Origin of the sequence: Streptomyces sp. NPDC001599 (assembly GCF_042893535.1) — a bacterium.
GTDB lineage: Bacteria > Actinomycetota > Actinomycetes > Streptomycetales > Streptomycetaceae > Streptomyces.
The window spans coordinates 611,998-669,454 of the sequence record NZ_JBIAVA010000003.1 but is presented as its reverse complement, the minus strand read 5'-3'; the positions used below and the strand labels follow the sequence as shown (position 1 = coordinate 669,454).

Genomic DNA, 57,457 nt, shown 5'->3' with positions numbered 1-57,457 from the left:
CGGAAACGCGGTCCGCAAGGCGCTGCGCGAGGTCGCCCGGCACCCCCGCGCGACGGCCGCCGCCCTGCTCGCCTGCCTGGCGGACGAACAAGGGCGTCGCCGGGCCGCCGGTCATCCGGCACTTCCCCCGCCGGTTCTCCTGAAACTACTGGACGACGCCGACTGGCAGGTGGTGGAAGCGGCGGCCGGTAATCCGTCATTGCCCGCCGACGCGATGGAGGGTCTGATCAACCGGCATTCGCCGGGGCCCGGTTCGCCGTTGACACACTCTTGACACGGTCACGTCGACCGCTTGTATGGTCTAGTCCAACAGAACTCGCCGCTCCGTTTACGGAGTTGAGCCCTGCCGGGGTCCCACGCCCCGGTGGGGACGGTGAGTGCGCGTCACCTTCGCGCCTCCTGGCCCCACCCACGAGAGGCCGTACTCGGCGTGCGCGCGGTCCCCCCACACATGGCCGCGCGTGCCTGGGACGGCCGGATGTGAAGGAGTTCCCATGCACGCACGTCGGAAGACCGCTGCCCTGATCGGCGCGGTGCTCGCTCCCGTCGTGGCCGTGAGCCTGCCCGCCTCCTCGGCGAGCGCGCACGGCTACATCTCCGACCCGCCCAGCCGCCAGGCCCAGTGCGCCGCGGGCACGGTGTCCTGCGGCGACATCACGTACGAGCCGCAGAGCGTCGAGGGCCCCAAGGGCCTGACCAGTTGCAGTGGCGGAAACAGCCGCTTCGCGGAGCTGGACGACGACAGCAAGGGCTGGAAGGTCACCCCGGTGTCGAAGACCACGACGTTCTCGTGGCAGCTCACCGCGCAGCACGCCACCAGCACGTGGGAGTACTACGTCGGTGGTCAGCGGATCGCGCTGTTCGACGACGGCGGCGCGAAGCCGGGCGCGGTCGTCAACCACCAGGTCGACTTCGGCGGACTCACCGGACAGCAGAAGGTCCTGGCCGTGTGGAACGTCGCCGACACGTCCAACGCGTTCTACGCCTGCATCGACGTCAACGTCGGCGGCTGACGGGCCGGACGGAGGGTCCGGGGCGATCGCACCCCCGGACCCTCCTCCTCCGGCCCGCTCCGCCCGTCCCTGCGTCCCTCCCCCCACCGAGCAGGAGTCGATACCGTGCAGCACCGCAAGCTCGCACTGCTGGCCGCCACCGGTGCGGCCGCCGCCCTGTGCACCCTGACCATGGCGCCGTCGGCCGTCGCCGAGAAGTCCGACACCCGGACCGCCGCCGAATTCGTGGTCAGCGAAGCCCAGTTCGACCAGATGTTCCCGAGCCGGAACTCCTTCTACACCTACAGCGGCCTCACCGCCGCGCTCAGCGCCTACCCGGGGTTCTCGAACACCGGCAGCGACACGGTGAAGAAGCAGGAGGCCGCCGCCTTCCTCGCCAACGTCAGCCACGAGACCGGCGGTCTGGTGTACGTCGTGGAGCAGAACACCGCCAACTACCCGCACTACTGCGACGCATCCCAGCCGTACGGCTGCCCGGCCGGCAACGACAAGTACTACGGGCGCGGGCCCGTCCAGCTGAGCTGGAACTTCAACTACAAGGCCGCCGGGGACGCCCTCGGCATCGATCTGCTCAACAACCCCGATCTGGTCCAGAACGACTCGGCCGTGGCCTGGAAGACGGGCCTGTGGTACTGGAACACCCAGACGGGGCCCGGCACCATGACCCCGCACGACGCCATGGTCAACGGCGCCGGGTTCGGGGAGACCATCCGGTCCATCAACGGCAGCCTGGAGTGCGACGGGGGCAACCCCGGGCAGGTCCAGAGCCGGATCGACAACTACGAGCGCTTCACCCAGCTCCTCGGCGTCGAGCCCGGCGGCAACCTGAGCTGTTAGGACCCGTCCGGCCCGCCCGCCCCCTCGTGCCCACCGGAGCGCCCGGTCGCGAGGGGGCCGCGTCGGCGGCGGAACCAGCGGGCCGGACCGCGTCGGGGCCCGCGAGGACCGCGGCCAGCCGTCCGGCCCGCCGCCGCACCGGTCCCGTCCGGCGCGGCGGGACCCCGTCGCCAGTCGTCGTCGGGCGACAGGAGCGGGGACCTGCGTTCCGCCTGGGTGCGGATCTCGACGTGGGATGCGTGCGCCGTGGCGCGGAACGCCTCCTCGTAGGAGGCCAGGGCCGCGCTCATCGCCCCGCCCGCCAGGCCCCGGCGGCGTATGCGCGACGCCAGCCAGGTGAAGCAGCCGAGGACCGCGGCGAGGCCACCGGCGAGGAGCACGAACGGCAGGAGCGCAGCCATGGGCTCGAGCCTACCGACCCGGCAGGCCCCGCTCCCCGGGCGGGCATGGCACCACGGGCCCGCGTCACTCCCCCGCCCCGCCGCCCGCTCCGGGTGCACCGAGCCGCGCGAGGTCTTCGGCGTCCGGCTCCTCCAGCAGGAAACCGGCACCGCCCTCGAGCATGCCGGCGATCTCGGCCGAGCGCGGGAGCATCGTCTTCTCGTAGGTGCGCACCGCATCGTCGACGGTGGCGGACGCCGCGAGGGCGAGCGCGAGTTCCGCGGCGTCGAGCATGGCGAGGTTGACTCCGACGCCGAGCGGGGGCATGAGGTGCGCGGCGTCTCCGAGCAGGGTCACGCCCGGCGTGTGCCGCCAGGTGTGCGGCACCGGCAGGGCGAAGAGCGGGCGGTCGACGTACGGGCCGTCGTTCTCGGTGATCATCCGGAGCAGCAGCGGTGACCAGCCCGCGTACTCGGCGAGGAGCCTGGCACGGATGCCCTCGGTGTCGTCCGGACGCAGCCCGCTCGCCGTCATCCAGTCCGGGGCGACCCTGCGCATGAGGTAGACACGCATGTGGCCACCGCTGTTGCGCTGCGCGAAGAGGCCCCGCTGTCCGTCGGCCACGTGGGCGCTGCCCCGGCCGACCAGGTCGGACAGTTCCGGGTGCGCGGATTCCATGTCGTCGAACCAGGCTTCGAGGAAGCCGACCCCGGTGTAGCGCGGCACCGCGTCGGACACCGCCGCGCGGACGCGGGAGAAGGCGCCGTCCGCTCCGATCACGAGGTCCGTCTGCACGGTGCTCCCGTCGGTGAAGGTGAGCGTCCGCGGTCCGTCGGCGGGCCCGCTCACCGATTCCAGGCCGTGTCCCCACCGCACCGTCCCGGCGTCGAGCGAGCCCAGCAGGAGCTCCCGGAGCTGGCCGCGGTCGATCTCCGGGCGGGCCGTCTCGCCCTCGCCCGGCAGCCGGTGCCCGAGGAGCCGCCCCTCGGTGTCGAAGCGGCGCTCCTCCTGGCTCTCGCACCTGGCGAGCGCGAAGAACTCCTCCAGCAGGCCCGCTTCGCCGAGCGCGAGCTGACCGTCCTCCTCGTGCAGGTCGAGCGAACCTCCCTGGTCGCGGGAGGCGGCGTCCGGATCGCGGTCGTACACCGTCACCGCGATGCCGTGCTGACGCAGCACACGTGCGCAGGTGAGCCCTCCCGGGCCCGCTCCGATGATGCTGATCCGCGCGGCGGCGGGCGTCGGCGAGTTCATGGTGGCTTCCTTCCGTTGGCGGGTCCCCCGTGGAAACCACCAAAGCAGAAACGAGTGAGAAACTGCAACTGTTCCAGTTTCTTAGTCACTCTGATTTCTGCCTTGGTTCGGTTGCTGTGTCGTTCCAGTCGTGCGTTAGAGTGGCGCCATGCCCGACTCCCCGACCCCAGGCCGTCGCGAGCGCAAGAAGGCGGCGACCAGGCAGGCCATCGCCGACGCCGCCCTGGAGCTGTTCCTGGAGCACGGTTTCGACCGGGTCAGCGTCCGCGACGTCGCCGAGCAGGCCGATGTCTCCACGACGACCCTCTTCGCGCACTTCCCGAGCAAGGAGTCGCTGGTCTTCGACCGCGAGCAGGACGTCGACGCCGCGCTGGCCGCCGCCGTGCGGGAACGGCCCGACGGACAGGGCGTGGTCGAGGCGCTCCGGGCACACGCCCTGGAGTCCTGGGTGCCGATCGTGACCGATCCGCGCCGGGCGCGCTTCACCGCCCTGGTCAGCGACACGCCGGCGCTCCGCGAGTACTCGGAGCGCATGTGGATGCGACACGCCGACACCCTGAGCACCGTGATCGCCGCGGAACTCGACCGGGAGCCGGACGACCTGGCGTGCGCGGCACTGGCCCGGTTCGTCCTGGAGATCCCCGCCCTGACCACCGGACGGCACGATCCCCGGGCGACCGTGGAGACGGTGTTCGACCTGCTCCTGCACGGCTGGCGCGCGCAGGCCGGTCCGTCGGACGGGTCCGCCTCCGCTCAGGCTGCCCGCGGGTAGTCGGGCAGTTCCAGGGACGAGTGGGCCGCACTGCCCTCCTGCGCGCTCGCCGTCACCATGGCCCTCGCGGCCGCCTCCGGGTCGCGCAGCAGCGCGTTGCGGGCATCGAGCTCCTGGCGCGTCGTGGGGGTCACCGCCGAGCCGCCGCTGGTGGCCAGCGCCTGGTTGCGCTCCGCGAAGGGACGGAGCCGGCGCTCGTAGGCCGCGAAGGCGTCGGCGTGGTCCGCGTGCGTGGCCAGCTCGCCGGCCAGGACGTACGCGCCCACGAGCGCGACGCTCGATCCCTGGCCGGAGATGAACGACGTGGCGTGCGCGGCGTCGCCCGCCAGGACGACACGCCCGTGCGACCACGTGGGCATGTGGATCTGGCTGACGACGTCGAAGAAGAGGTCGTCGGCCTCCCGCATGGCCTCGACCAGGCGCGGCAGATGCCAGGCCCGCTCCGGGAAGCGCGCCGCCACCAGGTCCCGCTGGGCCCGGGGATCGCGGAAGGCTTCGAAGGGCGGGGTGTCGCGGGTGAAGTTGAGGAAGCCGTGCACCCGGTCGGAGGGCTCGTGGGCGTAGAGAACGGCACTGCGTCCCGGCTCGTTCCACATGACGGCCTCGCGCGCGAGCCCGAACTCGTTCGGCAGCGTGAAGCCCGCGAAGACGCGCCCGAGGTAGCGGTGGAACGACTCCTCCGGGCCGAAGACCAGCCTGCGCGTGTTCGAGTGCAGGCCGTCCGCGCCGACCACGAGGTCGAAGGTGCGGCGCAGGCCGCTGTCGAAGACGACGTGGACGGCGTCGCCGGTGTCGTCGAGTGCCGCGATCGAGTCCTCGAAGAGAAACTCGACCCGCTTCCGCAGCGGGGCGTAGAGCACCTCGGCCAGGTCGCCGCGCCGGACCTCGAGGTCGACCCCCGCCTCTCCCCCGGTCAGCTGCTCGGGCTGGAGCGAGCCGATCTCCTCCCCCGCGGCGTCCACGAAGGTGATCCGCCGACTGTCTACGTGCGCCTTGCTCAGCTCCGCCAGCAGACCCATGCGGTCCACGGCCTCGCGGGCCGTGCCGCGCACGTCGATCGCGTAGCCGCCGCCCCGGACGACGGCCGCCTTCTCGACGACGGTCACCTCGAAGCCGTACCGGTCGAGCCAGTGCGCGAGCGCGGGGCCCGCGATACTTGCCCCGGAGATCAGTACGCGGCGAGCGGGACGGGATGTGTGGACCATGGCTTCTCACCCTTCCACCGGGACGAACCCCGGCCAGACGGAGGCACGTGCCGCACGAGCGACACATATACGTACCTTAGGTATCTTTATGGAGGCCGTACGGCGCCCTCCCGGACACCGGCCGCTCCCCACGATATAGATACCTAAGTCAGGTATGCAAATGGAGATCTCATGACCCGCGACGCCGCCGGACCCTCCACCTCGGACGATCGGCACGACGACCTGCTCACCGTGCTCCCCCGGCTCACCCAGCTGAGTGCCGCCTTCAACAAGGGACGGCTCACGGAACGCGCCGCCGAGGCGGCCGGGCTCGCCCTCGACCGCCCCGCCATGGGCGTGCTGGTGACCCTGCGCACGGCCGACCAGCCGCTGCGGATCGGCGAGATCGCCGACCGGATGCAGGTCGTGGGCCCGCACGTCACCCGCCAGGTGCAGGCGCTGGAGAAGCGCGGCCTGGTACGCCGGGTCGCCGACCCCCACGACCGGCGTGCGAGCCTCATCGAACCGACCGGAGCCGGACTGGAGGCCGCCAACCGGTACGTGACATCCCTGCTCGGCTGGTTCGCCGAGGCGCTCGCCGACTGGCCGAGGCAGGACCGCGAGGACCTCACGCGCCTCCTCATCCGTCTCGCGGACGACGTGACGGCACGGCTGGCCCGGCTCGACGAGGAGGACTGAGCGCCCGGCGCGGCCGTTGTCGCATCCCTTGATGCGGTCGACAGCGGGTGCATAGGATCGTGAAGCGAGCGGTTGAATCGTTTCAAGCGCAAAGGCGGACACGCATGAACGAGGAATCGAACGAGGAAACGACCGGGAGACCGACCGGGAACGGAACCGAGGGCTGGAACCGAAGAGTCTTCCTCCGGGGCACCGTGACGACCGCGGGTGTCGCGGGCGTCACGGCGCTGACCGGCGGCGGCGCGGTCGCGGCAGCGGGCGGCGGAAGGGCCGGCGGCCCGTCGGAGCCGGGGACGACCGGGACCGGTCTGCGCGTCGTGCGGACCAGCGTCGAGTACACCGAGAACCTGCTCGGCACGGACGTCGAACGCCCGCGGCTCTCCTGGGAGCTGGCCGCCCCCGGGCACGGTGCCCGGCAGACCGCCTACCACGTCCGGGTCACCCGGGACTCCGGCGGCCGGGGCTCGGGCACCCGCATGGTGTGGGACTCCGGCAAGGTCGTCTCCGACCGCAGCGTCGGCATCCCCTACGGCGGGCCCGCGCTGCTCCCCCGCACCCGCTACCACTGGCAGGTCCGGGTCTGGGACGCCGCCGGACGCCGTTCCCGCTGGAGCGAGAGCCGCTGGTGGGAGACCTCGCTCCCGGCCGACGGCTGGCGGGCGAGCTGGATCGGCGCCGAGGAGCCGCCCGCGCCGCCGTCCCTGGAGGGCGCGTCCTGGATCTGGTCCCCCGGCGCGACCTCCTCCAACGCCCCGGAGGGCGAACGCCGGTTCCGCGCCACGCTCACCCTGCCGGCGGGCTCCGCGGTGAAGCGGGCCGTGGTGAGCGCCACGGCCGACGACGACTTCACCCTCTACGTCTGCGGGCAACAGGTGCTCCACGCACCGTTGCAGACCGACGGCTGGCGTACCGGCCGCACGGCGGACGTCACGGAGCAGGCGCGCTCCGCCGACGGCGGGATCCTCGTCGCCGCCCTCGCCACCAACCGGCCCGGGGCCAGTGTGAACCCCGGCGGGTTCCTCGCCCGTCTCCTCGTCGAGACCGAGGACGGGCGCACCCACGAACTGCGCACCGGTGACGGCTGGCGCACCACCGACACCGCGCAAGAGGGCTGGGAACGGCCCGGGTTCGACGACGGCGGCTGGGAACCGGCCGCCGTACTGGCCCCCTACGGCCAGGGGCCCTGGGGCGGCAACGTCACCGTCACCGGCCCCGAGGCGCCCGCCCCGCTGCTGCGCCGCTCCTTCACCGTGCGCGGCCGCGTCGCGCGCGCACGCCTGCACATCAGCGGACTCGCCTACTACGAGGCGCAGATCAACGGTCGGCGCGTCGGCGACCAGGTCCTCGACCCCGGATTCACCGACTACGACGAGACGGTGCTGTACGCCGTCCACGACGTGACGGAGCTGCTGCGGCGCGGCGAGAACGCCATCGGGGTCGCCCTCGGGCGCGGCTTCTACGGCATGACGACGCCCAACGTCTGGAACTGGCACCGTGCGCCGTGGCACGGCGAGCCCCGGCTGCTCGCGCAGTTGGAGATCGACCACCCGGACGGGACCCGCACCACCGTCGCCACGGACGGCGAGTGGCGCATCACCGAGGGACCGACCCTGTCCAACTCCCTGTACGCCGGGGAGACCTACGACGCACGGCGGGCACCCGACGGCTGGTCCCGGGCCGGGTTCGACGACTCGGGGTGGCGGCCGGCCGGGGTGCGCGAGGCGCCGGGCGGCACGCTGCGTGCCCAGCCGCACGACCCGATCGAGATCGTCGACACCGTCCGCCCGAAGGCCGTCGAGGAACTGCGCGACGGCGTGTACGTCGTGGACATGGGCCGCACCATGGCCGGCTGGACCCGGCTGACCGTGCGCGGGGCCGCCGAGGGCACGGTGGTCCGGCTCGTCCACGGCGAGAAGCTCGAGGACGACGGCGGTGTGCACGCGGAGACCGGGCACGTGCCGGGCCGCTTCCAGACCGACGAGTACGTGTGCGCCGGCCGGGACGAGGAGGTGTGGGAACCCTGCTTCTCGTACAAGGGCTTCCGGTACGTCGAGGTCCACGGCCTGCCCGCCCGACCCGCCCCGGAGGACGTGCTGGGACGGCTGGTGCACTCCCGGGTGGACGAGGTCAGCTCGTTCTCCTGCTCGGAGCCGTTCTACGAGTGGCTCGACCGGGCCATGCGGCGCACCGTCCTGAACAACCTGCACGGCATCCCCACCGACACGCCGATGTACGAGAAGAACGGCTGGACCGGCGACGCCCAGCTCGGCACGCCGGTCATGACGTACGCCTTCGGGATGCAGCGCTTCCTGTCCAAGTGGCTCGGGGACCTCGCCGACAGCCAGAACGACGAAGGACAGCTCCCCGTGATCGTGCCCAGCGGCGGCTGGGGCTACGGCGACCTCGGGCCCTCCCCCGAGTGGACGACCGTCTATCCCTTCGTGGTGCGGGAGTTGTACCGGGTGTACGGGGACGAGCGGGCGGCCCGGGAGCACTGGGAGACCCTGACCCGCTACCTGGACTGGGAACTCGGCCGGCTGCGGGACGGCCTGGCCGTCACCGCGCTCGGCGACTACCTGGCACCCGGCTACGGCGGCAACCCGCCCGAGGACACCCGGCTGACCGCGACGGCCTACCTGTACCGGGCGCTGCTGCACACCGCGGAGCTGGGCGAGGCGCTGACCGGCCTGCCCGGCGACAACGATGTCCCCGTCCGCTACCGTGCCGCCGCCGAGGGGCTGCGGGACGCGTTCAACGAGGCGTTCCTCGGGCCGGAGGGGCACTACCGCACGGCCAAGGACCCGGACTACCGGCAGACGTCCAACGCGATACCACTGGCGTTCGGGCTGGTGCCGCCGGGAGCCCGGGCCACGGTGCTGGAGAGCCTGGTCGCCGACATCGAGAAGCGCGGCAACCACCTCAACACCGGCGCCCTGGGCACGAGCGTGCTGCTGCGGGTGCTGTGCGCCCACGGCCGCCCGGACGTCGCCCATGCCGTGGCCACCCGGCGCACGTACCCCGGCTGGGGCTACTGGCACGACAACGGTGCCGACACCATGTGGGAGATGTGGCCGCTGGACTCCCGCTCGCGCGACCACTACTTCCAGGGCACCGTGGCCCAGTGGCTGTACGAGAACGTGGCCGGGCTCAGGCCCGGCGACGCGGGGTGGCACACCTTCACCGTGCGCCCCGACGCCCGTACGGGGGTGGAGTGGGCGCGCACCTCGATCCGTACCGTGCGCGGGGAGGCGGCCGTGGCGTGGTCCGCCGTCGACGGGAGGCTGCGGCTGGCGGTCCGCGTGCCCGTCGGGTCGCGGGCGGAGGTCCACGTGCCGGTGTCCGAGGGCCGGCGCGCGACCGCCCCGCGCGGGGCGGAGTTCGTGCGGTCGGTGCCCGGCTTCGACATCCTCCGGGCCGGCCACGGCAGTTGGGAGTTCACGGGCGACGTGTGACGCGGCCCGGCCTCAGGCGTCCGCGGTCCCGGCCAGGGAACGCGGGCGCAGGTCGGTCCAGTTGGCCTCGACGTAGGCCAGGCAGGCGTCCCGGGTGTTCTCCTCGAACACGGTCGTCCATCCACCCGGCACCGCCGCGAAGGACGGCCAGAGCGAGTGCTGGCCCTCGTCGTTCACCAGGACGACGAAGCGGCCGTCGGCGTCGTCGAAGGGGTTGGTGCTCATACGCGGTACCTCCCAGTGGATTAGGTTAGGCTCGCCTAATGCGCGATGAGCTTAGCCTTCCGAATTTCCGCTCCACAAGGAGACGTTCATGAGGGGGGAGGGTGAGGACGCCTTCGCCGCGTTCGGGCTGAGCGCCGTGCCCGGCACCGACGCCTTCTGGGACGGTCTGACGACGCCCCGGTCGATACCCGACGGCGACGGGTGGACGACCCTGTTCCTGCGGCGCGGGCCGCAGGCGGCGAGCGTCGTCTTCGAGAGCTGGTCGGATCCGGTGCCTCTGCGGCGCTGGCGCGACACGGACTGCTGGTACGCCGAGGTGCGCATGCCGGCGCGGCTGCGGGTGACGTACCGGTTCGTCGTGGGCGAGGACGCGTACGCCGACCCGTACAACCCCGCGGGCGCGGGCGGCGAGCGCTCGGTCGCCGCGACCCCGGACGCTCCGGCCCAGCCGCACTGGCCCCTGGTCGACGCCGCCGACGTCCTGCCGCTGCCCCGCACCCGGCTGCGCTGGACCAGCGAGCGGCTCGGCGGGCGGCGCACCGTGCGGATCCACCCGGTGGGCGGAGGCGGGCCGGTGGTCCTGCTGCTGGACGGGGACGACTGGCTGTACCTGCACCCGGCGACGGCCGCCTTCGACTCGGCCGTCGCGAGCGGCGAGATGCCGCCGGTCACCCTGGTGTTCCTCCCGGCGGGGGACCGCGACGCCGAGTTCGGGTGCCGGCCCGCGCTGTGGGAGGCGGTGCGGGACGAGTTGCTGCCCCTGGTGGCCGGGAGCGGGGTGCGGGCCGACCCCGGCCGGACGGTGGTCGCCGGGCAGAGCCTCGGCGGTCTGAGCGCGCTGTACGCGGCGCTGGAGTTCCCGGACCTGGTGTCGCGTGTCGCCTGTCAGTCGGCGTCGCTGTGGTGGACGCCCGGCGCCGCGGAGCTGCCGGACCCCCTGGGCGGCCCGGTCGGCGGCACGATCGCGGCGCGGCTGCGCGCGCGTCCCGACCTGTCCGGGCTGCGGATCGCGTTCGACGTGGGGGAACACGAACGGCGGATGCTCCCCCACTGCGCCCTTGTCGAGTCCCTGACGGAACAGGCCGGTGCGACCGTGCGGGTCTCCAGGTCGGCCTCCGGCCACGACCGCGCGGGTTGGCGGCACGCGCTGCTCCGGGACGTGGCCTGGGCCCTCGGGTAGGGCCGCCGCTGCGGGGTCACCGGGTCACCGCCAGGCAGTACGCCTCGTCGGTGGCGAGGAGGTTGCGGTGGGTGTCCTCGGCGGTGATGACGCCCTCGTCCAGGACGAGGACGCGGTCGGCGGCGTCCAGGAGGGCGGGACTGCTGGTGATCACGAGGGTGGTGCGGTCCCGGCGGAGCTTGGCCACGCCCCGCGCGATGAGCTGTTCGGTGACCGCGTCCACGGCCGTGGTCGGGTCGCGCAGCACCAGGACGTCGGTGTCGGCGGCCAGGGCGCGGGCCAGGGACAGCCGTTGGCGCTGCCCGCCGGAGAGGTTGGCGCCGCGGTCGCGGACGGCGTAGTCGAGTCCCTCGCGGTGCAGGGCGACGACGTCGGTCAGCATCGAGGCCTCGACGGCTTCGGGGACGGTCCGGCTGGTGCCGGACGGGTCGATGTTCGAGCGGAGGGTGCCCGCGAAGATCTCGCCGTCGTAGGGGTTGACCAGCAGGTGCTCTCGGACCTCCTCGACCGCCAGCTCCGCGAGGTCCCGTCCGCCGACCCGCACCGTCCCCTCGTAGGTGTCGGGGGGGACGTTCAGGGCCAGGACCGCGGCGAGATCGGCCGCCGCGCGCGGCTGGTACGCCGCGACGGCCACGAACTCGCCGGCGCGGACCCGGAACCCCACCTTGCGCAGCGCCCCGTGCCGCACCCCGTCGACCTCCAGGTCGCCGCCCGCCGCATGTCGCTCCGTCCCCGGTGTCGTCACCGGCGGCGCGGTGAGGACGAGCGCCATCCGTTCGGCCGAGGCACGCGCGATCATCACGTACTTCGGCATCTCGGAGAACAGCTTCAGCGGTTCCATGATGAACTGCGCCAGGCCCACGGCCATGACCAGTTCGCCGATGTTGATCCGGCCCCGGAAGGCCAGCCAGCCGGCCGTGAGGGTCACGGCGGCGGCGAGCACCGCGTTGAGGGCCAGTGCGGTGCCCGCGTAGACGCCGCTCACCCGGGCGACGGTGACGGACTGGCGCTTGGCCTCCGTGCTGACCTCGCGGTAGGAGCGGAAGGCCGCGTGGTTGCCGCCGAAGCCGTGCAGCGGGCGCAGGCCGATGATGAGGTCGGCGACCTTGGCGCCGGCCCGGGCCACCCGGGCCTGCTGCTCGCGGGTGCTGGAGCCGATGCGCCTGGACATCACGCTCAGGACGGACAGGATCGCGACGGTGCCCACGATGACCAGCAGTCCGAGCCGGATGTCGGCCAGCCCGAGCGCCAGCGCCGCGATCACCACCGCCACCAGCGAGCTGATCAGCAGCGGCACCACCTCGATGATGTCGGCGGTCTGGTCGGCGTCCTCGGTGGCGATGGTCAGCACCTCGCCGGACTTGAGGTCGACGTCCCTGGCCACCGGCTGGAGGCCGCGGCCCGCGACCCGGACCCGCCAGCGGTGTGCCTCGGTGGTGTTGGCCTTCTGCAGGATCCGCATCCCGAACCGCCAGGACAGGGACACCGTCGTGATGATCACGGCCAGGGCGGCGACGGAGACGCCGAGCGCCGCCGGGCTCCGGTCCCGCATGGTGTGTTCGACGATCAGGCCGAGCGCGATGGGGAAGGCGGTCTCACCGGCCTGGTAGAGGCCCATGAGGAGGGTGCCCCAGGCCATCGCGCCGACGTTGCGCCGCAGGGCCGTACGGAGGATGTCGGACCCCGCGCGGGGCCGCTGTGTGTCAGGAGTGGTCATCGAGGTGGCGGGCAATCGCTTCCGGGGTTCGCAGGGTGAACAGATCGCGGATGGTGATCACTGGACCGTACTCCCGGCGGAGCAGCCCGGTCAGCCGCACCGCCAGCATGGAGTGCCCGCCGAGGGCCACGAAGTCGCTCACGGCGCTCACCTCGTCGTCGTCCAGGTCCAGGGCCTCGGCGAAGAGCTCGCACACCGTCGTCTCGGTCTCCGTCTGCGGCGCGCGCTCCCCCGCCGTGGTCAGCGCGCCCAGCGGCTTGGCCTCCGGGAGCGCCTTGGTGTCTGCCTTCCCGTTCACGGTCAGCGGGATGCGGTCGACCTGGGCGTAGTGGGTGGGACGCAGGAAGTCCGGCAGTGCGGCGCCCACTTGGGCGGCGACCTCGGCCAGATCGGCGGCGTCCAGCACGAGGTAGGCGGCCAGCCGGTGGGCGCCGTCGACCTGCGGGTCGGGCTGGGCGACGGCGGCGACGAACCGCACGGCCGGGTGGGCGGCGAACGCCGCCTCGACCTCGCCGAGTTCGACCCGGTGGCCGCGGATCTTGACCTGCTGGTCGGTGCGGCCGAGGTACATCAGGTTGCCGTCGGCACGTCGCACCACCAGGTCACCGGTGCGGTACATGCGCTCGCCGGGCGCGCCGAACGGGCAGGCGACGAAGCGGTGCGCGGTCTGAGCGGGCTGCCCGAGGTAGCCGCGCGCGATGCCGACCCCCGCGACGTACAGCTCGCCGGGGACGCCGTCGGGCAGCGGCCGCAGCCACGGGTCCAGCACGTACACGTCGGTGTTGTCGATCGCGACGCCCACGACCGGGTCCGGGCACTCGAAGGTGCCGACGCCGAGGGTGTTGATGGTGTACTCGGTGGGGCCGTACAGGTTGTAGCCGACGGTGCCCTCGGTCTCGGCCAGCCGCGTCCACAGTGCCGGGGTGACCGCCTCGCCGCCCAGCAGCACCAGCGCGGGCCGGCGGGCCGGGTCGTCGAGCAGGCCCTCGGCGAGCAGTTGCTGCGCGTAGGTCGGGGTGACGTTGACGACGTCGACCCCGTGCTCCAGGCAGTACGCGACCAGCCGGGGTGCGTCGCGGCGCAGTTCCTCGTCGCAGATGTGCACTTCGTGGCCGTCGGCGAGCCACAGCAGCTCCTCCCACGACATGTCGAAGGCGAAGGACACGGTGTGGGCGACGCGGAAGGTGCGGTGGCCGTGCCGCGCCAGGACCGGTTCGAAGATCCGGCGCTGGTGGTTGACGAGCATGTTGGTGAGTCCGGCGTACTCGGTCACCACCCCCTTGGGCCGGCCGGTCGAGCCGGAGGTGTAGATCGTGTACGCGGGGTGCCGCAGCCGGTCCGGGTCGCCCGGCGCGAAGGTCACGCACGGCTCGGCGTCCGGCAGCGGCCGGTCCAGCTCGATCAGGTCCGGGCCGCCGGTGAGCCGGGGCGTCACGGCGCTCACCGTGAGTACGGCGTCGGGGCGGGCGTCCGCGACGATCGCGGCGATCCGCTCGTCCGGGTGGTCCAGTTCCAGCGGCACGTAGGCGGCGCCGGTGCGCAGTACGGCGAAGAGGGCCACGATCGAGTCGAGCGAGCGTGGGAGGGCGAGGCCCACCGTGGCCCCGGGGCCGATGCCGCGCCCGGCCAGCACACCCGCCACGGCCCGGCTGCGGTCCCGCAGGTGCGCGAAGGTCATGGTGGAGCCGTGGGCGACCAGCGCCGTCCGGTCCGGTTCCCGGTCGGCCGCCTGGTCGAAGCGGTCCACGACGGTGTCCGTGCCGATCCCGGTGCGCGGGGCGGGCTCGGGGGCGGGGGCCAGCCCGGGCAAGGTTCCGACCGGCGCACGGGACTCGGCGGCCCCCGTGGGTCCGGCCAGGTCGTCGAGCACCCGGAGGTAGTCGTCGAGGAGGGTCCTGGCGCGGGCGGTGTCGTGGTCGCGGTACTCCAGCTTGACGGTGAGCCGGTCGCCGGGGGTGACGACCCACGTGAACGGATAGTGGGTGGAGTCGTCGGCCCGCACCGAGGTGATGCCGTGCCGGGCGTTCATCTCGGCGAAGGCGTCCAGGTCCAGGAAGTTCTGGAGGACGAACAGGTTGTCGAACAGGGTGTCGTGGCCGCCGGCCCGCTGGATCTCGCCGAGCCCGAGGTGCTCGTGCTCCATGGCGTCGACCCTGGCCTCCTGCACCGCCGTCAGGTAGGCGCGGACCGTGTCGTGCGGCCGGGCCCGGGTCCACATGGGCACGGTGTTGAGCAGTACGCCGACGATGTCGGCCAGCCCTTCGCCCTCGCGGCCGGAGACGGTCACGCCGAAGACGGCGTCGGCGCGGCCGGTGCGGGCGCCCAGGAAGAGGCCGAAGGCACCGGTCAGCACCGAGTTCAGCGTGACGCCGTACGCCCGTGCGGCCGCCCTCAGCGCGTCCGACCGTTCGGCGGTCAGCGTGTGCGCGAGTGCGCGCGGCAGGTCGTCGGGGAGGGCGGGCGCCGGTCCGGCGAGCAGGGTGGGGGCGGACAGGCCGGCCAGGTGCCGCGCCCAGAAGCGTTCCGAGGGGGCGGGGTCCTTGGCGGCCAGGGCCCGGGCGTGGTCCTCGAAGCCGGGGGTGGCGGGCTCGGCGTCAAGCGGCGCGCCCTCCAGGACGGCGCGGTAGGCGTCGAACAGGTCGCGGAGCACGATCTCGCGCGACCAGCCGTCCCACAGCAGCAGGTGGTAGCTGAGCAGCAGGCCGTCGCGGTCGTCGGGCAGGCGCACCACCGTCAGGCGGATCAGCGGCGGCTCGGCGGGGTCGAATCCGCGTTCCCGGTCCCCGAGGCGCAGGGCGTCGACCTCCGCCTCCGTCGCCGCCTCGACCGTGTGGACGTCGAGGCGGCGGCCCGCGGCGAGGACCTGGACGGGGTTGCCGTCCTCGTCCGTGGTGAAGCCCGCGCCGACGGCCGGGTGCCGGGCGAGCACGTACGCCGTCGCCCGGGTCAGCGCGTCGGTGTCCAGGCGCCGGTCGAAGGTGAAGTAGCTCTGGGCGACGTAGTGACCGGCCGGGCCGGTCAGCTGGGCCTGGAAGTACAGGCCCCGTTGGAGCGGGGTGACGGGTGCCGTGCGCTCGGCCGTCGCCGCGCCCTCGGCGATCCGTTCCAGTGCGCGGTGCCAGTGCTCGGTGATCTCGTCCGGGACGCCCTCGGCGAGGGTGAAGGCCGCGTGCAGGCTGCCGGTGGCCGCGTCGGTCCAGGCGTTCACCTCGACGGCGTACGGGCTGCTCTCGTCGCCGCCGGTGAGGCGCGGTGTGTCGGACTCGCCGCCCCGGCCCAGGTAGTTGAACAGGACCTGCGGGCGGGCGATGTCGAGCAGCGGCGCGGTCTGCGGGTTGAGGTACCTGAGGCCGCCGTAGGCGACGTGCGCGTGCTCGTCCGGCCGGCGTTCGGCGACCTCGCGCGCCGCGGCCACGGGGTCGGTGTGCGCGGTGAGCCGTACGGGCGCGATGGCGGTGAACCAGCCGACGGTGCGGGTGTAGTCGTGGTGGCCGAGGGCGGGGACCCTGCCGTGCCGCTCCAGGTCGACCGCCAGGTCGGTGGGCGTCGGCTGGACGCGGGTCAGCGCGGTGCGCAGCGCGCCGCACAGCAGCTCGGTGAGGCCGAGGCCCAGTGCGGCGGGTGCGGTGCGGGTCACGCGGTCGCTCACGTCGGGGGCGAGGACGACCGTCGTCCCGCGCCGCTTCCCGGCGGCGGGCAGCGGTGCGGGGGCCCGGAGCGTGGTGATCCAGTGGTCCAGGCCGTCGGTCTCCTGTGCGGCCCGCTGCGTGAGCGCCTGTGCGTACTCGGCGTAGGACGTGGTGGGCGGTGCCGGGGCGGCCCCGCGCATCGCTGCGGCCAGGTCGTCCAGCAGGATCAGCCAGGACACGGCGTCGACGGCGAGGTGGTGCACGGCGACCACCAGGGTGCGGCTGGTCTCCAGCCAGGTGAACGCGACGACGTCGCCGTTCTCGGGATCGAGTCGGCCGGCCGCCTCGTCGGCCGTGTGCGTCACGTCGGCTCCGGCCCCGCGGGTCACCGTGACCTCGCGGACGGGTTCGGTGCTCAGGGACCACACCCCGTGCTCGACGCGGAGCCGCAGCCGCAGCGCCGGGTGGGCGGCGACGACGGCGCGCGCGGCTCGCTCCGCCTCGGCGAACCCGGTGCCCTCGGGTGCGGCCAGCGTCCTGGCCTGGGCGAACCGGGCGAGTGATCCGCCCAGTTCCCGTTGGCGCAGCATGATCGGTGTGGGTGGCAGCGGGCCGTCCTGGTGGCCGGTGGGTGCGGGGGAGGCCTCGGGCAGCGGTGCGCTCGTCGCCAGGTGCCCGGCGAGCGCGCGGGGTGTGCGGAGCAGGAACACGTCGCGGGGTGCGACGGGCAGGCCGGCCGCCCTGGCCCGGTTGATCAGGGTGATGGCGACGATGCTGTCGCCTCCGGCACCGAAGAAGTCGGTGTCGGCGTCCGGTGCGGAGCCGGGCAGCGTCTCGGCGAAGAGGCCGACGAGGGTGGCGAGTACGGAGTCGTTCCCGCCGTGCGGTGCGGCCTCGGCGCTCGGCGTGCGTGTCGCGCGCTCGGTCAGCGCCCTGCGGTCGAGCTTGCCGTTGACCGTCAGCGGCAGGGCGTCCACGGACAGCACCCGGCCGGGCACCATGTGCGCGGGCAGCTTCGCCGACAGGAGCCCGGTGAGGTCCGCGGGCACCCGGCCCACGACGTGCGCGACCAGGTGGTCTTCGGTGTCCGCCACGGTGACGGCGGCGTCCACCACGCCGTCCAGGTCGCGGATCGCGGACTCCACCTCGCCCGGTTCGATGCGGAAGCCCTTCAGCTGTACCTGGTCGTCGGCGCGGCCGGCGAACTCCAGCCGGCCGTCGAGCGTGCGGCGGGCGAGGTCGCCGGTGTGGTACATGCGGGAGCCGTCGGCGGTGAAGGGGTTCGCCACGAACCGGCCGGCGGTGAGCCCCGGCCTGCCCAGGTAGCCGAGCGACACCTGGTCGCCGGCGACGTAGATGGCGCCCACCCGGCCCGGTGGCACCGGGCGGAGCCGGTCGTCGAGCAGGTGGGTGACGAGGCCGGGGACGGGGCCGCCGATCGGGCTGGCGGCCCGGTCGCCGGGGGTGAAGTCGGCGGCGGTCAGCACCCGGTGGGTGACGTGGACGGTGGTCTCGGTGATGCCGTACATGTTGACCAGTTCCGGCGACTCGGTGCCGTGCCGCGCCACCCAGTCGCGCAGCCGCGTGAGGTCCAGCCCCTCGCCGCCGAAGATGATCCTGCGCAGTGCGGGCAGCGGCTCGCCCGCGTGCCGGTCGGCCTCGGCGAACCGGTGGAACGCCGACGGGGTCTGGTTGAGCACGGTGACCCCGCGCTCGCGGACCAGGCGGTGGAAGTCGACCGGGGAACGGGTCAGGGCGTACTCCGGCACCAGCAGCTCACCGCCGTGCACGAGTGCGCCCCACAGCTCCCAGACGGCGAAGTCGAAGGAGAAGGAGTGGAACTGGACCCACACGTCGTCCGGGCCGAAGGCCATGGCGGGCCGGGTGTTGGCGAGCAGCGTCACCACACTGGAGTGGGGAACGACGACGCCCTTGGGGCGGCCGGTCGATCCGGAGGTGTAGATCACGTACGCGGGGTCGTGCCGGCCGGCTCCTGGTCCGGGCCGCACGACGGTGGGCGGCTGCTCCTCGCCTTGTACGAGCAGGCGGGCCCGCACGTTCGCGCCGTCCAGCAGCCGCGTGAACCGGTCGCGCTGCTCCGGGGCCACGAGGACGACCTGCGGGGCGGAGTCGGCGAGGACGTACGCCAGGCGCTCGTCGGGGTACGCCAGGTCCAGTGGCACGTAGGCGCCGCCCGCGCCGACGACGGCGATCAGGGCGACGACCTGCTCGACGGAGCGCGGCACGGCGACGGCGACCCGCTTGCCGGGGCCGACCCCGGCCGCGCGCAGGGCGGCGGCCAACCCGTCCTTGGCCAGGGCCAGTTCGCCGTAGGTCAGGGACCGGGTGGCGCCGTCGAGGGCGCACTGGGTGACGGCGGTGGCGGCCGGGTCGCGGCGCGCCGCGGCGTCGAACAGTTCACCCAGGGTGGTCGGCGAGACCGGCTCGACCTGGCCGGTGCCCCCGGACGCCAGGCCGCCGACCGGGGAGTCCGGCCGGGTGAGCAGACCGGTGAGGGTCCGCGTGAAGGTGCGCAGGATCTCGCGGACCTCGGGTTCCCGCAGCAGCTCGGCGTCGTGGATCAGGTTGAAGCGCGGGCGGCCGTCCGGAGTGCGCTCCACCACCAGCGTCAGCGGGTAGTGCGGGGCGCCCTCGTTGACGATGCCGGTGACGGCGAGGGGGTCGCCGGGGCGCCGCAGTCCGTCCACATCGGTCGCGACGTCGAACACCACCAGGGTGTCGAAGAGCGCTCCGGCCCCGGCCCGGCGGGCGATGCGCGCGAGCGAGACGTGCTGGTGCGGCAGCACCGCGGCCTGGTGCGCCCTGACGGCGGCCAGCAGTTCCCGCGCGGTCGTGGTGGCGGCCCAGCGGGCGCGCAGCGGGATCGTGTTGATGAACAGGCCCACCATGTCCTCGATGCCGGGCACGTCCGCGTCCCGCCCGGACACCGTGGAGCCGAACACCACGTCGTCGCGGTGCAGGATGCCGCCCAGGGTGAGGGCCCAGGCGCCGTGCACGGCGACGCTCAGCGGCACACCGGCCGACCGGGCGGCCGCGTCGACGTCGGTGTCCGCCGTCGTCGCGGTGTCGGCGAAGTGCGCGGAGGGCGGGTGCCCCTCGGCTATCAGCGACGGGCCGGGGAGGTCCGCCAGTTGCTCGTCCCACACCCGGTCGCTCGCCGCTTCGTCGCGTGCGGCGAGCCGGCGCACGTGGTCGGGGAAACCGCCGAGCGCGTGTCCGGAACCCGGCGCCCGGTATTCGGCCAGCAGGGTGCGCAGCATGGGCGGCACGGACCAGCCGTCGGCGACGATGTGGTGCACCGTCTGCACCAGGACGTGTCTGCCGGCTCCGACGCGGATGAGCGTGTACCGCATCGGCGGACCGGCGACCAGGTCGAATCCGGCGCGGCGGTCGCGTTCCGCGTGGGCGCGGATCTCGTCGTCGGTGATGCCGGGACGGTCCAGCACGGTGAAGGGCGCCTCGTGCCCGCTCTCCAGCACGGAGACCACGCGGCCGTCGGCCAGGGCCACGAAACGCGCGGCCAGGTTCGGGTGCAGGGCCAGCAGGCGGGTGGCCGCCGCGGCCAGCCGGCCGGGGTCCACCTCGCCCTCCAGCGTGAGCAGTTGCTGCTCGACGTAGCTGCCGGTGGCGTCGTCGTCGTAGACCGAGTGGAAGTACAGGCCCTCTTGCAGCGGGGTCAGCGGGAGGATGTCCCCGAGCGCCGGGCCGTCGAGGGCGTCGACGTCCGCCTGGGTGAGGGGCAGTGGGTGGAAGTCGCTGGGCGAGTGGCCGCCGTTCTCCAGGGCGGCCAGCCCCGTGAGCGCCTCCAGGTAGTACGCGCCGAGGGCCGAGATGTCCGTCTCGGTGAACATGCCGTCCGGCCAGGAGATGGCGGTGACCAGTGTGTAGGCGCCGGTGGCGTCGGGTTCGGCGATCGCGTTGAACTCCAGGGCGCGGGGCAGTCGCATGCGCGGGTCGCGCTTCTCACCCAACTGTCCGTTGACACTCGCGAGTTGCCAGTCCTCCGACGAGCCCGCGTCGAAGCGGCCCAGATAGTTGAAGAGCACCTGGGGGGCAGGGGCGTCGAAGGCGACCTGGGCCAGATGGCGCAGCGCGCCGTAGGAGACACCGTGGTCCGGTACGCGTGCGAGGTCCTCCTTGACCGCCTTGAGCGCGGCGGACAGGTACTCGGGTGCGGTGGGGTCCGGAGCGGTGCCGGGGTCGACGGTCACCGGGAAGAGGGTGGTGAACCAGCCCACGGTCCTGGAGAGGTCCGGCTCGAAACCGGCGGACGGGGCGACGAACGCGGCCTCGCGGCCGTGGCCCTCGAGTTCGAGGTGCGCGAAGGTCTGGGTCTGGCCGAGGTCGTGCCGCCTTCGGGCGAGGGCGACGGCGAGCGCGGTCACCAGGACGTCGTTGACGCCCGCGTGGAACTTCGCGGGTGTGTCGCCGAGGAGCGCGGCCGTGGTGGAGGCGCCGATCGAAACCGTCCGGACCCGCTCGCGTGCCACGGTGTCGTCCGAGCTCAGGGGGCGCGCGCCCAACGGCTCGTCGGGCCCCGGCAGGGCGCGGCGGAAGTAGGTGCTGTCCGCGTCGAACGCCGCGCGTTCCAGCAGCTGGGTCCAGCGCCGGAACGACGTTCCGGCCGCGGGGAGTTCTACCGCGGTGCCCGCGGTGAACTGCCGCCACGCCGTGGCCAGGTCGTCCATCAGCACCCGCCAGGACACGCCGTCGATCACCACGTGGTGGACGACCAGGGCCAGTTGCCGTGCCTCGCGGCGCCAGACGGCGCGCAGCATCGCGCCGCCCGCCGGGTCCAGTTCCTCGGTGGCGAGGGCGAGGCACGCGTCGAGCGGGCGGTCGCTCTCCCGCCAGAGCGCCGCGGCCGGTACCGCCTGTGCCTGTGCCTGTGCCTGTGCCTGTGCCTCCGCCTCCGCCTCCGGGATGTCGAAGCCCCAGCGCTCGCCACGCACCAGCCTGGCCCGCAGCATGGGGTGCCGGCGGACCACGGCGGCGAGGATCACGTCGAGGGCGTCGCCGGTCAGGTCCGCCGGGGTGTTGAGCACGACCGACTGGACGAATCCGTCGATGGCGTCCGTGGTCCCGCCGAGCCACTGCACGACGGGCGACCCCACGACGCTTCCGGTGGGCACGTCGCGGTGGTCCACCACGGTGGTGTCCTCGCGGCTCGCCACCGCCGCCAGCGCTCCCACCGTGCTGTGGGTGAAGATCTGCCGGGCCGTGACGTAGAGCCCCGCGTCGCGCAGCCTGCCGAGCAGCGAGATGGCCAGGATGCTGTCGCCGCCGAGCTGGAAGAAGTCCTGGTCGACGCCGACCCGGTCGAGTTGGAGCAGTGCCGCGACCGCCGCGCACACCGTCCGCTCCGCTTCGGTGGCGGGCGGGGCGGACGAGCCCGCGGCGATCACGGGCTCGGGCAGCGCGTTCCGGTCGAGCTTGCCGTTCGCGGTGAGCGGGAACTCCGGCATCACGACCACGTGGGTGGGCACCATGTACTCCACCATGTGCTCGCCCGCCCAGGCCTTGACCTCGTCCGCCCGCAGGTCCTCGTGTCCCGCGGCCGGGATGACGTATCCCACCAGGTAGGTGCCGCCCGCCGTGTTCTTCTTCGCGACGACGCAGGTGTGGCGCACGTGGGGGTGCTCGGCGAGGCCGACCTCGACGTCCTCGATCTCCAGGCGCATGCCCCGGATCTTGATCTGGTTGTCCGCGCGGCCGAGGAAGTCGAGTGAGCCGTCGGGGGCGAAGCGAGCGAGGTCGCCGGTCCGGTAGAGCCTGGAGCCGTCGTCGGCGAAGGGGTTCGCCACGAACCGGGACGCGGTGAGGCCCGGCGCGTTCACGTAGCCGCGGCCCAGCAGCAGGCCCCCCGCGTACAGTTCGCCGCCCACACCGACCGGCACGGGGCGCAGTTCGTCGTCCAGGACGTACAGCCGGGTGTTGGGATTGGCCCGGCCGATCGACGTCGACAGGCGCTCCGCCGCTCCCCGGTAGACGACGTGCGACACGCCGATCGTCGTCTCGGCGGGGCCGTAGCCGTGGTAGAGGGGGATGTCGAGCCGGGTGCGGAAGCGCTCGTAGAGTTCGGGCGTGAGCACCTCGCCGCCGCACCAGACGTGGCGGAGGCTGTCGAGGCGCCCCGAGTCGCCGGCCATCTCCAGCAGCACGTCCAGCATGGACGAGACCAGGTACGTGAAGGTGACGCGCTGTTCGTCGATCACGCTCAGCAGGTAGTGCGGGTCGCGTTCGCCGCCGGGCCGCAGGACGACGAGTCTGCCGCCGCTGACGAGGGGCAGGAAGATCTCGTTGATGGAGATGTCGAAGGACAGCGGCGCCTTGAACAGGGACGCGTCGTCGTGGCCGAAGCCCAGGATCTCGTGGATCTGCCAGAGCAGGCGCTCGCTGATCGCCTCGTGCCGGATCATGGCGCCCTTGGGACGCCCGGTCGAGCCCGAGGTGAAGATGACGTAGGCCAGGGCGTCGCCGGGGACGGTGACGCCGGTCCCCTCGGTGGGAAGGGTGCCGAACCGCCAGTCGCCGAGGTCGACGGCCACGGCGTCCGGTTCGCCCGGGGCGGGCTCGCCCGAGGCGTTGAGCTGTACGACGACCCCGGCGTCCTCGATGACGACGGCCCGGCGCTCGGCGGGCCAGTGCGGGTCGAGCGGGACGAACGCGCCGCCCGCCTGGAGGACGGCGAGCAGCCCGATCACCATCTCGGCGGAGCGTTCCAGGGAGATGCCGACGACGTCTTCCGCGGTGATCCCTCGTGCGATCAGGTGGTGGGCCAACTCGGCGGAAGACTCCGCGGCCTGTCGGTAGGTCAGGGTGCGGCGCTCGTCGACGACGGCCACGGCGTCCGGCCTGGCGCCCGCCTGTTCGCGGAACATCTCCACCAGGCCGGGGCGGGCCCGGTCGGCGTCGGTGTCGTTCCACCTGGCGAGGAGCTCCAGCCGCTCCGCAGGGCCGGCGGGGCCGATGGTGCCGAGCGGGCGGTCCGGGAAGTCGGCCAGGTCGTCGAGCGCGAGCTGTGCCTCGTCGGGCCCGACGCCGTCCGGGAGGGTGATGGCCCGGCCGTCCGCGTCGACGCTCCAGCCCATGGGCGCGGTACCGCCGTTGTCGGCCCAGCCGAGCACGTCGGTGAACAGGGTGTCCGGGGTGAGGTCGAGTCCGGCGGGGCCGCGGCCCGCGGCCCAGTACGCCAGTGCGACGGCGCACGCCTCGGTGATGACCCGGTCGGAGAAGTCGCCGGTGCGGCGGCGCATGCCGGTCAGTTGCGCGGGAGAAAGCCGTACGAGAGAAGCGGTCGGTTCCATCATCGAAGACTCAACGCCCCTTCCAAGGAATGAAGGCAGGCTAACCTAACTTAGGCATGCCTAACACCCCGGCCGGCTGCCCTCCCGCCAGGCCCGCCACAGCCGTGCGTAGCGGCCGCCCAGGGCCACCAACTCCGCGTGGGTGCCCTCCTCGACGACCCGTCCGGCGTCCAGGACGGCGATCCGGTCCGCAGCCATCGCCTGGGTCAGCCGGTGCGCCACGAACAAGGTGGTGCGTCCGGCGCACGCGGCGAGCACGGCCCGTTCCAGCTCCGCGGCGCCCTCGCTGCCCGCCTCCGCGGTCGACTCGTCGAGGACCACCACGGGCGCCCGGCCGAGCACCAGCCGGGCCAGCGCGATCTGGGCGACCTTGGTCACGTCGAGGCGCTCACCGCCCTCGCCCACGGGTGTGTCCAGCCCGTCGGGCAGCGCGTCGACCCACCGACCGGCGCCGACGGTGCGCAGGGCGGCCAGGAGTTCGGCGTCGGTCGCCTCCGGCGCGGCCAGCCGCAGGTCGTCGGCGAGCGGACCGGAGAACACGTGCGTCTCCTGGGTCAGGATGCTCACCAGGGCCCGCGCCCCGGCCTCGTCCAGCTCCGCCAGGTCGGCCGGCCCGACGCGCACCGACCCCGACTGCGGGGTCCCGATGCCCGCGACCAGCGCGGCCAGCGTCGTCTTGCCCGCGCCCGTCGCCCCCACGAGGGCGAGCGAGCCCCCTGCCGGGATCGTCAGGTCGACGTCCCTGAGGACCGGTTCCTCGGCGCCCGGGTAGGTGAACGTCAGCCCCCGCACGGTCACCGGGTACACTCCGGCCGCCGCCGTCCCGACGGACGCGTCGCCGACCAGCCGGTCCTCCGCGTCCTCCCCGAGCACGCCGACCAGCCGGGTCAGGCTCGCGCCCGACTTCTGCGCCTCGTCGAAGGTGAACATGATGGCGCCCAGCGGGGTGAACAGCCGGTGGAAGAGCAGCGGTGCCGCGGAAACCTCGCCCAGGGTGGCCGCGTCCGCCTCCAGCAGCGCGTAGCCCACCACGATGATGAGGGTCAGTCCGATGAACTCGGCGCGGTTCTCCCGGCCGACGAACCGGCCGAAGAACCGGAACACCTCGATGCCGAGCTCGCGCACCCGCCACGACTCCCGGGTGACCTGCTCCCGGAAGGCGCCCTCGAGCCGGTAGGCCCGGACGGTGTCGATGCCGTTCAGGCCGCTGATCAGGGCCTGCGCCCGGTCGGCCTGGGCCACCCGCTGCTTCTGGTACAGCGGGGCGGACCTCGGCAGGTACCAGCGCAGGGCCAGCGCGTACGCGGGCAGCGCACCGGCGCCCGCCAGACCGAGCCGCCAGTCGAGGCCGAACATGCCGGCCGTGGCGATGGCGACGAGGACGCCCGCGGAGAACACCGTGGGTACGGCGGTGCGGATGCCCTTGGAGATCACGGCGACGTCGTCGCCGACCCGGGACAGCACGTCGCCGCGGCCCACCTGTTCGACGCGCGCGCTGGGCATCGCCAGGACGGCGCGGACGGCGCCCTCCCGCAGCCGGGCGAGCAGGTCGGCGCCCAGCCGACCGATCAGATAGGTCGACACCGCGGTCGCCGCCGCGCCGAGCAGCGCCGCGGCGGCCATCAGGGCCCCGATCGTGACCAGGACGGACTGCGACTCGCCCCCGGCCACCGCGTCGACCACCCGGCCGAGCAGCAGCACGGGGAGCACCTGGAGTGCCGCTCCGGCCACCGTGGTGAGCACCGTGGCGGCCGTCAGCCACGGCACCTCGCGGCAGTGGGCCGCGACCCACCGGCCGGCCTCGCGCCCCGTGGCCGTACGCAGGACGGCCGGGGCCGTGGCGACGCGGGTGCCGGTGACGCTCACACCTACCCGGCCGACTTGACGAGTTCGTCGACGGCGTACGGCATGGACAGCAGGGTGCCCTGGGAGATGGCCGCGCCGACCGCCGGGCCCTCGCTGTCCAGCAGGTACGAGACCTTGCCGTTCTTGACGGCGTCCAGGTTGGTGAACAGCTCGAACTTCTTCAACGCGTCCTGGTCCGCCTTGTCGTTGATGACGAAGATGCGGTCCACGTCGACCAGGTCGACGCGCTCGGGCGAGAGCGTGGTGTAGAAGTCGCCGCCGGCGACCTTGTCGATCTCGGTCTGGTACTTGAAGCCGATGCCGGTCACGAGCCGCCCGCGCACATCGGTGGAGGTGAACGGGGCCACCGAGTCCTTATACCAGGACAGCACGACCGCGGTCCTGTCCGCGAACTCGGGGTGCGCCTGCTTGGCCGCGTCCAGCTTGCCCTGGATGTCGGCCACCATCTTCTCGCCCTCCTCGGCCTTGCCGAGTGCCTTGGCGATGTGCAGCGCGTTGTCCTGCCAGGGAGCGCTGAACGGCTCCTTCTCGCCCTTGGTGCGGCCCACCGTGGGCGCGATCTTGGACAGCTTGTCGTAGGCGGCCTGGTCGATCTCGGAGTAGACCGCGACGATCAGGTCGGGGCGCAGGGCGGCGATCTTCTCGTAGTTGGGACCCGTGTCACCGTTCTTCATGATGACCTCGGGCCTGGTGTCCCCCCACTTGTCCTTCACCCAGGGCCACTGGGTGTTGATGTCGGGACTCCGGCCGGCCGGGTTCGGGTACTGGTCGACCATGCCGACGGGCTTGATGCCGAAGGCCAGGACGGTCTGGTCGTCGGTGTAACCGACGGAGACGACCCGCTCGGGCGCCTTCTCGACCTTCGTCGTTCCGAACGCGTGCTCCACGGTGACCGGGAAGGCGCCGGCCGCGGCCGGGGTGTCGCCGTCGGCCTGGTCCGCCGAGTCGTCCGAGTCGGAACCGCACCCCGCGAGGAGTCCGACGCCGAGCGCGGCGGCGGACAGGGCCGCCGCGAGTCGTCGCCAGGGCTTCATACGCGTCGTTCTGAGGAGCATCCGGAGATCCCTTTGCTGTCGCGCCGTCCACTGCGCCCCCTCTGAGGGCAGCACACCATATCGCGCCTGAGTGAGGTTAGCCTACCCTCACTATTACAACTCGACTGCGGCCGGGTCGAGTTCGACATGGGTGCGTCCGATCGGCACGATGAGCGGCCGGTCCCCGACCGGATCGTCGATCACCTTGGCGCGCAGCCCGAACGCCTCGTGCAGCAGACCGGCGGTGATGACGTCGCGCGGGTGCCCCTGCGCCAGGATCGCGCCCTCCCGCATGACGACGAGGTTGTCGCTGTAGCGCGCGGCCAGATTGAGGTCGTGCAGCACCATGACCACCGTGCGCCCGGACTCGTGCAGGTCGTCGACGAGGTCGAGCACGTCGACCGCGTGCGCGAGGTCCAGGTACGTGGTCGGCTCGTCCAGCAGCAGCAGGTCGGTGCCCTGGGCGAGGGTCATCGAGATCCACACCCGCTGGCGCTGCCCTCCGGACAGCGAGTCCACGGGCCGGTCCGCGAGGTCGGACACGCCGGTCATGGCCAGCGCCTGCCGTACGACGTCGGCGTCGTCCGAGGACCACTGCCGCAGCCAGCTCTGGTGCGGGTGACGGCCCCGGGCGACCAGGTCGGACACCGTCAGTCCCTCCGGTGCCACCGGTGCCTGGGGCAGCAGGCCGAGCTTCTTCGCCACGTCGCGGGTGCGGAGCGCGGCGATGTCCTCGCCGTCCAGCACGACCGTTCCGCCGGTCGGCCTGAGCAGCCGGGACAGGGTGCGCAGCAGGGTCGACTTGCCGCAGCCGTTCGGTCCGATGATGGTGGTGATCACCCCGGGCGGGATCGCCACGTCGAGACCGTCGATGACGGAGCGGGCCCCGTACCCGACGGAGACGGCCCGGGCCGCCAGCCGTGAGGCGCCGTCAACTTCCGTTTCGGTCCCGGTGATGGACTGAACGACCACAAGGCCCCCTCGATTAGGCTCACCTTACTTTGTACCAGCTATCTGCGGTTCGCCCGCACCAGCAGATAGACGAGGAAGGGCCCGCCGATGGCGGCGGTGACCACGCCGACCGGCAGCGAGACGGGCAGGGCGGTGCGCGCCACCAGGTCGGAGCCGGTCAGCAGCAGCGCCCCCACCAGGCCGGAGGCCACCAGCGGCGGGGTCGGGCACCTGGCCAGCCGCATCGCCACCTGCGGCGCCACCAGCGCGACGAACGGCACCGGTCCCGCCGCGCTCACCGCCACACCGGCCAGCAGCACCGCGCAGAGCAGCAGGACCGCGCGCACCGCCCCGTACCGGACGCCGAGTCCGGCGGCGACCTCGTCGCCGAAGTGCAGCGGCTTGAACTGGAAGGCGACCGAGGCCACGACGACCAGCAGGACGAGCGTGCACCACAGCGCGACGTGGACCTCGCCCCACGACCGGTTGTCCAGCGAGCCCACCAGCCACGCCTGGGCCCGGGCCACGTCCCTGATGTCGGCGGTGACCAGCAGCCAGGTCGTGATCGCCTGCATCACGGCGTTCACGGAGATGCCGATGAGGATGAGCCGGAAGCCGTCGATCCCGCGGCGCCACGCCATGAAGTACACCAGCAGCCCCGTGCCGAGGCCGCCCGCGAGCGCCGCCGCCGACAGGCCCACGGAGTCGGCCACGGCCGTGGCGGCGCCGCCGGACACCGTCACCAGGAACACCGCGACCGCGCCGGCGCCGCTGGTGATGCCGAGGACGTCCGGGCTGGCCAGCGGATTGCGGGCGATCGACTGGGTGAGGGCGCCGGACACCCCGAGCGCGACGCCCACGACGAGCCCGGCGAGCGCGCGGGGCATCCGCAGATCCATGATCACGAACCGGTCGACCTGCTCGCCCCCGCCGAAGACGGTGGCGACGACCCGGGGCAGGGCGATGGGGAAGTCCCCGACCCCGATGGACAGGCAGAACACCAGGAAGCCCGCCACGGCCAGCAGCAGGGTGACGCCCGCGATCCAGGGCCGCCACACGAACGACAGGCCGCCGAACCGCACACCGGGCGCCACCGGAGCCCGCACGTCCGCCTTCACATCCACCGCCGCATCCGCCCCGTTCGCCTTCACGTCCGCCCCGTTCACGCGCTCTTGAACTTCCCGCGCCACACCAGGACGGCGAAGAACGGTGCACCGAGGAGCGAGACGACCACCCCGGCGTCCAGCTCCCCGGGCCGTACGACCAGTCGCCCCACGATGTCGCAGACCAGCAGCACCACGGCCCCGAGCAGACCGGCGTACGGCACGAGCCAGCGGTAGTCCGGGCCGGTCAGGTACCGGGCCACGTGGGCCACCATGAGCCCGAGGAACGCGATGGGGCCGCAGGCCGCCGTCGCCGCCCCGGCCAGCAGGGTGATGGCGACGATGCCGACGGTGCGGGTCAGCGCGGTGTTCACCCCGAGTCCCCGTGCGACGTCGTCGCCCAGATTGAGCAGGTTGACGGAGGGCAGCGTGGTCAGCGCCAGCAGCAGCCCGGCGGCGATGAAGGCGGACACGGGCCAGATGACGTCGAAGCCGACCCCGGTCAGCGAGCCCGCGTTCCAGAACCGCAGGGCGTTCAGCGAGGCCTTGTCCGTCAGCGCGACCGCCGTGGTCATCGCCGCGAGGAACACCGTGACCCCCTGCCCGGCCAGCGCGAGCGTCAGCGGGTTGCCCGCACCCCGGCCGATGCTCGACAGCCCGAACACGACGACGCCGGCGACCGCCGCGCCCGCGAAGCCGAGCCAGACGTACTGGAACGGGCTGGTGAAGCCGAAGGCGGCGATTCCCGACACCACGGCGAACGAGGCACCGGAGTTCACCCCCAGCAGCCCCGTGTCGGCGATGGGGTTGCGTGTGTACCCCTGGATCAGTGCCCCTCCGACGCCCAGCGCGACACCGGCCACGACGGCGAGGACCGTGCGGGGCACCCGCACGGTCTGCACGATGAGCCTGATCTCGGTGAGGCGCTGGTCGGACTCGGGCGCCGCGAACAGCCCGTGCCAGACCTCGGCGGGGCTGAGCGCACGCGCGCCGACGGCCAGCGAGGCCGCCGCCGCGACGAGGAGGAGCGCCGCGAGCACCCCCAGACCGGCAACACGGCGCCGCCGCGCCTCTGTTGGGCCGCTGGGAGTGGGCGCGGGACGCTCCACCTCGGTCGTGGTCATAGCGCCGTACATTAACGCGCGCCGGTGCCGGTCCCGTCGGCGACCGTGCGGGCCTCGTCGGAAGCGGACTTGAGCCCCCGGTCGAGGAGCGACTCGAGGATCTCGCCGACCCGGACGGCGGTGTTGGAGAGCAGCGACGAGGTGATGCCGTGCGTGTGCTCCGTGCCGCCCTGGAGGTAGATGCCGCAGTGCAGGGCGGGGTCGGTGGCGACGCGGTAGTCGCGCTCGACGCGCACCCGGCCCTCGTCGTCGCGCAGGCAGCGGTCCGCGACCCCGCCGAGCAGGCCGAGGGGGTCGGCCGGTCCGTAGCCGGTGGCGAGGACCACGACGTCGGCGTCCAGGTGGCTCTCCTCGCCGGTGACCAGCGACGTCACGGTGGCGCGCACCCGGTCCGGGGTCTCCTTGACGTCGGAGAGCCGGGACACGTTGAGGAAGCGCAGCCGCTCGGTGCCGAGGACCTTCTCCCGGTACATCTGCCGGTACAGGTCGTCGATCAGGTCGATGTCCACCACGGAGTAGTTGGTGTTGCCGTGGTAGTCCATCAGCCGCTGCTTGACGCTGCCGGGCGCGGTGAAGTAGTCGTCGACCGCCGCCGGGTCGAAGATCCGGTTGGCGAACGCGCTGTCGTCGGCGGGGCTGTAGCCGTAGCGGGCGAAGACCGCGCAGATCTCGGCCGAGGGGAAGCGGCGGTGCAGGTAGGCGACGTTCTCGGCGGCGCTCTGCCCGGCGCCGACGACCACGAACCTGGAGGGCGAGGTGCCTTCCAACGCGTCGACCCTGGCCAGCAGTTCGGAGTTGTGCCAGACACGGTCGCCGCGTTCCACGCCCTCCGGCACGAGGGGGCGCAGTCCGGTGCCGACGACGAGGTTGCGCGCCCGGTGGACCTCGAGCCCCTCCCCCGAACGGACCGTCACCTCCAGGTGGTCCACGACGCCGTCCCGCACGACGGGGGCGACGCCGACGACTTCGTGGCCGTAGGAGACCATGTCGACGACCTTGGCCGCGGCCCACTCGAAGTAGTCGTGGAACTCGACCCGCAGCGGGAAGAGGTTCTTGTGGTTGATGAAGTCGATCAGCCGCCCCTTGCTCTGCAGGTAGCAGAGGAAGCTGTACTCGCTGGCCGGATTGCGCAGGGTCACCAGGTCCTTGAGGAAGGACACCTGCATGGTCGCGTCGTCGATCAGCATGCCGCGGTGCCAGCCGAAGCGCGGCTGCTGCTCGAAGAAGCGGGCGTCGAGCTCCTCCTGCCCGCCGGCCCGTGCGTTGTGTTCGCGGATCGCGATCGCCATGGCGACATTGGACGGTCCGAAGCCGATACCAATGAGGTCGTGGACCAGCGTTGAGTCAGCAGGAAGAACCTGTGACATGTCACTCCTCTCGTGCGCCGGAAACTTAGGTGAGCCTAAGCTAATGAGATACGGCTGTCGATAGGGCCCGCCGGGGGCCGGTTCGAGCCAACTGGGGAGTCTCGGGACGGTGTTGCGCACTAAGGTAAGCCTTGCTTAACTGCCCGGGTCAGTCCCTGCCTTGAGGAGGAACCCCATGCGGGTCGTCATGTTCGGCTACCAGACCTGGGGCCACCGCACCCTGCGAGCCCTGCTGGACTCCGAACACGACGTGGTCCTCGTGGTCACGCACCCCAAGAGCGAGCACGCCTACGAGAAGATCTGGAGCGACTCCGTCGCCGACCTCGCCGAGGAGCACGGCGTGCCGGTGCTGATCCGCAACCGGCCGGACGACGACGAGCTGTTCGAGCGCCTCAAGGACGCCGATCCGGACATCATCGTCGCCAACAACTGGCGGACCTGGATCCCGCCGCGCATCTTCGGCCTCCCGCGCCACGGCACGCTCAACGTGCACGACTCGCTGCTGCCGAAGTACGCCGGGTTCTCCCCGCTGATCTGGGCGCTGATCAACGGCGAGACCGAGGTGGGCGTCACCGCGCACATGATGAACGACGAGCTTGACGCGGGTGACATCGTGCGCCAGGAGGCCGTGCCGGTGGGCCCGGCGGACACCGCGACCGACCTGTTCCACAAGACCGTCGACCTCATCGCCCCGGTCACCATCGGCGCCCTCGGGCTGATCGCGGCCGGGCAGACGGAGTTCACCAAGCAGGACCGGTCCCGGGCGAGCTTCTTCCACAGGCGGGCCGCCGAGGACATCCGCATCGACTGGAACTGGCCGGCCGAGGACCTGGAGCGACTGGTCCGGGCCCAGTCCGAGCCGTACCCCAGCGCCTTCACCCACCACCGGGGCAGGCGGCTGGAGATCCTCGCCGCAGTGGTCTCCGAGGGCCGCTACGGCGGTACGCCCGGCCGGATCTTCTACCGGGAGGGCGAGGGCGTGGTGATCGTCGCCGGGGCCGACGCGCGCCGGGGCCGCAATCACGGCCTCGCCGTCACGCGCGTACGGACGGAGGACGGGCGGGAGTTGGCCGCGACGGAGTACTTCACCTCTATGGGCGGCTATCTCGGCGCCCGTCCCTGAGCACAACGCCCGGACGCCCACGAGGGGCAGGGCCCGACCGTGCTGCCACGGTCGGGCCCTGCCCCGGGACGGTCGCGCGCGGCCTCAGCCGCTCTTGCGCCGGAACGACCGCTGGCTGGCGGCCGGACCGTGGGTGCCCCGGATCTTCGCCACGTCGGCGTTGGCGGCGAGGGCGGCGGCCTCCGCCTGTTTGCCGCGCTTGCGCTCCAGCGCCTCGCGGAATTTGTCCTTCAGGTTGTACTGACCGTCGGCATCGGGTGTCAGGGCGGTGCTCTCGGCCTCCGCCGGTTCCGAACCTGCTTGCGATGAAGACTCTTCAGTCATGGCGACCTCCTGGGCTCGGACAACGGGAGCCCAGCTTGTCACGACCGGCCGCCCGGAACCACCGAGAATGTTCCCGGGCGGGCCGGCAGGCTCACCGTGTACTGGCGCAGATACGTGTCCAGGTACGGCGACCGGTCACCTGCGGTGGCGATGTCGTCGGCCGGGTCGTCCAGCGCCAGCCTGAGCCTGGCCCCCTTGACCTCGACGGTCTCGCCGGAAGGCGTGTCGCGCCAGGAGCCGGTCTGGATGGAACCGATCTCCACCGCCAGGACGTGCCCGGCGGCGAGGGTCCAGTCGGTCGCCTTCAGGTCGACCCGCATCCGGCCGGACTTCACCAGCGAGACCTGCTCGTCGAACATGACCGCGGTGCCGTCGGGGGCGACGTCGTACAGCTTGAGCATGACGTTGCCCTCGCCGCGGGCCGTCAGGGACACCTGCGGAGTGCCGGTGACGCGCGTGGCGCCCTTCAGCGGCTTCGACCAGACGAAGAAGCTGGAGGCGACCTCACCGGTGCGCTGGCGCTTCGCCAGTTCCGCGGCCAGCCCGGCCGGGGCCGGCTGCTCGGTCGCGGGCGCGTTCTCCATGTCCCACCTGCCGGTCGGCTGCGGCGGAGCCTTCGGCGCCGGGCCGCCGGACGCGGTCAGGGCCGCGCGGGCGGACGCCCCGCCGTCGTCCACGTAGGAACCGCCGCCGAGCGGAAGGGTCACCGAGCGCTCGGTCACGGGCCAGGTGCGCTGGGCGCGCCAGGCGCCGGTGGAGTCCTCGACCGCGTAGGCCGGGTAACGCACCGTCGGCCTGGTCCCCTTCAGGTACTGGTCGTAGAAGGAGAGGGTCTCGTCGTACCAGCCCTCTCGCCCCATCGCCAGGCGTCCGTCCTCGACGCGGTCGCCGCCGCGCACGTGGTCCCACTGGCCGAGCCAGCCGCGCTCGGGGCCGCGGTGGTTGTCGAGGTACTCCTCCATCTCCTCGGGCTTGGTGTTGTTCTCGACGAAGCCCTGCGTGACGAACAGCGGGGTGTCGCTGCCCCGGGCCATCCTCGCGAGGTCACGGGAGGTCCAGTGCTCGTCCCGCTGGTCGGATATCCGGTATCCGGCCGAGTTCTCCGTGAGGCACTCCGGGTGGGTCTCCTCGTAGCGGGCGGCGGCCTGGTACTGCGGGTCGTCGTCGGCCATCGCAGGCATGGAGGCGATGGAGTTGTAGGCACCGGCGGTACCGGTCACGTTCGGGCGGGGCACCCCGTTGGAGTAGATGTACTGGTACATGTCCCACACGGGTTCCTGCGCGACGACTGCCTTGAGCGCCCGCTGGTCCAGGTTGTTGCCGATGAGGCCGGTGACGGCGTCGTACGACTTGCCGTACATGCCGACCGCGCCGGTGGACCAGGGCTGCTTCGCGGCCCAGTCGACCGCGGCCTTCACGTCGGCCTGTTCGCCGGGGCCGCCCCAGTCCAGGCAGCCGGTGGAGCCGCCGAAGCCGCGCAGGTCCACCATGACGAAGGCGTACCCCTGGTCGAACAGGTCGGTGCCCTCGATGAAGTCCTGGAAGCGGGCGGAGGGGCCGGTGTGGGACCAGCCCTCGGGGCCGGTCTGGCCCGCGTGGGCGAAGTACGGGCCGATCGACAGGATGACCGGCACCTTCTCCTTCCGCTTCAGCCCTTCGGGCAGCAGGACGTCGGCGTGCAGCCGGGTGCCGGAGCGGTCGGAGGACGGGAAGTAGTGCTGGGTCCAGACCGAGCCCTCCGGGACGCGGTCGTTCTCCTCGTGCGTGACGGGGCCGTTCCCGGTGGCGGACGGCCCGGCCTCCGCCTCGTGCGCCGCGACGGCGGGGCCGCCCAGACCGACGGTCAGGGCGAGGGCGGCGACGAGTGCCGAGGCGGTCCGGACGACCGCGCGACGTGGTCTCACATGCTCCTCCTTGGAAGGCGGGTGCAGGTGGTACGGGTGGTGCAGGTCTAGCAGCGAAGTCACCCACACGTCGATGGGGCCGAATCGCAACTACCCCTCCCACATCGGGCGTTGACGGACGCGACCGCCACCCGCCGCCGGCCGGGCCCGCGGGACGACGGCACCGGGTCCTCACCGGCGGGGCACACGGCTCCGCGCCCCCGTCCGCTCCGGAATCGCCCGCGCCCCGATCCCTGCCTAGGCTGGGGCACGCCGACGGAACCGAAGTCCTTGCCGACCGCAGGAGAGTGGGGCGCCATGGCGCGGGGAGTCGAATCGATCCGGCGCACCGCCCTGGGCGCCCTCGGCGCCGTCCTGCTGCTGATCGGCGTCGCGCTGCTGGTGCTGCCCGGGCCCGGCCTGCTGCTCGTCTTCGCCGGGGTGGTCCTGCTGGCGCGCGCCGTCCCGGCGCTCGACCGGTTCGTCGCCCCGGTCCGCGTCCGGGCGATGCGTGCCGCCGAGGAGAGCGTCTCCTCCCGTTGGCGTATCGCCGGGTCGGTGCTCGTGGGGCTGTTCCTCCTCGCCGCGGGCGTGGCCTGGGGTCTCGTGCCCGAGCTGCCGTACTCCGGATGGGCCACCGGGGCGAGTCTGATCGTCTCGGGCTTCGTGCTGTTCGCCCTGCTCGGGTGGAGCCATCGCCGGGTGCGGGCGGCGCGGCGCGGGTCGCCGCCGACTTCGGACAGCACGCGTTGACCAAACGGGACAGCGTTCCGTATATTTAACCGGGACAGCGTCCCGCTTTCGTCGCGCCGACGCACCCCTTCCCCACGGCATCGCCGTCTCCGTTGTCGATTCAACGAACGGACACACGCACCATGAGCGCACCGACCCACGCCACCGACTTCGTCTCCCCGCCCGTCCCCGTCCTCTCCGTGGCCCCGGTCGTGATACCGGCCCCGGGGCGGCCCGTGGACCTCCAGGTACGGGTCTCCGTACCCGTGACCGGGACGGGCCTGCCCGTCGTCCTGCTCTCCCACGGCCAGGGCTACTCGAACCACCTCTCCTCCCTGAACGGCTACGCCCCGCTCGCCGACCACTGGGCGGCACACGGCTTCGTCGTGATCCAGCCGACCCATCTCAGCTCGCGGACCCTGGCGCTGGATCCCGCGACCCCCGGGGCACCCCTGTTCTGGCGCTCGCGCGCCGAGGACATGACGCGTGTCCTCGACGGGCTCGACATCCTGGAGAAGGCCGTCCCACAGCTCTCCGGCCGACTGGACCGGAGCAGGGTCGCGGTCGCCGGGCACTCGATGGGAGGACACACCGCGAGCCTGCTGCTCGGCGCCCGGCTCACCGACCCGGACGACGGCACCGAGGTGGACCTGGCCGAGCCCCGGATCGGGGCGGGCGTCCTGCTGGCCGCTCCCGGCCGGGGCGGCGACGCCCTCAGCGAGTCCGCCGCGAAGAACATGCCCTTCTTCCTGACCACGGACTTCTCCCGGATGACCACGCCCGCGCTCGTCGTCGCCGGTGACCAGGACGACTCCGCCCACCTCACGGTGTCCGGCCCCGGGTGGCACGCCGACCCGTACTGGCTCTCCCCCGGCCCCAAGTCCCTGCTGACCCTGTTCGGCGCGGAGCACGGGCTCGGCGGGGTGGCCGGTTACGACGTCGCGGAGACCACCGACGAGGACCCCGGCCGGGTGGCCGCGGTGCAGCGGCTCACCTGGGCCTACCTGCGCTCCGCGCTGTACCCGGAGGACACCGCCTGGCGGGCGGCGAGGGACGCGCTTGCCGCCGGGCCGGATCCGCTCGGCCGGGTCGAGTCGAAGTAGGCCCCGAGCGGTCGGGCCGTGAGGCGCGGGGAGGCCCGCTGGTAAAATGGGCCCACGCTTTGAGGCGCCCGGGTCCGTACCGAGGGGTACGGGCCCGGTCGCGTTCCTGGCGCCTGATCAGAAAGGTCCCCCATGAACGCGAAGCCGACCGCATCCTTCGACGGCCTCGGACTGCCGCCCGTGCTGGTGGAGACGATGACCGCCCTCGGGGTGACGCAGCCGTTCCCGATCCAGGCGGCGACCCTGCCCGAGGCGCTGGCCGGGCGCGACGTCCTCGGCCGGGCGCGGACCGGCTCCGGCAAGACGCTGGCCTTCGGGCTCGCCCTGCTCACCAGGACCGCGGGCCGGCGCGCGGAGCCGAAGCGGCCGCTGGCCCTCGTCCTGGTGTCGACCCGGGAGCTGGCCCAGCAGGTGAGCGACGCGCTGGCGCCGTACGCCCGGGCGCTGGACGTCCGCCTGACCACGGTCGTCGGCGGGCTGTCGGTCAACCGGCAGACCCAGGCGCTGCGCGACGGCGCCGAAGTGGTCGTCGCCACGCCGGGCCGCCTGACCGACCTGGTCTCCCGCCGGGACTGCCATCTGAACCAGGTGCGGATCACGGTGCTGGACGAGGCGGACCAGATGTGCGACCTGGGGTTCCTGCCGCAGGTCTCCGGGATCCTGGACCAGGTCCCCTCCGACGGGCAGCGGCTCCTGTTCTCGGCCACCCTCGACGGCGACGTCGACGAGCTGGTGCGGGACCGTCTCCACGACCCGGTCCCCGTGTCGGTCGACCCGGTGTCGGCCTCGGTGAGCACGATGGAGCACCACGTACTGACCGTCCACCCCGCCGACAAGTACGCCACCGCCACCGAGATCGCCGCCCGCGACGGCCGGGTGCTGATGTTCCTCGACACCAAGGCCGGGGTCGACCGGTTCACCCGGCAGCTGCGGGCCGCCGGGGTGTCCGCGGCCGCCCTGCACAGCGGGAAGTCGCAGCCGCAGCGCACCCACACCCTCGCCCGGTTCGTCGAGGGCGGGGTCACCGTGCTGGTGGCCACCAACGTCGCGGCGCGGGGCATCCACGTCGACGACCTCGACCTCGTCGTCAACGTCGATCCGCCGGCCGACGCCAAGGACTACCTGCACCGCGGCGGGCGCACGGCGCGGGCCGGCCGGGCGGGGAGCGTGGTCACGCTCGTCACCCCGGACCAGCGGCGCGAGGTGAACCGGATGATGTCCGAGGCCGGGATCCGGCCGACGGTGACCCCGGTGCGGTCGGGCGAGCAGAAGCTGACGGACCTCACCGGCGCGAAGCGCCCGCCGGCCGGGCAGGGCAAGGAGAGCGGCAACGCCCGGTTCCGCGGGATGGGCACCCGTCCCGCCGGTGCCGCGAAGGGGTCCCGCAAGGCCGTCGAGGCGCGCAAGGCCGCTCAGGCGCGCGCGGCGGCTCGAGTACGCAGGGGCCGCTGACCCCGCGGGCGAACGTGGCGCCCGGAGACGGAGGCGAACGTGCCGCCCCGGAGGCGGACTTGGCGTCCAGAACTTTGCACACACTGATGACAAAGTATGGACATGCCAAGCGGAAGTCTCCTACCTTGGCGGCGGAACGTCCGTCCTGCCGCACAAGACCGGAGCGACATCCGGCACGGTCCGGTCCCCACCACCCGGAGGACCCATGCACCCACGGCTGTTCTCACGTGCCCGAAGACACCTCATCCTCCTGCTGACGTCGGCCGTCGCGCTCGGCGGCGCCTGGGCCGCCCCGGCGTCCTCGGCGGCCCCAGCCGACATCCCGCCGCAGGAACCCGGCGTCACGCTGCGCGTGTTCGACGTCCAGACGCCGCTGAACGAGCTGTGCACCCTCAAGCCGGGCCAGACCCCCAACCACGACAAGCTGATGCCGACGGTCGACTGGTCCACCACCGCCGACTTCGGCGGCATCGCCGACAACTTCGTGTCCCAGGCGTCCGGTTACCTGGTGGCGCCGCGTGACGGCACCTACGTGTTCCGGCTCGTCAGCGACGACGGCTCCCGGCTGACCCTCGACGACGCCACGGTGATCGACCACGACGGGCTGCACGGCGCGGAGCCCAAGGACGGCACGGTCGAACTCACCGCGGGAGCGCACCCGCTGCGCATCGACCACTTCGACCGCGGCGGCGGCCAGCAGGTCCAGCTGTCCTGGATGCCGCCGGGCGAGAGCGGGTTCACCGTCGTACCCACCGAGGCGCTGAGCACCGACGCCGGGGTCGTCCGGGTGACGGCGCCGGGCCGCAAGGAGTGCGAGGCCGGGCGCGACACCCCCGGCGACGGTCTGCCGCTCACCTCCGTGCGCCCCGACCTCGACCTCACCGACCTGCGCCCCGAGGGCTTCGAACCGCAGGTCACCGGCATGGACTGGCTGCCCGACGGACGCCTGGCCATCAGCACCTGGGGCGGCACCGACAACGTTGCCGGAGAGGTGTACCTCCTGGACAACGTCACCGGCGAGACCAGCCGCGACAAGGTGACCGTCGAGAAGGTGGCGAGCGGGCTGCGCGAGCCCATGGGCATCAAGTACGTGGACGGTTCGCTCTACGTCTCGCAGAAGCACGAGCTGACCCGGCTGGTCGACAGCGACGGCGACGACGTGACCGACGAGTACCGCACGGTCGCCACCTGGCCCTACGGCGGCAACTTCCACGAGTTCGCGTTCGGCCTGCTCTACCGGGACGGCTACTTCTACGTGAACCTCTCCGTCGCCATCGACCTCGGCGGCGCTACCACCAACCCGCAGCCCGCGCCCAACCGCGGGACGACCTACAAGATCAGCAAGAAGACCGGGAAGATCAGCGCGATCGCGGGCGGGCTGCGCACGCCCAACGGCATCGGCTGGGGACCGGGCGGCAGTCTGTTCGCCACCGACAACCAGGGCGGCTGGCTGCCCGCCTCGAAGCTCGTCCAGATCAAGCAGGACCGCTTCTTCAACCACTACACCGAGCCGGCCGGGCCCTTCGAGGACTCCCCCGTCACCGAGCCGGTGCTGTGGCTGCCGCAGAACGAGATCGGCAACTCGCCCTCCACCCCGCTGTACCTCACCAAGGGCAGGTTCGCGGGCCAGATGCTGATCGGCGACGTCACCTACGGCGGCCTCCAGCGCGCCTACCTGGAGAAGGTGAAGGGCCAGTACCAGGGCGCCGTCTTCCGCTACACCCAGGGCCTGGAGGCGGGCGTCAACCGGGTCTCCATGGGCCCCGACGGCGCGATCTACACCGGCGGCCTGGGCGCCGACGGCAACTGGGGGCAGGAGGGCAAGCTGAAGTTCGGCCTGCAGAAGCTGACGCCCAACGGCGGCAACACCTTCGACGTCCAGAAGATGCGGGCGGTGCCCGGCGGCTTCGACCTGACGTACACCCAGCCGGTGTCCGAGGAGACGGCCGCGGAGCTGGCGTCCCGCTACGAGGCCCAGCAGTGGCGCTACACGCCGACCGGCGACTACGGCGGCCCGAAGATCGCCGAGGAGGAGCTGGCCGTGCGGTCCGCGACGCTCTCGGACGACGGCCGCACCGTGCGGCTGCGGCTGGACGGCCTGAAGCCGGACCGCGTCGTGCACGTGCGCTCCCCGCGCCCGTTCACCTCGGCCTCCGGCGAGACGCTCTGGAGCACCGAGGCCTGGTACACCCTCAACGAGATGCCCGGCAAGCAGCCGCCGGCGGCCACCCTGTACGAGGCCGAGGAGGCGCGGCTGACGGGGAAGGGGGGCATCAACACCGACCACGTCGGCTATTCCGGCAGCGGCTTCGTCGACCGCTACGCCACCGAGGGCGACGTCACCACGACGTTCGACGTGACCGTCCCGAAGACCGGCACCTACGACGTGGGCCTGCGCTACTCCAACGGTCCGAACCCCTTCGAGGGCACCAAGTCGCTCTCCCTGTACGCGGGCGGGAAGAAGGTCCGCCAGACACAGCTCCCGTCCACCGGGGACTGGGACACCTGGTCCACGCGCACCGAGAGCGTGCGGCTGCGCGCCGGACACAACACGGTCTCCTACCGCTACGACCCGGGCGACACCGGCCACGTCAACCTCGACCTGATCACCGTGCGCCCGCACGGGGCCCGGGTCGCCCTGTTCGACGGCACCGCCGCCTCGCAGGAGCAGTGGCAGCACACGGACGGAAGGAAGGTCGCCTGGCCGCTGGCCGAGGAGCGGTCGATGGAGGTGTGCTGCGGCGACATCCGCACCAAGGACGCCTACCAGGACTTCAAGCTCCATGTGGAGTTCCGGGTGCCGCTGCTGCCGGACGACGTGACCGGCCAGGACCGCGGCAACAGCGGCATCTACCTCCAGGACCGCTACGAGCTGCAGATCCTCGACTCCTACGGTGACACCACCCTGGACACCAACGAGGCCGGGGCGATCTATCTGAAGAAGGCACCCGACACCAACGCGGCGACGGCCCCGGAGACCTGGCAGACGTACGACATCGTCTTCCGTGCCGCCCGCTTCGACGAGAACGGCGCCAAGACCGCCGACGCGCGGGTGACGGTGGTGTGGAACGGCCAGACGGTCCACGACGACGTCGCGCTCGACGGACCCACCGCGGCGGGCCGGGCCGAGACCCCGGCCGCCGGGGCGATCCGGCTCCAGGACCACGGGAACAAGGTCCGGTTCCGCGACATCCGGGTCGAACCGCTGGACTGACCCCCAGGCGTGCGGGGCGGTCCCTGACGGCCGCCCCGCACCTCCCGCTCCACGGATCCGGTGGGTGGACCGGTGCCCCGGCCGCCTCTGGGTAGGGTGAATCGAGGAACACCCTGCCCGTCGAACAAGGAGCGGAATTGAGCGAGCCGGCGTCCATCGCCCTGCAGAAGGAGATCGCCCGGGAACTGGAGGTCGCGGAGACCTTCGACGCCGAGCGGGAGATCGAGCGCCGGGTGGCCTTCCTCGCCGAGCGGCTGACCTCCACGGGTCTGCGCGCCCTCGTGCTCGGGATCAGCGGCGGGGTCGACTCGACCACCGCGGGCAGGCTGTGCCAGCTGGCCGTGGAGCGGGCCCGCGCCGGGGGGCACGAGGCGCTCTTCTACGCGATGCGGCTGCCGCACGGGGTCCAGGCCGACGAGGACGACGCCCAGCGGGCGCTCTCCTTCATCCAGCCGGACCGGGTGCTGACCGTGGACATCAAGCCCGCGAGCGACGCGGCGCTCGACGCCCTGCTCGCCGCCGACGTGGCCTTCCGCGACCCCCACCACCAGGACTTCGTGCACGGCAACATCAAGGCACGGCAGCGCATGATCGCGCAGTACGCGGTGGCCGGGGCGCACGGCGGACTGGTGGTCGGCACCGACCACGCGGCCGAGGCGGTCTCCGGCTTCTTCACCAAGTTCGGCGACGGCGCCGCCGACGTCGTACCGCTGACGGGCCTCACCAAGCGCCGGGTGCGCGCGGTCGGGGACGCGCTGGGCGCGCCCGCCGAGCTGGTCCGGAAGGTCCCGACGGCCGACCTGGAGACCCTCGACCCCGGCAAGGCCGACGAGGACGCCCTCGGAGTCACCTACGAGGAGATCGACGACTTCCTGGAGGGGAAGCCGGTGAAGGAGCAGGCGTTCGAGACGATCGTCACCCGCTACCGGCAGACCGACCACAAGCGGCGCCTGCCGATCGCTCCCTGACCTGCTCCGTCGCACGGTCTCAGTCGGTCGGCGGTCCCGGCGGGAACCCCACGCCGGTCAGCCGCTCCGACCCCTCCCGCAGGCTGCGGCCGGTGGCGGCATCGGCCGCCGCCGGTGACAGCCGAACCACTTCGGCCCGCCCCGCAGCTCGTCCGGGCCATCCGGGCCGTCCGGGCCGAAGAACTCGCCGCCGCGCACGCCGGGGTCGGTCGCCACGTACAGCTGCGCCGGGGCTCCCCGGTCGGCGGACGGGGCGAGGGGCCGCGGTACGCGGCCGAACATCACACACGGCGAGGATCACGTGTCCGCCCCGCCCGGCGAGCGCCCCCTCGCGGCCTGTGCGGATCACTCCGACAGAGCACTGCGGGTGGTCCGGCTGATCCTGCGCACCCCCGCCCTGCACGCACGCTTCCCGGCCCGCAAGGGCACCCGCCCGGAGACGCGAGAGGCACATGTCCTTTATGTGCGGTCTGCCGGGAGTCACCTTAATCTGTCCGAGGGGGTGCTCGAACAGTCGACGGCCGGTCACGCCGGCGGAATGTGAGCTTCCATGGCGGACTTCATCGGTGCGGTGGACCAGGGAACCACCAGCACCCGGTTCATGATCTTCGACCACGGCGGCAACGAGGTCGCGAAGCACCAGCTGGAGCACGAGCAGATCCTGCCGCGCTCCGGGTGGGTCGAACACGACCCGGTGGAGATCTGGGAGCGCACCAACTCGGTGATGCAGAACGCGCTGCGCAACGGCGGCCTGTCGGGGACGGACCTGGCGGCCATCGGCATCACCAACCAGCGGGAGACCACGGTGGTCTGGGATCCGCGCACCGGCCGCCCCTACTACAACGCCATCGTGTGGCAGGACACCCGCACCGACGCCATCGCGGCGAACCTGGAGCGGTCGGGCCGGGGCGACGTCATCCGCCGCAAGGCCGGGCTGCCGCCCGCCACATACTTCTCCGGCGGGAAGATCCAGTGGATCCTGGAGAACGTCGACGGCGTCCGCGAGGCCGCGGAGCAGGGGCACGCGGTGTTCGGCAACACCGACTCCTGGGTCCTGTGGAACCTCACCGGCGGCCCCGACGGCGGGATCCACGCCACCGACGTGACCAACGCCAGCCGCACCATGCTGATGGACCTGGAGACGCTCGACTGGGACGACGAACTGCTGGGCTTCTTCGGCATCCCCCGCGGCATGCTGCCCACCATCAACCCCTCCTCGCACCCCGAGGCGTACGGCACGACCCGGACCTCCCGGCCGCTGCGCGCCGCCGTACCCATCACGGGGGTGCTGGGCGACCAGCACGCGGCGACCGTCGGACAGGTCTGCTTCTCGCCCGGCGAGGCCAAGAACACCTACGGCACCGGCAACTTCCTGGTCCTCAACACCGGCACGGAACTGGTCCGCTCCCAGCACGGGCTGCTGACCACCGTGGCCTACCAGTTCGGCGACAACCCACCGGTCTACGCGCTGGAGGGCTCCATCGCGGTGACCGGGTCCGCGGTGCAGTGGCTGCGCGACCAGATGAAGATCATCAAGACCGCGGCCGAGAGCGAGGAACTCGCCCGCACGGTCGAGGACAACGGCGGGATGTACTTCGTCCCCGCCTTCTCCGGCCTGTTCGCCCCGTACTGGCGCTCCGACGCGCGGGGCGCCATCGTCGGCCTCGCCCGGTACAACGACAACGCACACCTGGCCCGGGCGACGCTGGAGGCCATCTGCTACCAGAGCCGCGACGTCGTCGAGGCCATGGAGCAGGATTCCTCGGTCCACCTGGACGTGCTCAGGGTGGACGGCGGGGTGACCGCCAACGACCTGTGCATGCAGATCCAGGCGGACATCCTCGGCGTCCCCGTCAGCCGCCCGGTCGTCGCCGAGACCACCGCCCTCGGCGCGGCCTACGCGGCGGGACTGGCGACCGGCTTCTGGCGGGACACCGACGAACTGCGCACCCACTGGAGCGAGTCCAGGCGCTGGGAGCCCCAGTGGTCCGAGGAGCGGCGCGCGCAGGGATACGCGGGCTGGAAGATGGCGGTGGAGCGCACGCTCGACTGGGTCAAGGTCCCGGAGAGCTGACACCGGGGGCGGATCACCGGCCGACGGTCCCGGCGGCGTACTCCCACAGACGGTCCGCGGCCCGCGGGTCGAGCGCGTGGGGAGCTACGCCGCCGGCCTGTTCCCCGTCCCCGTCGGCGACCGTCCGCGCCTCCCGGTTGTCCTCGAAGTAGCGCCCCGTGACGCCGTCCACCAGCGGGGACGCGGCCAGCAGCACGGAGGTCGCGGCGCCCTGGAGGGGCGTCTTGTAGTAGGGCTGCTCGATGATGTTCCCGTCGTCGTCCATCGCCCCCAGGGCCCGCATCGTCGCGTCGTCGACGTGCCGCTGGAGGTTGGTGCTGATCCAGCCCGGGTTGAGGGCGTTGGCGGTGATGCCGTCGGCGAGCCAGCGGCGGGCGCCCACGGCGAACAGCACGTCGGCGGTCTTGGACTGGGCGTAGGCGGCCCAGCGGTCGTAGGGGCGGCGCGCGAAGTGCGGGTCGTCGAAGTCGAACGCCGCGCCGCGGTGCGCGCCCGAGCTGACCACCACGACGCGGGCGGAACCGGCCGCCCGCAGCCGCCCGTGGAGTCCGAGGGCGAGGGCGAAGTGGCCCAGGTGGTTGGTGGCCAGCTGGAGTTCCCAGCCCTCGGCGGTGATCCGGCGCTCGGGCAGCGCCATCACGCCGGCGTTGGCCACGAGGACGTCGAGCGGCCCCTGCCATCCCCGGACGAAGGCGGCCACCGAGGAGAGGTCGGCGAGGTCGATCGCCGCCGCCCGTACCGAGCCCGGGCCCGGCGCGGCGGCGACCTCGCGGACGAGCGGCTCCGCCGCGGCCGGGTTCCGGACGGCGACGGTGACCTCGGCGCCGGCGGCGGCCAGGGCGCGGGCGGTTTCGACGCCGATGCCGGAGGCGCCGCCGGTGACGATCATCCGCCGACCGCCGAGGTCCACGCCGTCGATCACCTCGGTGGCGGTGGCGTGCGAGTGGAAGGGGGTGGTGAGGCGGGGGGTGGGGCTCGGGGTGTCGTTCACGATCGCGGCTTTCCTGTTGCGTACGGTGCTCACCCCACCAAGGTACGAAGCGGATTCCGGACTGCCTATGCTGAAACGTCCGGGAAACTTGCTCCACACTCCAGATTTTCGGAACGGCTCGGGAAAGGAATCACGATGGATCCGCTCGAGGACGTGCTCTCCCTCCTCGACACCAGGAGCCATCTGTCCGCCGGCCTCGTGGCCGGTGGCTCGTGGGCGGTGCGCTTCGAGGCTCCGGACGGCGTGAAGTTCAACGCCGTCCGGCGCGGCGGCTGCCGGCTCACCGTGGCAGGAGGCGGCGAGCCGGTACGGCTGGCCGAGGGCGACTGCTACCTGCTCACCCGGCCGCTGGAGTTCACGCTGTCCAGCGACGCCGACGCCGTTCCGGTGGACGCCGGCACGGTCTTCGCGGGCGCCGAGAACGGGGTGGCGCGCACCGGAGTGGGCGAGGAGGTCCTCCTCGTCGGGGGGCGCTTCTCGTTCGGCGAACGGGCCCGCGCCCTGCTGCTGGACTCCCTCCCCCCGGTCGTCCACGTACCGGCGGGCTCCGGCGAGGCCGACGCCCTGCGGTGGGCTCTCGACCAGATCGACCAGGAGCTGCGGCGGCGCCCCATGGGATCGTCGCTGGTGGCGCGGCACCTCGCGGTCGTCATGCTGGTCCACGTCCTGCGCCTGCACTTCGCCCGGGAGCCACGCACCGGGTCGGGGTGGACGAGCGGCCTCGCCGACCCCGTCGTGGCAACCGCCCTGACCTCGATGCACACCGCTCCCGAACACCCCTGGACGGTGGCCGAGCTGGCACAGGTCTGCGCCGTCTCCCGCTCGACCCTCGCGGCTCGGTTCAAGGGCGCCGTCGGCCAGGGACCGCTGGACTACCTCATGCACTGGCGCATCGAACTGGCCTCCGAGCGCCTGCGCCGGGGGACGGACACCCTCGCCACGATCGCCACAGCCGTCGGGTACGGCTCGGAGAGCGCGCTCAGCTCCGCCTTCAAACGGGTCACCGGCACCTCTCCGCGCACCTACCGCAACCGGCATCGGACGGGCTGACCGCCACCCCATTTTCTGGACTTGCCAGTCCATTTTGTTCGCCGCACAGTGGCATCCGCGCCCCGGCCGCCGACCGGCCGGGGCGCCGGAGAAGCACACGGACGAGACGGCAGGCAAGGAGCAGGACATGTCGATGCGGCTTGCGGACAGGACCGCGCTGGTGACCGGGGCTACCAGCAACATCGGACGGGCCATCGCGGAGGCTTTCGCGGCCGAGGGGGCCCACGTGGTCGTCTCTGGGCGCAGCGCCGTGCGGGGCAAGGAGGTCGTCGACGGCATCCGCGCCGCCGGCGGCCGGGCCGACTTCGTCCACGCCGACCTGGACGGCAGCGCGGCCGCCTCACGGGCGCTGGCCAGCGAGGCGGCCCGCGTGCTGGGCGGACGCGTGGACGTGCTGGTCAACAACGCCGGGATCTATCCGCCCGGCACCACGACCGACACCGACGAGGAGACCTTCGACCGGGTCTACTCCGTGAACGTCAAGGCCCCGTTCTTCCTCACCGCGGCCCTGGCACCCGCCATGGCGGAGGCCGGGGGCGGGGCGATCATCAACCTGGGCTCCTGGATCGCGCGCCTGGGCGTCCCGGTCGGCGCCCTCTACAGCTCCACCAAGGGTGCCGTGGAGACCCTGACGCGGGCGTGGGCGGCGGAGTTCGGGGCGCGCGGCGTACGGGTGAACGCCATCTCGCCGGGGGTGGTGCAGACTCCCCCGCCCGGTGAGGTCCATCCCGCCGAGGTCATGATGAAGGGCACGCCGGCGGGACGGATGGGCACGCCCGAGGCGATCGCGAGCGCGGCCGTCTACCTGGCCGGCGACGAGTCCTCGTTCGTGCACGGCACCGTGCTCGACGTCGACGGCGGGCGCACCGCGGTGGCCGTGATCGCCGCCTGACACACGGCCGGTGTCGCGTCACCGCGCGGTGGCGCCGGCGTGCCGGAGGTCCGCGATCCCCTGGTCGAGGGCGGCCCGCAGATGGGTCGACCGCCCGGTCGAGAGCAGGATGGACACGCCGCCCTGAATGGCCGTCAGCAACGCGGCCGCCCTGGTCTCCACGTCGAGATCGGCGGGGAGCCTGCCGGACGCCTGGAGCGACCTGATGCCCGCCGCGAGGCTCTCCTGCCACTGGCGCAGCAGCTCGACCACGATGGCCCGCGTGCCCGGGGTGGAGCGGCCGATCTGCAGGAACAGCGACCCGAGCGGGCACTGGTCGCCCTGCGTCTCGTAGCGCTCGATCACGACGTCCCGCCATTCCTGCCAGGCCTCCCACGAGTCGAGGCGGCCGAGCTGGGGCTGCTGGTCCTCCAGCACCTGGTCCGCCTCGAACCGGGCCACCTCGACGAGCAGTTCGTCCTTGCCCGCGGGGAAGTAGTGGAACAACTGGCTCTTGCTGGTGGCGGTCCGCGCCATGATGTCGTCCAGGGTCGTCGAGGCGACGCCCCTCTCCCGCAGCACCGCCGCGGCACCTTCGACGATGCGGCGCCGTGTCGCCCTGCCCTTGACCGTCAACTCACCGCGCACGCCGCACACCTCCGGAATATTGGACTGGCGGGTCCATCGTACGGGCGTGCCCTTAGGGTGATCACATGTCTGCCGGATTGAGCGCGGCGAGGACCCGGGCCGCGCTGCGCACCAGCGCGCGCGTCTCGGGCGAGCTGCTGCTGATACTTGTCATGCTCGCAGTGACCCTGTGGGTCCTCGGCCGTATGTGGTCGGTGGTGTGGCCGCTACTGGTCGGTCTGCTGCTGACCACGTTGACGTGGCCCCCGGCCCGCTTCCTGCGGCGGCACGGGTGGCGTCCGGCACTGGCCGCCGCGGTGGTGACGGTGGCCTTCCTGCTGGTCGTCCTGGGCATCGTGGCACTGATCGCCGTGCCGATGTCCTCCCAGACCGACGAGTTGACCGACGGCGTGGTCGAGGGCATCCAGCGGCTGCGCGAGTGGGCCGCGGGGCCGCCGCTGAACATCGGTGACGACGAGATCACCGGTGCGATGGATTCGGCGGTGGCACGCATCCAGGACAGCGTCGGCAGCATCACCACCGCGGTGGCGACGGGGGTGGGCGCGGTGGTCAACGGCCTGATCACCGCGGTCCTAGGCGTGTTCCTGATGTTCTTCTTCCTCAAGGACGGCCCGCGGTTCCTCCCCTGGCTGGCCCGCCAGTTGCCCGGCCGGCTGGCCACCGACGTCCCGGTCGTCGCCCTGCGGGGCTGGGAGACCCTGGGCTCCTTCGTCCGGTCGCAGGCCCTGGTGGGGCTGCTCGACGCCGTGTTCATCGGCCTCGGCCTGTGGATCCTGGACGTACCGCTGGTGCTGCCGCTGGCGGTGCTGACCTTCGTGTCGGCGTTCGTGCCCATCGTGGGTGCGCTGTTCGCGGGCTTCGTGGCGGTGTTGATCGCCCTGGTGTCGAACGGCCTGACGGACGCGCTCATCGTTCTCGCGATCATCGTGGTGGTGCAGCAGTTGGAGGGCAACGTCTTCCAGCCCATCCTCCAGAGCCGGGGCCTCGGTCTGCACGCGGCGGTGATCCTGCTGGCGGTGACGCTGGGCGGCAGTCTGTCCGGGATCGTGGGCAGCCTCCTCGCCGTACCCCTAGCCGCGCTGATCGCGGTGGTGTGGAATTACGTGCGCGAGCAGTTGACCGACCCGCCCGAGGAGATCGCGACCGCCGACGGCTGAGCCCGACCGACGGGTCCCCTCGTGTCAATGACGGGCCCCTCGCGCGAATTGGGTCGCGACCGGGCGGGCGGTGGTGTTGGCTGGCGGGCGTGGATCTCTTCCCCCGCTCCTGGTCGGCCCTGCTCGCCGCGGTCGCCGACCTCCCCGACGAGGACTTCGCCCGGCCGTCCGGGTGCACCGGCTGGCTCGTCCGGGACCTGGTGTGCCACCTGGTCGTCGACGCCCAGGACGTCCTGATCACCCTGGCCACCCCGACCACCGAGGAGCCGACCCGGGACGCGGTGACCTACTGGCAGGTCGTCGAGCCCCCGACCGGGGACGACCCGCTCGACGCGCTGATCGTCCGCCTGGCCGCCGCCTACGAGCAGCCGGAGCTGCTCAAGTTCCACCTGGACGACGTCGGTTCCGCCGCCGGGCGCGCCGCCGCGCTCGCGGACCCCGCGGGCCGGGTCGGTACGCAGGGCCAGGTACTCACGGCGGGCGACTACCTCTCCGCCTACGTGCTGGAGTGGTCCCTGCACCACCTCGACCTGATCGCACACCTCCCCAAGGCGGCAGCGCCGCCCGCGGCGGGGCTCAGGCGCTCGCGGGAGCTGCTGGAAGGGGTCGTCGGTACGGCGTTCCCCACCGCGTTCACCGACCGGGACGCGCTGCTGATCGGCACCGGGCGCCGGACGCCGACCCCGGCGGAGACGGCCGCGCTGGGCGAGTTGGCGGCGCGGCTCCCGTTTCCGGTCGGCTGACCGGCATGTCCGGGCCCCAGCCCTCGAAGGGGCCCGGGAGCCGTCCGGCGGGTCGTCCGATCGGACGACAAGGTGGTCGTCCGTCCGGCGGGCGGGGAGGAGCCGGTGCGTCGACGCCCGCCGACGCCCCGCGGCTCCAGGCTGGAGGAGCACGTCCCCGACACCGTGGAGCCGTCCCACCATGACCGCCAAGCCACCCACCCCCGCCGACCTCGCCCTGTCGGAGGCCGTCCGCCGCGGCGACGCCGATGCCGCCCGGGCCGCGCTGCGGGCCGGCGCCGACCGGGAACTGCGCGACGAGCAGGGCCGCACACCACTGCTCCTGGCGGCCCTGGCCGACCGGGTCGCCGTCGCCGAGGTCCTGGTCGCGGCCGGCGCGGACGTCAACGCGCAGGACGCGCGGGACGACAGCGCCTGGCTGGTCACCGGGGTCACGGGCAGCGTCGCGATGATGCGGGCGCTGCTGCCCGCAGGCCCGGACGTCACGCTGACCAACCGCTTCGGCGGCGTCTCGGTCATCCCGGCGAGCGAACGCGGCCACGTGGCCTACGTACGGGCGGTGCTCGCCGAGACGGACACCGACGTCGACCACGTCAACCGGCTCGGCTGGACGGCGCTCCTCGAAGCCGTCGTCCTCGGCGACGGCGACCGCACGCACCGGGACGTCGTGGCGGCCCTGCTCGCCGCGGGCGCCGACCCCTCGCTGCCGGACGGCGACGGTGTCACGGCCCGTGCCCACGCCGAACGCAGGGGCTTCGAGGCCATCGCGGACCTGCTGCGGCGGGCCGAGTCGCGGGGCGGCGGCGGCCCTCGCGCGGAGGGTGGCCGACGGTGAACCGGCGCTCCCTCGCGGGTTGTCTCGCGGCACTGGCCGCCGTCACCGCGACGCTGGGCGGCTGCGCGTCGGAGGCGGGCGACGACGAAGCCGCGTCCCCGGTGTCCGCACCGCCCGGCACCACGGCCCAGCGCACACCCGACTCGGGCGGCACCTCGGCACGCACGCCCCGAGGCACCCTGCTGGTCACGGACTTCGGCTCCGACACCGTCACCTTCGTCGACCCCGCCGGGCGGGGCGAGGCCGCCGACCTCGGCTCGGTACGGGTCGGGACGGCGCCGTACGGGATCGCGCTGGGCGAGGACGGCACGGCGTGGGTGGCGACCGCGGAGGGCGTGGCCGCCGTGGACACCCGTACGCGCGAGCGCACCGCCCTCGTCCCCTACCGGACGGACACGGGCCCGGTGACGACCGGCGAGTACCGGGGCGGCGGCATGGGCATCGCCCTGTCCCCCGACGGCAGCCGTGTCTACGTCGGGGTCAACGTCCCCGGCGGCGAGGGCACCCTGGAGGTCGTCGACACGGTACGGCGGGAGGTGACCCGGGTGGTCCCGGTCGGTCGCCGTCCCTTCGACGTCGACGTCTCGCGCGACGGCCGGCAGGTCTACGCGACCAACCACGACTCGTTCGACGTGAGCGTCGTCGACACCCGCGACTGGACGGCGCGCCGCATCGAGGTCGCCCCGTACGGCACCGAGGGCGGCCTCGGCTCCTGGCTCAAGCCGCACTACACCGCCGTACGCCCCTGGGACGGGGCCCTTCTGCTGCCCTTCGAGGGCGAGCGCCTGGCCGTGGTCGACCCCGGCACCGGGCGGGTCCGGATCGAGGACATGACCGCCAATACCCACCAGCACGGCGTCACGGCAGGCGCCGACGGCACGCTCTACGCGGTGGGCACCGGCCCGATCGACGCGTTTGAGGACGACGGACCGTCGCTGACCGTCCGCACGCCCGACGGCGACGAACGGGTCGTCCCGCTGGACGGCCCGCACGAGACCGTGGCCCTCTCGGCCGACGGCCGCACCGCCTACGTCTCGGGCGGCTTCACCCGCGACGGCTACTGGAACGGCCTGAGTGTCGTCGACGTCGCGACCGGCCGGGTGACCCGGCTCCCGGTGGGCGAGCGACCGCTGGCCGTCGCGGTCCTCGACGGTGACCAGGGGACCGGCGCGGGCTGAGCGCCCATGGGGGGGCGAAGCAGGGCCGAACGGCCCCTGCCGGACCGGCCGCCCGGCTGTTCACCCGGCTGGTGCACGTCTGGAGCGCACCGGTCGGACAGCTGGTCCGCCCCCCCCCTCTGGTCCACCGCCGCCGCGCCATCCCGGCACGGGTCCCACGGACCCGCTCGACGACCGGGAGGCAGTCCAGTGACGACAAGCTAGTCCTGGGCGGTGGGACGGACCACGATGTCGCCCACGTCGACGCCGTCGGGCTGCTCGACGGCGAAGGCGACCGCGCGGGCCACGGCCTGCGGCGGGATGGCGATCCGGTCCCTGGTCTCGAGGGTCTGGCCCCTGGCCCCGGCGTCCGGGATGCCGTCCGCGAAGTCCGTGTGGACGAATCCCGGTGAGACCACGGTGACCCGCAGGCTGTCACCGGCCTCCTGGCGCAGCCCCTCCGACACGGTGCGCACCGCGTTCTTCGTCCCGGCGTAGACCGACATGAGCGGGCTGATGCGCAGTCCGGCGGTGGAGACGATGTTGACGAAGTGGCCGGAGCCCTGCTCCCGGAAGACGGGCAGGGCCTCGGCGATGCCGTAGAGGACGCCCTTCAGGTTGACGTCGATCATCCGCTCCCAGTCCGCGACGCGGAGTTCGTCCAGGGGGGAGATCAGGCCGACGCCGGCGTTGCCGACGAGGACGTCGAGCCGGCCGAAGCGTTCGCGGGCCAGGGCGACGAGTGCGGCGAGGTCCGCGCGGCGGGTCACGTCCGTACGGACCCAGGCTGCCTCACCTCCGTTCTTGGCGATGCGCAGGGCCAGGTCCTCGAGACGCTCCGGACGGCGTGCCCCGAGCACGACCTTGGCTCCGCGCTCGGCGAGCAGGAGGGCGCTCGCCTCGCCGATGCCGCCACTGGCACCGGTGATCGCCACGACCTTGCCTTCGATTCCCGACATGTTGGGCAGTCCTTCCGGACGGGGACATGGGCAGAGCTGCGTCGTGCCCTAGAGTGAAAGTGGAGGCGCCGCCACTTCCGTCACAGTAAGCGGGGGCGCCTCCACTTAGCAACCGCCGACGAGGAGAGGGCCGCCTATGTCCGACGCCACGAAACGGCCGCTGAGGGCCGACGCACGGCGCAACCGGGACAAGATCCTGGCCGCCGCCGTGCGGGTGTTCAGCGAGGAGGGGCTGGACGCGCACCTCGAGCGCATCGCCAGGGAAGCGGGCGTCGGCAGCGGCACCCTCTACCGGAACTTCCCCACCCGCGAGGCCCTGATCGAGGCGGCGTACCGCAACGAGGTGGCGCGGCTGTGCGACTCCGTGCCCGGCCTGCTGGCGGAGCTGTCCCCGGCCGAGGCGCTGCGCGCGTGGACCCGCCGCTTCATCGACTACGCCACCGCGAAGTTCGGGATGGCCGACGCCCTGCGGGCCGTCGTCGCCTCGGGCGGCGATCCCTACGGCGACAGCCGGGAGCTGATCCAGTCCGCCCTGACCGCCCTCATGGCCGCCGCCGCGGCGGCCGGTGAGATCCGCTCCGACATCAGGTCGACCGACATGTTCGCCGCCCTCGCGGGCATCGCCCTCACCTCGGCCCGCCCCGACCAGCGCGAGCAGGCCGAACGCCTTCTCGACCTCGTCCTGGACGGCCTGCGCCCCACGGCGCCGCGCCCCGCATGACAGTGCCTGCCCTCACGTAGACTCCGCGGCATGGGTCGATGGGAGCCGAACGCGCGCGGCCGCCTGGAGCAGGCGGCGTTGGAGCTGTACGTGGAGCGCGGCTACGAGCAGACCCCGGTGGCCGAGATCACCAAGCGTGCGGGACTGACGGAGCGGACGTTCTTCCGGCACTTCGCCGACAAGCGGGAGGTCCTCTTCGCCGGGTCCGGCAGGCTGGAGGAGCTGTGCGTGGGCGCCGTCGCGGCGGCACCCCCGGCGGCGAGTCCGATGGAGGCGGTGGCCGCCGCACTCGACGCCGCGGCGGGCGTCTTCGAGGAGCGCGGTGACCTGGTCGGCCTGCGGCAGGGCGTCATCGACGCCAACGCGGAGCTGCGGGAGAGGGAGCTGATCAAGCTCGCGTCCCTGTCCGGCGCGCTCGCCGACGCGCTGCGCGGGCGCGGCGTGGCCGAACCGGCGGCGGAGCTGACCGCCGAGTCGGCGATCGCCGTGCTCAAGGTCGCCTTCCGGCGCTGGATCGACGGGGGCCGGGAGCGACCGCTGCGGCCCCTGCTCGCCGAGTGCTTCGACGTGCTCCGCGCGCTGTCCGCCCGGGGCGCCGCGAGCGCCGGTTAGCCACCGGCCCGGCCTTCCCGGGCGCCGGGCATGCCGGGCACGCCGGGCATGCCGCCGCCGGCCGGGCGGAACGGCCGCGTCCGAGCGTCCTGGTCCCGCGTTGCCGGGGTGTGCCGCACCCGGGCACGAACCGTCCTGGTCCGTCCCCGACGCCGCGTACAGACTCGGTGCGTCAGATGCGGGACCATCCATCGGAAGGACATCGTCATGACGCAGACCTCCAAGGTCGTCCTGGTGACCGGCGCGAGCAGCGGGATCGGTGAGGCGACGGCCCTGCGCCTGGCCGCCGACGGCCACCGGGTGTTCCTGGGCGCGCGCCGCACCGAGCGCCTGGAGAAGCTGGCCGCGCGGATCGCCGCGGACGGCGGCACCGCGGGCTTCCGGCGGCTCGACGTCACCGACGCCGCCGACGTACGGGCCTTCGTGTCGGCCGCGGTCGAGCGCTGGGGGCGGCTGGACGTGATGGTCAACAACGCGGGCGTGATGCCGCTCTCGCCGCTCTCGGAACTGAAGGTGGCCGAGTGGGACCGGATGCTCGACGTGAACGTCCGCGGGGTGCTGCACGGCATCGCGGCCGCCCTGCCGGTCATGCGGGCACAGGGCGGCGGGCACGTCGTGAACATCGCGTCGGTCGGCGCGTACGAGGTGGTGCCGACCGCCGCCGTCTACTGTGCGACCAAGTTCGCCGTGCGCGCCCTGTCCGAAGGGCTGCGCCAGGAGTCGGCCGGGGACATCCGGGTCAGTGTGGTCTCCCCGGGCGTCACCGAGTCGGAGCTGGCCGACTCCATCTCCGACCCGCGTGCGCGCGAGGACATGAAGACCTACCGCTCGGTGGCCGTTCCGGCTTCCGCGATCGCCGACGCCATCGCCTTCGCGGTCTCCCGGCCCGCCGAGGTGGACGTGAACGAGATCGTGGTGCGCCCGGCCGCCAGTGCGCAGTAGTCGGCCCGAGCGCCACCCGCCACGTCGCTAGCCGGCGTCCAACGGCCGTTCGAAGAAGGTCTCCAGGACCACCGTCGCCTGGGTCCCGCTCACCCCGTCGATCGCGTAGAGGCGGCGCAGCACGTCCTGGAGCCGCTCGGTGGTGGCCGTGCGCACCTTCAACAGGACGGCCGCGCTGCCCGCGATGACGTGCGCCTCCTGGATCTCCGGCACGGCGGCGAAGTCCTCGGCCCGGTCGCCCATCCACGCCGTCGAGTCGACCAGCACGAAGGCGAGGACACCGCGGTCGAGTGCCTCGGGGTCGACGTCGACCGTGGTCGACCGGATGACGCGCTGTTCGCGCAGTTTGCGGACGCGCTCGTGAGCGGCGCCCGCCGAGAGACCCACCTCCCGGCCCAGTTCGGCGTACGGCCGGGTCGCGTCCTGCTGGAGCAACGCGATCAGTCGCCGGTCGATCTCATCCACTGACTTCATCACCAGACCATATATGGTTCGGCGATCTGCATGCTACGTTGAACGAGGTACTGATCACCGCGCTGAGAGGACACCATGTCCACCGACGGCCCGTACGAGATCCTGGACGACCGCTTCCGCACCGGACGCTGTGCGAACGGAGACAACAGGCTGGAAGTCCTGTACGACGGCTGCCGCTGGGCCGAGGGCCCGCTGTACCTCCCCGCCTGGCGTCAGCTGCTCTGGAGCGACATCCCCAACGACCGCATCCTGCGCTGGGACGAGGCCACCGGCTCGGTCGGCGTCTTCCGTACCCCGGCGGGCCACAGCAACGGCAACACCCTCGACCGGCGGGGCCGCCTGGTCACCTGCGAGCAGGGCAACCGGCGCGTCACCCGCACCGAACCCGACGGGACGGTGACCGTCCTCGCCGAGCACTTCGACGGCAAGCGGCTCAACAGTCCGAACGACTCCGTCGTCCGCTCCGACGGCACCGTCTGGTTCTCCGACCCGGACTTCGGCATCACCAGCGACTACGAGGGGCATCGCGCCGAGTCCGAGATCGGCGCGTGCAACGTGTACCGGATCGACCCGGTGTCCGGGCAGGTGCGGCTCGCCGCCGACGGCTTCGACGGTCCCAACGGCGTGATTCTGTCCCCCGACGAGCGGCGGCTGTTCGTCTCCGACTCGCGGGCCGCCCGGATCCACGCGTTCGACATCCGGGAGGACGGCACGCTGTCCGACGGGAAGGTCTTCGCCGAGGCCCGGGGGGACGTGCACTTCGACAACATCCGCTTCGACGACGAGGGGCGCCTGTGGGCCGCCGCCCTGCACGACGGTGTCCACTGCTACGACCCCGACGGCACGCTCATCGGCCGTCTGCGCGTGCCCGAGCCCGTCTCCAACATCGCCTTCGGCGGCCCCAAGAACAACCGCCTGTTCATCACGGCCACCACGTCCCTGTACTCACTGGTGATGTCGGTGACGGGGGCGCCGCGCCTCTGAGGACCGCCACCTCCCGACGGCACCGGATCGCGGCCGGTCCGTCGGTTAACCGGTGTACAGAAAGGGGCCGTTGCGACGTAGGTTGTGGTCAAGCATCCACGCCTCGGCTGAAAGACGGACCGCACCCATGAGCGACCCCTCGACGACTCCCGGCCACACCGCGCAGCAGAAGATCGACACGTCCGTGCCGCACTCGGCCCGGATCTGGAACTACTGGCTGGGCGGCAAGGACAACTACCCGGTCGACGAGCAGGCCGGCGACGCGTACACCGCCGTCTTTCCCGGCATCGTCACCGTCGCCCGCAGCAGCCGAGCCTTCCTGCGCCGCAACATCACCCACCTGGTCACCGAGGCGGGCATCCGGCAGTTCCTCGACATCGGCACCGGTCTGCCGACCGCCGACAACACCCACGAGGTCGCCCAGCGCATCGCGCCCGAGAGCCGGATCGTCTACGTCGACAACGACCCGATGGTCCTCGCCCACGCCCGCGCGCTGCTGTACTCCACGCCCGAGGGCGCCACCGCGTACATCGACTCCGACGTGCTCGACCCCGACACCGTTCTCGAGGCGGCCGCCCGGACGCTGGACTTCGACCGGCCCATCGCGCTGATCCTCAGCAACATCCTGGGGCACATCCCCGACTACGACCAGGCACGTTCCGTCGCCGCCCGGCTTGTCGACGCACTGCCGTCCGGCAGTTACCTCTCGATCAACGACGGCTCGCGCGGCATCGACCCGGAGTTCGACCAGGCCCAGGACGGCTACAACGAGAGCGGTGCCGCCCCGTACATCCTGCGCACCGTCGACCAGATCACGGCGTTCTTCGACGGGCTGGAGCTGGTGGAGCCCGGCGTGGTCCCGGTAACCCGGTGGCGCCCGGACGCGGACGCCGAAGACCCCGGGCTGATCGGCGAGCACGGCGGACTCGCCCGCAAGCCGTGACGTCCTGACCCGCGCCGGAGCGAGAGGAACCCGCACCATGTCCGCATGGCCGTTGCCCGAAGCGTTCACCGGCGGTTCGGGCACCGTCCGCTGGAACCGGCTGGGCGCCCCGGACGGGCGCCCGCTGGTCCTGCTGCACGGCACGCCCTTCTCGTCGTACGTCTGGCGCGCGGTGGCCCGCTCGCTGGTCCGCGACCACCAGGTGTTCGTCTGGGACATGCCCGGCTACGGGGTGTCGGAGAAGAGCGCCGGGCAGGACGTGTCCCTGGCCGCGCAGGGCCGGGTCTTCGCGGAGCTGCTGGAGCACTGGGGGCTGGAGGAGCCGCTGGTGGCCGCCCACGACTTCGGGGGTGCCGTCGCCCTGCGGGCGCATCTGCTGCACGG

44 protein-coding genes (2 of these 44 running past the window's edge) are annotated in these 57,457 nt (G+C 72.7%); 26 read left to right on the top strand and 18 right to left on the bottom strand.

All coding sequences use genetic code 11. From position 1 onward, the window contains the following. The 3 genes from ACFYZ3_RS11905 to ACFYZ3_RS11895 all read left to right on the top strand — a co-directional run. Window positions 1-274 carry the final stretch of a hypothetical protein gene (locus ACFYZ3_RS11905; RefSeq protein WP_388515699.1) on the top strand. The gene continues 1,277 nt to the left of window position 1, outside the view, so the window shows 274 of its 1,551 coding nt (coding positions 1,278-1,551); the start codon falls outside the window, past its left edge; the stop codon is at window positions 272-274. Window positions 275-494: 220 nt separating this feature from the next. Further along, window positions 495-1,013, top strand: a complete 519-nt coding sequence (locus ACFYZ3_RS11900; RefSeq protein WP_388515697.1) for a lytic polysaccharide monooxygenase auxiliary activity family 9 protein — start codon at window positions 495-497, stop codon at window positions 1,011-1,013. A 105-nt stretch (window positions 1,014-1,118) separates the two neighbouring features. Continuing rightward, window positions 1,119-1,850, top strand: coding sequence for a chitinase (locus ACFYZ3_RS11895; protein WP_388515695.1), 732 nt, complete (start codon window positions 1,119-1,121; stop codon window positions 1,848-1,850). On the opposite strand, the gene ACFYZ3_RS11890 is transcribed toward ACFYZ3_RS11895, so the two are convergent. Together ACFYZ3_RS11890 and ACFYZ3_RS11885 are read right to left on the bottom strand one after the other, a co-directional pair. Further along, window positions 1,847-2,251, bottom strand: a complete 405-nt coding sequence (locus ACFYZ3_RS11890) for a hypothetical protein (RefSeq protein ID WP_388515693.1) — start codon at window positions 2,249-2,251, stop codon at window positions 1,847-1,849. The two genes, ACFYZ3_RS11895 and ACFYZ3_RS11890, sit on opposite strands and share 4 nt — an antisense overlap. Before the next feature lie 64 nt (window positions 2,252-2,315). Beyond that, on the bottom strand, window positions 2,316-3,482 hold the full coding sequence (locus ACFYZ3_RS11885) for an FAD-dependent oxidoreductase (RefSeq protein WP_388515691.1): 1,167 nt from the start codon (window positions 3,480-3,482) through the stop codon (window positions 2,316-2,318). 148 nt (window positions 3,483-3,630) lie between these two features. Between ACFYZ3_RS11885 and ACFYZ3_RS11880 the strand changes: the two genes are divergently transcribed. Then, a complete protein-coding gene (locus ACFYZ3_RS11880; RefSeq protein ID WP_388515689.1) occupies window positions 3,631-4,254 on the top strand; it encodes a TetR/AcrR family transcriptional regulator in 624 nt (207 codons plus the stop codon). On the opposite strand, the gene ACFYZ3_RS11875 is transcribed toward ACFYZ3_RS11880, so the two are convergent. Continuing rightward, the gene (locus ACFYZ3_RS11875) at window positions 4,236-5,459 is read right to left on the bottom strand and encodes an FAD-dependent monooxygenase (protein WP_388515687.1); all 1,224 of its coding nucleotides are present in this window, start codon (window positions 5,457-5,459) and stop codon (window positions 4,236-4,238) included. The two genes, ACFYZ3_RS11880 and ACFYZ3_RS11875, sit on opposite strands and share 19 nt — an antisense overlap. Window positions 5,460-5,630: 171 nt before the next feature. Here ACFYZ3_RS11875 and ACFYZ3_RS11870 point away from each other — a divergent pair, with 171 nt between their 5' ends. Both ACFYZ3_RS11870 and ACFYZ3_RS11865 read left to right on the top strand, forming a co-directional pair. Then, a complete protein-coding gene (locus ACFYZ3_RS11870; protein WP_388515686.1) occupies window positions 5,631-6,137 on the top strand; it encodes a MarR family winged helix-turn-helix transcriptional regulator in 507 nt (168 codons plus the stop codon). 104 nt (window positions 6,138-6,241) lie between these two features. After that, complete coding sequence (locus ACFYZ3_RS11865; protein ID WP_388515684.1) at window positions 6,242-9,589, top strand: family 78 glycoside hydrolase catalytic domain; 3,348 nt, start codon at window positions 6,242-6,244, stop codon at window positions 9,587-9,589. A 12-nt stretch (window positions 9,590-9,601) separates the two neighbouring features. On the opposite strand, the gene ACFYZ3_RS11860 is transcribed toward ACFYZ3_RS11865, so the two are convergent. Further along, window positions 9,602-9,814: an MbtH family protein gene (locus ACFYZ3_RS11860; RefSeq protein ID WP_388515682.1), complete on the bottom strand. Its 213-nt coding sequence runs from the start codon at window positions 9,812-9,814 to the stop codon at window positions 9,602-9,604. Between the two features lie 88 nt (window positions 9,815-9,902). Between ACFYZ3_RS11860 and ACFYZ3_RS11855 the strand changes: the two genes are divergently transcribed. Next, entirely contained in the window at window positions 9,903-10,994 is a 1,092-nt protein-coding gene (locus tag ACFYZ3_RS11855; protein ID WP_388515680.1) for an alpha/beta fold hydrolase, read from the top strand. A gap of 16 nt (window positions 10,995-11,010) precedes the next feature. On the opposite strand, the gene ACFYZ3_RS11850 is transcribed toward ACFYZ3_RS11855, so the two are convergent. The 8 genes from ACFYZ3_RS11850 to ACFYZ3_RS11815 form a co-directional block, all read right to left on the bottom strand. Beyond that, window positions 11,011-12,711 carry an ABC transporter ATP-binding protein gene (locus tag ACFYZ3_RS11850; protein WP_388515678.1) on the bottom strand — a complete coding sequence of 567 codons (1,701 nt, stop codon included), beginning with the start codon at window positions 12,709-12,711 and terminating at the stop codon, window positions 11,011-11,013. Next, entirely contained in the window at window positions 12,698-23,671 is a 10,974-nt protein-coding gene (locus ACFYZ3_RS11845) for an amino acid adenylation domain-containing protein (protein WP_388515677.1), read from the bottom strand. Before ACFYZ3_RS11845 ends, ACFYZ3_RS11850 begins: the two co-directional genes overlap by 14 nt. Window positions 23,672-23,728: 57 nt before the next feature. Further along, complete coding sequence (locus tag ACFYZ3_RS11840; RefSeq protein WP_388515675.1) at window positions 23,729-25,534, bottom strand: ABC transporter ATP-binding protein; 1,806 nt, start codon at window positions 25,532-25,534, stop codon at window positions 23,729-23,731. Between the two features lie 2 nt (window positions 25,535-25,536). After that, entirely contained in the window at window positions 25,537-26,589 is a 1,053-nt protein-coding gene (locus ACFYZ3_RS11835; RefSeq protein WP_388515673.1) for an iron-siderophore ABC transporter substrate-binding protein, read from the bottom strand. A gap of 93 nt (window positions 26,590-26,682) precedes the next feature. Then, window positions 26,683-27,540 (bottom strand): ABC transporter ATP-binding protein, encoded by an 858-nt coding sequence (locus ACFYZ3_RS11830; RefSeq protein ID WP_388515671.1) that lies wholly within the window; start codon window positions 27,538-27,540, stop codon window positions 26,683-26,685. A 38-nt stretch (window positions 27,541-27,578) separates the two neighbouring features. After that, window positions 27,579-28,670 carry a FecCD family ABC transporter permease gene (locus ACFYZ3_RS11825; RefSeq protein WP_388515987.1) on the bottom strand — a complete coding sequence of 364 codons (1,092 nt, stop codon included), beginning with the start codon at window positions 28,668-28,670 and terminating at the stop codon, window positions 27,579-27,581. A gap of 11 nt (window positions 28,671-28,681) precedes the next feature. Then, window positions 28,682-29,746, bottom strand: coding sequence for a FecCD family ABC transporter permease (locus ACFYZ3_RS11820; RefSeq protein WP_388515669.1), 1,065 nt, complete (start codon window positions 29,744-29,746; stop codon window positions 28,682-28,684). Between the two features lie 11 nt (window positions 29,747-29,757). Continuing rightward, a complete protein-coding gene (locus ACFYZ3_RS11815) occupies window positions 29,758-31,113 on the bottom strand; it encodes a lysine N(6)-hydroxylase/L-ornithine N(5)-oxygenase family protein (RefSeq protein ID WP_388515667.1) in 1,356 nt (451 codons plus the stop codon). A gap of 175 nt (window positions 31,114-31,288) precedes the next feature. On the opposite strand from ACFYZ3_RS11815, the gene ACFYZ3_RS11810 reads away from it, so the two are divergent. Further along, window positions 31,289-32,236: a methionyl-tRNA formyltransferase gene (locus tag ACFYZ3_RS11810; protein ID WP_388515665.1), complete on the top strand. Its 948-nt coding sequence runs from the start codon at window positions 31,289-31,291 to the stop codon at window positions 32,234-32,236. 84 nt (window positions 32,237-32,320) lie between these two features. Here the strand turns inward: ACFYZ3_RS11810 and ACFYZ3_RS11805 are convergent, their stop codons facing one another. Next, entirely contained in the window at window positions 32,321-32,560 is a 240-nt protein-coding gene (locus ACFYZ3_RS11805; RefSeq protein WP_109030963.1) for a DUF5302 domain-containing protein, read from the bottom strand. Between the two features lie 38 nt (window positions 32,561-32,598). Continuing rightward, a complete protein-coding gene (locus tag ACFYZ3_RS11800; RefSeq protein ID WP_388515663.1) occupies window positions 32,599-34,464 on the bottom strand; it encodes a CocE/NonD family hydrolase in 1,866 nt (621 codons plus the stop codon). A gap of 297 nt (window positions 34,465-34,761) precedes the next feature. Between ACFYZ3_RS11800 and ACFYZ3_RS11795 the strand changes: the two genes are divergently transcribed. From ACFYZ3_RS11795 to glpK, 6 genes are all read left to right on the top strand, one after another. After that, the gene (locus ACFYZ3_RS11795) at window positions 34,762-35,196 is read left to right on the top strand and encodes a PGPGW domain-containing protein (RefSeq protein ID WP_388515661.1); all 435 of its coding nucleotides are present in this window, start codon (window positions 34,762-34,764) and stop codon (window positions 35,194-35,196) included. A gap of 122 nt (window positions 35,197-35,318) precedes the next feature. After that, window positions 35,319-36,278 carry an alpha/beta hydrolase family protein gene (locus ACFYZ3_RS11790; protein ID WP_388515659.1) on the top strand — a complete coding sequence of 320 codons (960 nt, stop codon included), beginning with the start codon at window positions 35,319-35,321 and terminating at the stop codon, window positions 36,276-36,278. Window positions 36,279-36,410: 132 nt separating this feature from the next. Next, entirely contained in the window at window positions 36,411-37,730 is a 1,320-nt protein-coding gene (locus ACFYZ3_RS11785; RefSeq protein ID WP_388515657.1) for a DEAD/DEAH box helicase, read from the top strand. Window positions 37,731-37,935: 205 nt separating this feature from the next. Next, the gene (locus ACFYZ3_RS11780) at window positions 37,936-40,944 is read left to right on the top strand and encodes a family 16 glycoside hydrolase (RefSeq protein ID WP_388515655.1); all 3,009 of its coding nucleotides are present in this window, start codon (window positions 37,936-37,938) and stop codon (window positions 40,942-40,944) included. Between the two features lie 137 nt (window positions 40,945-41,081). Continuing rightward, window positions 41,082-41,912 (top strand): ammonia-dependent NAD(+) synthetase, encoded by an 831-nt coding sequence (gene nadE / locus ACFYZ3_RS11775; RefSeq protein ID WP_388515653.1) that lies wholly within the window; start codon window positions 41,082-41,084, stop codon window positions 41,910-41,912. Between the two features lie 550 nt (window positions 41,913-42,462). Next, window positions 42,463-43,986 carry a glycerol kinase GlpK gene (gene glpK, locus ACFYZ3_RS11770; protein WP_388515651.1) on the top strand — a complete coding sequence of 508 codons (1,524 nt, stop codon included), beginning with the start codon at window positions 42,463-42,465 and terminating at the stop codon, window positions 43,984-43,986. A 13-nt stretch (window positions 43,987-43,999) separates the two neighbouring features. Here the strand turns inward: glpK and ACFYZ3_RS11765 are convergent, their stop codons facing one another. Beyond that, window positions 44,000-44,875 (bottom strand): SDR family NAD(P)-dependent oxidoreductase, encoded by an 876-nt coding sequence (locus tag ACFYZ3_RS11765; protein WP_388515985.1) that lies wholly within the window; start codon window positions 44,873-44,875, stop codon window positions 44,000-44,002. Window positions 44,876-45,112: 237 nt separating this feature from the next. Here ACFYZ3_RS11765 and ACFYZ3_RS11760 point away from each other — a divergent pair, with 237 nt between their 5' ends. Both ACFYZ3_RS11760 and ACFYZ3_RS11755 read left to right on the top strand, forming a co-directional pair. Beyond that, the gene (locus tag ACFYZ3_RS11760; RefSeq protein ID WP_388515649.1) at window positions 45,113-46,027 is read left to right on the top strand and encodes a cupin domain-containing protein; all 915 of its coding nucleotides are present in this window, start codon (window positions 45,113-45,115) and stop codon (window positions 46,025-46,027) included. 127 nt (window positions 46,028-46,154) lie between these two features. Further along, window positions 46,155-46,919, top strand: coding sequence for an SDR family NAD(P)-dependent oxidoreductase (locus ACFYZ3_RS11755; RefSeq protein ID WP_388515647.1), 765 nt, complete (start codon window positions 46,155-46,157; stop codon window positions 46,917-46,919). 18 nt (window positions 46,920-46,937) lie between these two features. Here the strand turns inward: ACFYZ3_RS11755 and ACFYZ3_RS11750 are convergent, their stop codons facing one another. After that, complete coding sequence (locus tag ACFYZ3_RS11750; protein ID WP_388515645.1) at window positions 46,938-47,546, bottom strand: TetR/AcrR family transcriptional regulator; 609 nt, start codon at window positions 47,544-47,546, stop codon at window positions 46,938-46,940. Between the two features lie 65 nt (window positions 47,547-47,611). On the opposite strand from ACFYZ3_RS11750, the gene ACFYZ3_RS11745 reads away from it, so the two are divergent. The 4 genes from ACFYZ3_RS11745 (at window position 47,612) to ACFYZ3_RS11730 (ending at window position 51,459) form a co-directional block, all read left to right on the top strand. Further along, entirely contained in the window at window positions 47,612-48,703 is a 1,092-nt protein-coding gene (locus ACFYZ3_RS11745; protein WP_388515643.1) for an AI-2E family transporter, read from the top strand. Between the two features lie 89 nt (window positions 48,704-48,792). Next, window positions 48,793-49,446 (top strand): maleylpyruvate isomerase N-terminal domain-containing protein, encoded by a 654-nt coding sequence (locus ACFYZ3_RS11740; protein ID WP_388515641.1) that lies wholly within the window; start codon window positions 48,793-48,795, stop codon window positions 49,444-49,446. Window positions 49,447-49,627: 181 nt separating this feature from the next. Beyond that, the gene (locus ACFYZ3_RS11735; protein WP_388515639.1) at window positions 49,628-50,281 is read left to right on the top strand and encodes an ankyrin repeat domain-containing protein; all 654 of its coding nucleotides are present in this window, start codon (window positions 49,628-49,630) and stop codon (window positions 50,279-50,281) included. Then, window positions 50,278-51,459, top strand: a complete 1,182-nt coding sequence (locus ACFYZ3_RS11730) for a YncE family protein (protein ID WP_388515637.1) — start codon at window positions 50,278-50,280, stop codon at window positions 51,457-51,459. Before ACFYZ3_RS11735 ends, ACFYZ3_RS11730 begins: the two co-directional genes overlap by 4 nt. 200 nt (window positions 51,460-51,659) lie before the next feature. On the opposite strand, the gene ACFYZ3_RS11725 is transcribed toward ACFYZ3_RS11730, so the two are convergent. Next, a complete protein-coding gene (locus tag ACFYZ3_RS11725) occupies window positions 51,660-52,397 on the bottom strand; it encodes an SDR family oxidoreductase (RefSeq protein WP_388515635.1) in 738 nt (245 codons plus the stop codon). 136 nt (window positions 52,398-52,533) lie between these two features. On the opposite strand from ACFYZ3_RS11725, the gene ACFYZ3_RS11720 reads away from it, so the two are divergent. From ACFYZ3_RS11720 to ACFYZ3_RS11710, 3 genes are all read left to right on the top strand, one after another. Then, entirely contained in the window at window positions 52,534-53,118 is a 585-nt protein-coding gene (locus ACFYZ3_RS11720) for a TetR/AcrR family transcriptional regulator (protein ID WP_388515633.1), read from the top strand. A gap of 30 nt (window positions 53,119-53,148) precedes the next feature. Then, window positions 53,149-53,730, top strand: coding sequence for a helix-turn-helix domain-containing protein (locus ACFYZ3_RS11715; protein ID WP_388515631.1), 582 nt, complete (start codon window positions 53,149-53,151; stop codon window positions 53,728-53,730). Window positions 53,731-53,937: 207 nt separating this feature from the next. Then, window positions 53,938-54,672 carry an SDR family oxidoreductase gene (locus tag ACFYZ3_RS11710; RefSeq protein WP_388515629.1) on the top strand — a complete coding sequence of 245 codons (735 nt, stop codon included), beginning with the start codon at window positions 53,938-53,940 and terminating at the stop codon, window positions 54,670-54,672. 27 nt (window positions 54,673-54,699) lie between these two features. Here the strand turns inward: ACFYZ3_RS11710 and ACFYZ3_RS11705 are convergent, their stop codons facing one another. Continuing rightward, window positions 54,700-55,137 carry an Lrp/AsnC family transcriptional regulator gene (locus ACFYZ3_RS11705; RefSeq protein WP_388515983.1) on the bottom strand — a complete coding sequence of 146 codons (438 nt, stop codon included), beginning with the start codon at window positions 55,135-55,137 and terminating at the stop codon, window positions 54,700-54,702. A gap of 84 nt (window positions 55,138-55,221) precedes the next feature. Between ACFYZ3_RS11705 and ACFYZ3_RS11700 the strand changes: the two genes are divergently transcribed. The 3 genes from ACFYZ3_RS11700 to ACFYZ3_RS11690 all read left to right on the top strand — a co-directional run. Beyond that, window positions 55,222-56,130, top strand: coding sequence for an SMP-30/gluconolactonase/LRE family protein (locus ACFYZ3_RS11700; RefSeq protein ID WP_388515627.1), 909 nt, complete (start codon window positions 55,222-55,224; stop codon window positions 56,128-56,130). A gap of 127 nt (window positions 56,131-56,257) precedes the next feature. Beyond that, window positions 56,258-57,073 (top strand): SAM-dependent methyltransferase, encoded by an 816-nt coding sequence (locus tag ACFYZ3_RS11695; RefSeq protein WP_388515625.1) that lies wholly within the window; start codon window positions 56,258-56,260, stop codon window positions 57,071-57,073. Between the two features lie 37 nt (window positions 57,074-57,110). Beyond that, window positions 57,111-57,457, top strand: the 5' portion of a protein-coding gene (locus tag ACFYZ3_RS11690; protein WP_388515623.1) for an alpha/beta fold hydrolase. The gene runs 487 nt beyond the window's last position; only the first 347 of its 834 coding nucleotides appear in the window; it begins with the start codon at window positions 57,111-57,113; the stop codon falls past the right edge of the window.

What these genes read in the sequence shown, in the direction of transcription:
- ACFYZ3_RS11700 (WP_388515627.1), top strand. Translation starts at nt 55,222, where the DNA reads ATGTCCACCGACGGCCCGTACGAGATCCTGGACGACCGCTTCCGCACC.
- glpK (WP_388515651.1), top strand. Translation starts at nt 42,463, where the DNA reads ATGGCGGACTTCATCGGTGCGGTGGACCAGGGAACCACCAGCACCCGG.
- ACFYZ3_RS11875 (WP_388515687.1), bottom strand. Translation starts at nt 5,459, where the DNA reads ATGGTCCACACATCCCGTCCCGCTCGCCGCGTACTGATCTCCGGGGCA.
- ACFYZ3_RS11760 (WP_388515649.1), top strand. Translation starts at nt 45,113, where the DNA reads ATGGATCCGCTCGAGGACGTGCTCTCCCTCCTCGACACCAGGAGCCAT.
- ACFYZ3_RS11695 (WP_388515625.1), top strand. Translation starts at nt 56,258, where the DNA reads ATGAGCGACCCCTCGACGACTCCCGGCCACACCGCGCAGCAGAAGATC.
- ACFYZ3_RS11725 (WP_388515635.1), bottom strand. Translation starts at nt 52,397, where the DNA reads ATGTCGGGAATCGAAGGCAAGGTCGTGGCGATCACCGGTGCCAGTGGC.
- ACFYZ3_RS11790 (WP_388515659.1), top strand. Translation starts at nt 35,319, where the DNA reads ATGAGCGCACCGACCCACGCCACCGACTTCGTCTCCCCGCCCGTCCCC.
- ACFYZ3_RS11815 (WP_388515667.1), bottom strand. Translation starts at nt 31,113, where the DNA reads ATGTCACAGGTTCTTCCTGCTGACTCAACGCTGGTCCACGACCTCATT.
- ACFYZ3_RS11845 (WP_388515677.1), bottom strand. Translation starts at nt 23,671, where the DNA reads ATGATGGAACCGACCGCTTCTCTCGTACGGCTTTCTCCCGCGCAACTG.
- ACFYZ3_RS11860 (WP_388515682.1), bottom strand. Translation starts at nt 9,814, where the DNA reads ATGAGCACCAACCCCTTCGACGACGCCGACGGCCGCTTCGTCGTCCTG.
- ACFYZ3_RS11745 (WP_388515643.1), top strand. Translation starts at nt 47,612, where the DNA reads ATGTCTGCCGGATTGAGCGCGGCGAGGACCCGGGCCGCGCTGCGCACC.
- ACFYZ3_RS11885 (WP_388515691.1), bottom strand. Translation starts at nt 3,482, where the DNA reads ATGAACTCGCCGACGCCCGCCGCCGCGCGGATCAGCATCATCGGAGCG.
- ACFYZ3_RS11810 (WP_388515665.1), top strand. Translation starts at nt 31,289, where the DNA reads ATGCGGGTCGTCATGTTCGGCTACCAGACCTGGGGCCACCGCACCCTG.
- ACFYZ3_RS11880 (WP_388515689.1), top strand. Translation starts at nt 3,631, where the DNA reads ATGCCCGACTCCCCGACCCCAGGCCGTCGCGAGCGCAAGAAGGCGGCG.
- ACFYZ3_RS11735 (WP_388515639.1), top strand. Translation starts at nt 49,628, where the DNA reads ATGACCGCCAAGCCACCCACCCCCGCCGACCTCGCCCTGTCGGAGGCC.
- ACFYZ3_RS11890 (WP_388515693.1), bottom strand. Translation starts at nt 2,251, where the DNA reads ATGGCTGCGCTCCTGCCGTTCGTGCTCCTCGCCGGTGGCCTCGCCGCG.
- ACFYZ3_RS11795 (WP_388515661.1), top strand. Translation starts at nt 34,762, where the DNA reads ATGGCGCGGGGAGTCGAATCGATCCGGCGCACCGCCCTGGGCGCCCTC.
- ACFYZ3_RS11870 (WP_388515686.1), top strand. Translation starts at nt 5,631, where the DNA reads ATGACCCGCGACGCCGCCGGACCCTCCACCTCGGACGATCGGCACGAC.
- ACFYZ3_RS11785 (WP_388515657.1), top strand. Translation starts at nt 36,411, where the DNA reads ATGAACGCGAAGCCGACCGCATCCTTCGACGGCCTCGGACTGCCGCCC.
- ACFYZ3_RS11850 (WP_388515678.1), bottom strand. Translation starts at nt 12,711, where the DNA reads ATGACCACTCCTGACACACAGCGGCCCCGCGCGGGGTCCGACATCCTC.
- ACFYZ3_RS11720 (WP_388515633.1), top strand. Translation starts at nt 52,534, where the DNA reads ATGTCCGACGCCACGAAACGGCCGCTGAGGGCCGACGCACGGCGCAAC.
- ACFYZ3_RS11805 (WP_109030963.1), bottom strand. Translation starts at nt 32,560, where the DNA reads ATGACTGAAGAGTCTTCATCGCAAGCAGGTTCGGAACCGGCGGAGGCC.
- ACFYZ3_RS11900 (WP_388515697.1), top strand. Translation starts at nt 495, where the DNA reads ATGCACGCACGTCGGAAGACCGCTGCCCTGATCGGCGCGGTGCTCGCT.
- ACFYZ3_RS11715 (WP_388515631.1), top strand. Translation starts at nt 53,149, where the DNA reads ATGGGTCGATGGGAGCCGAACGCGCGCGGCCGCCTGGAGCAGGCGGCG.
- ACFYZ3_RS11865 (WP_388515684.1), top strand. Translation starts at nt 6,242, where the DNA reads ATGAACGAGGAATCGAACGAGGAAACGACCGGGAGACCGACCGGGAAC.
- ACFYZ3_RS11755 (WP_388515647.1), top strand. Translation starts at nt 46,155, where the DNA reads ATGTCGATGCGGCTTGCGGACAGGACCGCGCTGGTGACCGGGGCTACC.
- ACFYZ3_RS11855 (WP_388515680.1), top strand. Translation starts at nt 9,903, where the DNA reads ATGAGGGGGGAGGGTGAGGACGCCTTCGCCGCGTTCGGGCTGAGCGCC.
- ACFYZ3_RS11835 (WP_388515673.1), bottom strand. Translation starts at nt 26,589, where the DNA reads ATGCTCCTCAGAACGACGCGTATGAAGCCCTGGCGACGACTCGCGGCG.
- ACFYZ3_RS11710 (WP_388515629.1), top strand. Translation starts at nt 53,938, where the DNA reads ATGACGCAGACCTCCAAGGTCGTCCTGGTGACCGGCGCGAGCAGCGGG.
- ACFYZ3_RS11820 (WP_388515669.1), bottom strand. Translation starts at nt 29,746, where the DNA reads ATGACCACGACCGAGGTGGAGCGTCCCGCGCCCACTCCCAGCGGCCCA.
- ACFYZ3_RS11765 (WP_388515985.1), bottom strand. Translation starts at nt 44,875, where the DNA reads ATGATCGTCACCGGCGGCGCCTCCGGCATCGGCGTCGAAACCGCCCGC.
- ACFYZ3_RS11780 (WP_388515655.1), top strand. Translation starts at nt 37,936, where the DNA reads ATGCACCCACGGCTGTTCTCACGTGCCCGAAGACACCTCATCCTCCTG.